Source organism: Erysipelothrix anatis, assembly GCF_009828745.1.
GTDB classification, from domain to species: Bacteria; Bacillota_I; Bacilli_A; order Erysipelotrichales; family Erysipelotrichaceae; genus Erysipelothrix; species Erysipelothrix anatis.
This window is the reverse complement of the sequence record NZ_WTSX01000002.1, coordinates 1-57523: the sequence shown is the minus strand read 5'-3', so window position 1 is coordinate 57523 and position 57523 is coordinate 1. Positions and strand designations below refer to the sequence as shown.

General features: G+C 38.4%; 66 protein-coding genes, 1 rRNA gene and 1 riboswitch (1 of these 68 cut by a window edge). Of the genes, 62 read left to right on the top strand and 5 right to left on the bottom strand.

Annotated elements, in window-relative coordinates:
* The 7 genes from GVV19_RS01785 to GVV19_RS01755 all read left to right on the top strand — a co-directional run.
* Positions 1 to 567 carry the final stretch of a CTP synthase gene (locus GVV19_RS01785; protein ID WP_159645081.1) on the top strand. 1053 nt of this gene lie to the left of the window's left edge, so the window shows 567 of its 1620 coding nt (coding positions 1054-1620); its start codon lies beyond the left edge, outside the window; it ends in the stop codon at positions 565 to 567.
* A 26-nt stretch (positions 568 to 593) separates the two neighbouring features.
* Positions 594 to 1460 carry a class II fructose-1,6-bisphosphate aldolase gene (gene fba, locus GVV19_RS01780; protein ID WP_159638540.1) on the top strand — a complete coding sequence of 289 codons (867 nt, stop codon included), beginning with the start codon at positions 594 to 596 and terminating at the stop codon, positions 1458 to 1460.
* 192 nt (positions 1461 to 1652) lie between these two features.
* Positions 1653 to 2408 (top strand): formate/nitrite transporter family protein, encoded by a 756-nt coding sequence (locus GVV19_RS01775; RefSeq protein WP_159645079.1) that lies wholly within the window; start codon positions 1653 to 1655, stop codon positions 2406 to 2408.
* A 95-nt stretch (positions 2409 to 2503) separates the two neighbouring features.
* Complete coding sequence (locus tag GVV19_RS01770) at positions 2504 to 3766, top strand: UDP-N-acetylglucosamine 1-carboxyvinyltransferase (protein WP_159641548.1); 1263 nt, start codon at positions 2504 to 2506, stop codon at positions 3764 to 3766.
* Between the two features lie 181 nt (positions 3767 to 3947).
* The gene (locus GVV19_RS01765; RefSeq protein ID WP_159645077.1) at positions 3948 to 4583 is read left to right on the top strand and encodes a hypothetical protein; all 636 of its coding nucleotides are present in this window, start codon (positions 3948 to 3950) and stop codon (positions 4581 to 4583) included.
* 150 nt (positions 4584 to 4733) lie between these two features.
* Entirely contained in the window at positions 4734 to 5300 is a 567-nt protein-coding gene (locus GVV19_RS01760) for a hypothetical protein (RefSeq protein WP_159645075.1), read from the top strand.
* Between the two features lie 13 nt (positions 5301 to 5313).
* The gene (locus GVV19_RS01755; protein WP_159645073.1) at positions 5314 to 5922 is read left to right on the top strand and encodes an ATP-binding cassette domain-containing protein; all 609 of its coding nucleotides are present in this window, start codon (positions 5314 to 5316) and stop codon (positions 5920 to 5922) included.
* A 515-nt stretch (positions 5923 to 6437) separates the two neighbouring features.
* Here GVV19_RS01755 and GVV19_RS01750 read toward each other — a convergent pair.
* A complete protein-coding gene (locus GVV19_RS01750) occupies positions 6438 to 7115 on the bottom strand; it encodes a helix-turn-helix transcriptional regulator (RefSeq protein WP_159638528.1) in 678 nt (225 codons plus the stop codon).
* 319 nt (positions 7116 to 7434) lie between these two features.
* Between GVV19_RS01750 and pflB the strand changes: the two genes are divergently transcribed.
* The 12 genes from pflB (at position 7435) to GVV19_RS01690 (ending at position 17159) form a co-directional block, all read left to right on the top strand.
* Positions 7435 to 9660, top strand: coding sequence for a formate C-acetyltransferase (gene pflB / locus GVV19_RS01745; RefSeq protein ID WP_159638526.1), 2226 nt, complete (start codon positions 7435 to 7437; stop codon positions 9658 to 9660).
* Entirely contained in the window at positions 9647 to 10393 is a 747-nt protein-coding gene (gene pflA, locus GVV19_RS01740; protein WP_159638524.1) for a pyruvate formate-lyase-activating protein, read from the top strand. The genes pflB and pflA overlap by 14 nt, the downstream gene beginning before the upstream one ends.
* Before the next feature lie 137 nt (positions 10394 to 10530).
* On the top strand, positions 10531 to 10911 hold the full coding sequence (locus GVV19_RS01735; protein WP_159641553.1) for a GntR family transcriptional regulator: 381 nt from the start codon (positions 10531 to 10533) through the stop codon (positions 10909 to 10911).
* A 2-nt stretch (positions 10912 to 10913) separates the two neighbouring features.
* Complete coding sequence (locus tag GVV19_RS01730; protein ID WP_159641554.1) at positions 10914 to 11465, top strand: hypothetical protein; 552 nt, start codon at positions 10914 to 10916, stop codon at positions 11463 to 11465.
* Positions 11466 to 11479: 14 nt separating this feature from the next.
* Entirely contained in the window at positions 11480 to 12094 is a 615-nt protein-coding gene (locus GVV19_RS01725) for a hypothetical protein (protein ID WP_159645071.1), read from the top strand.
* Complete coding sequence (locus GVV19_RS01720; RefSeq protein ID WP_159645069.1) at positions 12087 to 12824, top strand: ATP-binding cassette domain-containing protein; 738 nt, start codon at positions 12087 to 12089, stop codon at positions 12822 to 12824. Before GVV19_RS01725 ends, GVV19_RS01720 begins: the two co-directional genes overlap by 8 nt.
* Positions 12817 to 13656: an ATP-binding cassette domain-containing protein gene (locus GVV19_RS01715; protein ID WP_159645067.1), complete on the top strand. Its 840-nt coding sequence runs from the start codon at positions 12817 to 12819 to the stop codon at positions 13654 to 13656. The genes GVV19_RS01720 and GVV19_RS01715 overlap by 8 nt, the downstream gene beginning before the upstream one ends.
* A gap of 15 nt (positions 13657 to 13671) precedes the next feature.
* Positions 13672 to 14349, top strand: coding sequence for a hypothetical protein (locus GVV19_RS01710; protein ID WP_159645065.1), 678 nt, complete (start codon positions 13672 to 13674; stop codon positions 14347 to 14349).
* 17 nt (positions 14350 to 14366) lie between these two features.
* Positions 14367 to 15047 (top strand): hypothetical protein, encoded by a 681-nt coding sequence (locus GVV19_RS01705; protein ID WP_159645062.1) that lies wholly within the window; start codon positions 14367 to 14369, stop codon positions 15045 to 15047.
* 17 nt (positions 15048 to 15064) lie between these two features.
* Entirely contained in the window at positions 15065 to 15775 is a 711-nt protein-coding gene (locus GVV19_RS01700) for a hypothetical protein (RefSeq protein WP_159645060.1), read from the top strand.
* A gap of 9 nt (positions 15776 to 15784) precedes the next feature.
* Entirely contained in the window at positions 15785 to 16459 is a 675-nt protein-coding gene (locus GVV19_RS01695; RefSeq protein ID WP_159645057.1) for a hypothetical protein, read from the top strand.
* A 25-nt stretch (positions 16460 to 16484) separates the two neighbouring features.
* The gene (locus GVV19_RS01690; protein ID WP_159645055.1) at positions 16485 to 17159 is read left to right on the top strand and encodes a hypothetical protein; all 675 of its coding nucleotides are present in this window, start codon (positions 16485 to 16487) and stop codon (positions 17157 to 17159) included.
* A 33-nt stretch (positions 17160 to 17192) separates the two neighbouring features.
* Here the strand turns inward: GVV19_RS01690 and GVV19_RS01685 are convergent, their stop codons facing one another.
* Genes GVV19_RS01685 through GVV19_RS01675 form a run of 3 tightly spaced genes read right to left on the bottom strand, consistent with a single transcriptional unit; the run spans position 17193 to position 18946 of the window.
* A complete protein-coding gene (locus tag GVV19_RS01685) occupies positions 17193 to 18059 on the bottom strand; it encodes a hypothetical protein (RefSeq protein ID WP_159641563.1) in 867 nt (288 codons plus the stop codon).
* Positions 18060 to 18632: a DUF1700 domain-containing protein gene (locus GVV19_RS01680; protein WP_159641564.1), complete on the bottom strand. Its 573-nt coding sequence runs from the start codon at positions 18630 to 18632 to the stop codon at positions 18060 to 18062. It abuts the gene before it with no gap.
* Complete coding sequence (locus tag GVV19_RS01675) at positions 18629 to 18946, bottom strand: PadR family transcriptional regulator (RefSeq protein ID WP_159645053.1); 318 nt, start codon at positions 18944 to 18946, stop codon at positions 18629 to 18631. The genes GVV19_RS01680 and GVV19_RS01675 overlap by 4 nt, the downstream gene beginning before the upstream one ends.
* 108 nt (positions 18947 to 19054) lie before the next feature.
* Here GVV19_RS01675 and GVV19_RS01670 point away from each other — a divergent pair, with 108 nt between their 5' ends.
* From GVV19_RS01670 to upp, 11 genes are all read left to right on the top strand, one after another.
* Entirely contained in the window at positions 19055 to 19804 is a 750-nt protein-coding gene (locus tag GVV19_RS01670; protein WP_159641565.1) for a threonine/serine exporter family protein, read from the top strand.
* Positions 19804 to 20259 carry a threonine/serine exporter family protein gene (locus tag GVV19_RS01665; RefSeq protein ID WP_159645051.1) on the top strand — a complete coding sequence of 152 codons (456 nt, stop codon included), beginning with the start codon at positions 19804 to 19806 and terminating at the stop codon, positions 20257 to 20259. The genes GVV19_RS01670 and GVV19_RS01665 overlap by 1 nt, the downstream gene beginning before the upstream one ends.
* Before the next feature lie 3 nt (positions 20260 to 20262).
* Positions 20263 to 20709, top strand: a complete 447-nt coding sequence (locus tag GVV19_RS01660) for a MepB family protein (protein ID WP_159641567.1) — start codon at positions 20263 to 20265, stop codon at positions 20707 to 20709.
* Between the two features lie 101 nt (positions 20710 to 20810).
* The gene (rpmE, locus tag GVV19_RS01655) at positions 20811 to 21014 is read left to right on the top strand and encodes a 50S ribosomal protein L31 (protein ID WP_159638490.1); all 204 of its coding nucleotides are present in this window, start codon (positions 20811 to 20813) and stop codon (positions 21012 to 21014) included.
* A gap of 66 nt (positions 21015 to 21080) precedes the next feature.
* Positions 21081 to 21692 carry a thymidine kinase gene (locus GVV19_RS01650; RefSeq protein WP_159641589.1) on the top strand — a complete coding sequence of 204 codons (612 nt, stop codon included), beginning with the start codon at positions 21081 to 21083 and terminating at the stop codon, positions 21690 to 21692.
* Positions 21692 to 22774, top strand: a complete 1083-nt coding sequence (gene prfA, locus GVV19_RS01645) for a peptide chain release factor 1 (RefSeq protein WP_159641568.1) — start codon at positions 21692 to 21694, stop codon at positions 22772 to 22774. The genes GVV19_RS01650 and prfA overlap by 1 nt, the downstream gene beginning before the upstream one ends.
* Positions 22775 to 22778: 4 nt before the next feature.
* A complete protein-coding gene (gene prmC / locus GVV19_RS01640) occupies positions 22779 to 23633 on the top strand; it encodes a peptide chain release factor N(5)-glutamine methyltransferase (protein WP_159645049.1) in 855 nt (284 codons plus the stop codon).
* A 45-nt stretch (positions 23634 to 23678) separates the two neighbouring features.
* Positions 23679 to 24296 carry an L-threonylcarbamoyladenylate synthase gene (locus GVV19_RS01635; RefSeq protein ID WP_159641590.1) on the top strand — a complete coding sequence of 206 codons (618 nt, stop codon included), beginning with the start codon at positions 23679 to 23681 and terminating at the stop codon, positions 24294 to 24296.
* Positions 24284 to 24739: an RpiB/LacA/LacB family sugar-phosphate isomerase gene (locus tag GVV19_RS01630; RefSeq protein WP_159645046.1), complete on the top strand. Its 456-nt coding sequence runs from the start codon at positions 24284 to 24286 to the stop codon at positions 24737 to 24739. The genes GVV19_RS01635 and GVV19_RS01630 overlap by 13 nt, the downstream gene beginning before the upstream one ends.
* Positions 24739 to 25971, top strand: a complete 1233-nt coding sequence (gene glyA, locus GVV19_RS01625; protein WP_159645043.1) for a serine hydroxymethyltransferase — start codon at positions 24739 to 24741, stop codon at positions 25969 to 25971. The genes GVV19_RS01630 and glyA overlap by 1 nt, the downstream gene beginning before the upstream one ends.
* On the top strand, positions 25971 to 26591 hold the full coding sequence (gene upp, locus GVV19_RS01620; protein WP_159638478.1) for a uracil phosphoribosyltransferase: 621 nt from the start codon (positions 25971 to 25973) through the stop codon (positions 26589 to 26591). The genes glyA and upp overlap by 1 nt, the downstream gene beginning before the upstream one ends.
* Positions 26592 to 26616: 25 nt before the next feature.
* Here the strand turns inward: upp and GVV19_RS01615 are convergent, their stop codons facing one another.
* Complete coding sequence (locus GVV19_RS01615) at positions 26617 to 27222, bottom strand: HAD family hydrolase (protein ID WP_159641570.1); 606 nt, start codon at positions 27220 to 27222, stop codon at positions 26617 to 26619.
* Positions 27223 to 27423: 201 nt separating this feature from the next.
* Here GVV19_RS01615 and GVV19_RS01610 point away from each other — a divergent pair, with 201 nt between their 5' ends.
* From GVV19_RS01610 to GVV19_RS01455, 32 genes are all read left to right on the top strand, one after another.
* The gene (locus tag GVV19_RS01610; RefSeq protein ID WP_159645040.1) at positions 27424 to 28599 is read left to right on the top strand and encodes an NAD(P)-dependent malic enzyme; all 1176 of its coding nucleotides are present in this window, start codon (positions 27424 to 27426) and stop codon (positions 28597 to 28599) included.
* 30 nt (positions 28600 to 28629) lie between these two features.
* Complete coding sequence (locus GVV19_RS01605) at positions 28630 to 29700, top strand: zinc-binding metallopeptidase family protein (protein ID WP_159645037.1); 1071 nt, start codon at positions 28630 to 28632, stop codon at positions 29698 to 29700.
* A gap of 11 nt (positions 29701 to 29711) precedes the next feature.
* Positions 29712 to 30458 (top strand): copper homeostasis protein CutC, encoded by a 747-nt coding sequence (locus GVV19_RS01600; protein WP_201288181.1) that lies wholly within the window; start codon positions 29712 to 29714, stop codon positions 30456 to 30458.
* 4 nt (positions 30459 to 30462) lie between these two features.
* A complete protein-coding gene (locus tag GVV19_RS01595) occupies positions 30463 to 30792 on the top strand; it encodes a MazG nucleotide pyrophosphohydrolase domain-containing protein (RefSeq protein ID WP_159641573.1) in 330 nt (109 codons plus the stop codon).
* Between the two features lie 31 nt (positions 30793 to 30823).
* Positions 30824 to 30885: riboswitch (Fluoride riboswitch) on the top strand.
* Between the two features lie 44 nt (positions 30886 to 30929).
* On the top strand, positions 30930 to 32030 hold the full coding sequence (locus GVV19_RS01590; protein ID WP_159645034.1) for a cation:proton antiporter domain-containing protein: 1101 nt from the start codon (positions 30930 to 30932) through the stop codon (positions 32028 to 32030).
* An 84-nt stretch (positions 32031 to 32114) separates the two neighbouring features.
* Complete coding sequence (locus GVV19_RS01585; protein WP_159638468.1) at positions 32115 to 32315, top strand: DUF1146 domain-containing protein; 201 nt, start codon at positions 32115 to 32117, stop codon at positions 32313 to 32315.
* 21 nt (positions 32316 to 32336) lie between these two features.
* Complete coding sequence (gene mreB, locus GVV19_RS01580) at positions 32337 to 33338, top strand: rod shape-determining protein (protein ID WP_159638466.1); 1002 nt, start codon at positions 32337 to 32339, stop codon at positions 33336 to 33338.
* A 174-nt stretch (positions 33339 to 33512) separates the two neighbouring features.
* Positions 33513 to 34076 (top strand): hypothetical protein, encoded by a 564-nt coding sequence (locus tag GVV19_RS01575; RefSeq protein WP_236262310.1) that lies wholly within the window; start codon positions 33513 to 33515, stop codon positions 34074 to 34076.
* 16 nt (positions 34077 to 34092) lie between these two features.
* Complete coding sequence (tilS, locus tag GVV19_RS01570; protein ID WP_159645031.1) at positions 34093 to 35295, top strand: tRNA lysidine(34) synthetase TilS; 1203 nt, start codon at positions 34093 to 34095, stop codon at positions 35293 to 35295.
* A 25-nt stretch (positions 35296 to 35320) separates the two neighbouring features.
* On the top strand, positions 35321 to 35860 hold the full coding sequence (gene hpt, locus GVV19_RS01565) for a hypoxanthine phosphoribosyltransferase (RefSeq protein ID WP_159638462.1): 540 nt from the start codon (positions 35321 to 35323) through the stop codon (positions 35858 to 35860).
* A 14-nt stretch (positions 35861 to 35874) separates the two neighbouring features.
* Complete coding sequence (gene ftsH / locus GVV19_RS01560) at positions 35875 to 37743, top strand: ATP-dependent zinc metalloprotease FtsH (RefSeq protein ID WP_201288180.1); 1869 nt, start codon at positions 35875 to 35877, stop codon at positions 37741 to 37743.
* A gap of 48 nt (positions 37744 to 37791) precedes the next feature.
* Complete coding sequence (hslO, locus tag GVV19_RS01555) at positions 37792 to 38661, top strand: Hsp33 family molecular chaperone HslO (RefSeq protein ID WP_159641576.1); 870 nt, start codon at positions 37792 to 37794, stop codon at positions 38659 to 38661.
* Positions 38662 to 38807: 146 nt separating this feature from the next.
* Positions 38808 to 40292 carry a lysine--tRNA ligase gene (lysS, locus tag GVV19_RS01550; RefSeq protein WP_159638458.1) on the top strand — a complete coding sequence of 495 codons (1485 nt, stop codon included), beginning with the start codon at positions 38808 to 38810 and terminating at the stop codon, positions 40290 to 40292.
* 115 nt (positions 40293 to 40407) lie between these two features.
* Positions 40408 to 40650 carry a helix-turn-helix domain-containing protein gene (locus GVV19_RS01545; protein ID WP_159645029.1) on the top strand — a complete coding sequence of 81 codons (243 nt, stop codon included), beginning with the start codon at positions 40408 to 40410 and terminating at the stop codon, positions 40648 to 40650.
* A 147-nt stretch (positions 40651 to 40797) separates the two neighbouring features.
* Positions 40798 to 41436 (top strand): IspD/TarI family cytidylyltransferase, encoded by a 639-nt coding sequence (locus GVV19_RS01540; RefSeq protein ID WP_159638454.1) that lies wholly within the window; start codon positions 40798 to 40800, stop codon positions 41434 to 41436.
* A 143-nt stretch (positions 41437 to 41579) separates the two neighbouring features.
* Positions 41580 to 41867 carry a 30S ribosomal protein S6 gene (rpsF, locus tag GVV19_RS01535; RefSeq protein WP_159638452.1) on the top strand — a complete coding sequence of 96 codons (288 nt, stop codon included), beginning with the start codon at positions 41580 to 41582 and terminating at the stop codon, positions 41865 to 41867.
* Between the two features lie 20 nt (positions 41868 to 41887).
* The gene (locus GVV19_RS01530) at positions 41888 to 42346 is read left to right on the top strand and encodes a single-stranded DNA-binding protein (protein ID WP_159645027.1); all 459 of its coding nucleotides are present in this window, start codon (positions 41888 to 41890) and stop codon (positions 42344 to 42346) included.
* 18 nt (positions 42347 to 42364) lie between these two features.
* A complete protein-coding gene (gene rpsR, locus GVV19_RS01525; protein WP_159638448.1) occupies positions 42365 to 42598 on the top strand; it encodes a 30S ribosomal protein S18 in 234 nt (77 codons plus the stop codon).
* A gap of 57 nt (positions 42599 to 42655) precedes the next feature.
* Positions 42656 to 43201 (top strand): YybS family protein, encoded by a 546-nt coding sequence (locus tag GVV19_RS01520; protein WP_159641579.1) that lies wholly within the window; start codon positions 42656 to 42658, stop codon positions 43199 to 43201.
* A gap of 61 nt (positions 43202 to 43262) precedes the next feature.
* Positions 43263 to 45206, top strand: coding sequence for a GGDEF domain-containing protein (locus tag GVV19_RS01515; RefSeq protein ID WP_159641580.1), 1944 nt, complete (start codon positions 43263 to 43265; stop codon positions 45204 to 45206).
* Position 45207: 1 nt separating this feature from the next.
* Entirely contained in the window at positions 45208 to 45657 is a 450-nt protein-coding gene (gene rplI, locus GVV19_RS01510; RefSeq protein ID WP_159641581.1) for a 50S ribosomal protein L9, read from the top strand.
* A gap of 3 nt (positions 45658 to 45660) precedes the next feature.
* Positions 45661 to 47019, top strand: coding sequence for a replicative DNA helicase (gene dnaB / locus GVV19_RS01505; RefSeq protein WP_159645025.1), 1359 nt, complete (start codon positions 45661 to 45663; stop codon positions 47017 to 47019).
* A 10-nt stretch (positions 47020 to 47029) separates the two neighbouring features.
* Entirely contained in the window at positions 47030 to 48547 is a 1518-nt protein-coding gene (locus GVV19_RS01500) for a M23 family metallopeptidase (RefSeq protein ID WP_159645023.1), read from the top strand.
* 14 nt (positions 48548 to 48561) lie between these two features.
* Positions 48562 to 50073: a peptidoglycan DD-metalloendopeptidase family protein gene (locus GVV19_RS01495; RefSeq protein ID WP_159638436.1), complete on the top strand. Its 1512-nt coding sequence runs from the start codon at positions 48562 to 48564 to the stop codon at positions 50071 to 50073.
* Between the two features lie 19 nt (positions 50074 to 50092).
* Entirely contained in the window at positions 50093 to 50830 is a 738-nt protein-coding gene (locus GVV19_RS01490; RefSeq protein WP_159641584.1) for an MBL fold metallo-hydrolase, read from the top strand.
* Positions 50817 to 51917 (top strand): S1C family serine protease, encoded by a 1101-nt coding sequence (locus GVV19_RS01485; RefSeq protein WP_159645021.1) that lies wholly within the window; start codon positions 50817 to 50819, stop codon positions 51915 to 51917. The genes GVV19_RS01490 and GVV19_RS01485 overlap by 14 nt, the downstream gene beginning before the upstream one ends.
* Complete coding sequence (rlmH, locus tag GVV19_RS01480; RefSeq protein WP_159645019.1) at positions 51914 to 52375, top strand: 23S rRNA (pseudouridine(1915)-N(3))-methyltransferase RlmH; 462 nt, start codon at positions 51914 to 51916, stop codon at positions 52373 to 52375. The genes GVV19_RS01485 and rlmH overlap by 4 nt, the downstream gene beginning before the upstream one ends.
* A 91-nt stretch (positions 52376 to 52466) precedes the next feature.
* Positions 52467 to 52733 (top strand): phosphocarrier protein HPr, encoded by a 267-nt coding sequence (locus GVV19_RS01475; RefSeq protein ID WP_159638428.1) that lies wholly within the window; start codon positions 52467 to 52469, stop codon positions 52731 to 52733.
* 68 nt (positions 52734 to 52801) lie between these two features.
* Positions 52802 to 54466 (top strand): phospho-sugar mutase, encoded by a 1665-nt coding sequence (locus tag GVV19_RS01470; protein ID WP_159645017.1) that lies wholly within the window; start codon positions 52802 to 52804, stop codon positions 54464 to 54466.
* Between the two features lie 146 nt (positions 54467 to 54612).
* Entirely contained in the window at positions 54613 to 56592 is a 1980-nt protein-coding gene (gene tkt, locus GVV19_RS01465; protein WP_159645015.1) for a transketolase, read from the top strand.
* A gap of 183 nt (positions 56593 to 56775) precedes the next feature.
* Positions 56776 to 57201 carry a GNAT family N-acetyltransferase gene (locus GVV19_RS01460; RefSeq protein WP_159641588.1) on the top strand — a complete coding sequence of 142 codons (426 nt, stop codon included), beginning with the start codon at positions 56776 to 56778 and terminating at the stop codon, positions 57199 to 57201.
* Between the two features lie 233 nt (positions 57202 to 57434).
* Positions 57435 to 57523, top strand: a 16S ribosomal RNA gene (locus GVV19_RS01455); the annotation flags it as partial.

Here is a 57523-nt window from a genome sequence, read left to right as displayed (position 1 = left end):
TTAGTTCCTGGTGGATTTGGCGAACGTGGTGTTGAAGGAAAAATTACAGCCGCACGCTTTGCACGTGAGAATAATGTACCGTACTTCGGAATTTGTTTAGGAATGCAAATTGCGATGATCGAATTTGGCCGTAATGTTTTAGGTATGGATGGTGCCCATACTACGGAAATTAATCCGGATACAAAATTCCCAATTATCGATATTATGGAAGATCAAATTCATAAAACAAACCTTGGTGGAACGTTGCGTTTGGGTGATTATCCTTGTGAATTGCAAGAAGGTACCAAAGCACGCGAACTTTATGGGTCAGATGTCATTTTTGAACGTCACCGCCACCGTTATGAATTTAATAACAAATACCGTGAGCAATTTGAAAAAGCAGGTGTTGTATTTAGTGGCTTGAGTCCTGATGGGCAATTAGTTGAAGTTGTTGAGTTGAAAGACCATATTCACTTTGTTGCTTCACAATATCACCCTGAATTTAAGTCAAGACCGAACCGTTCGCATCCTTTATTCAAAGGATTTGTGGCAGCCTCTTTGCAAAATTCTAAAAAGAGAGTAAAATAGAAGAGAAATTAGGAGGAAGCATAACTATGGCATTAGTTTCAGCAAAAGAAATTCTGGAAAACGCACGTGATGGACATTACGCGGTTCCAGCAATCAATATCAACAACTTAGAGTGGACAAAAGCAGTTCTCTCAACAGCACAAGAAATGAACTCACCAATCTTGGTTGCAGTTTCAGAAGGTGCTGGAAAATATATGACAGGTTACAAAACTGTTGTAGGTATGGTTAAAGGTATGATGGAAGAAATGAACATTACTGTTCCTGTTGCATTACACTTAGACCACGGTAGCTTTGAAGGTGCTAAAGAAGCGCTTGCTGCTGGATTTACATCTGTAATGTTCGATGGATCACACTTAGCAATCGATGAAAACTTGGAAAAAACTCGTGAAATCGTTGCAATCGCTCATGCACAAGGTGCATCAGTTGAAGCAGAAGTTGGATCAATCGGTGGAGAAGAAGATGGAATCATCGGTACAGGTGAATTAGCTGATCCTCAAGAATGTAAAACAATGGCTGACACAGGCATTGACTTCTTAGCAGCTGGTATCGGAAATATCCACGGTAAATATCCAGAAAACTGGGTAGGTTTAAGCTTCGAAACATTAGATGCAATTAAACAAGCTACAGGAAGCATTCCTTTAGTATTACACGGTGGTTCAGGAATCCCTGAAGACCAAATTAAAAAAGCTATCGATTTAGGTGTTTCAAAAATCAACGTTAACACAGAATTACAATTAGTTAACGCTGCAGCACTTCGCGACTTCATCGTTGCTGGTAAAGACCTTGAAGGTAAAAACTACGATCCTCGTAAACTTTTAGCTCCAGGATTTGAAGCAATGAAAGAAGCAGTTAAAGAAAAAATCGAAATCTTCGGTTCAGCTAACAAAGCTTAATTGAACTTCTCAAGAAATCGCTTCGGCGATTTCTTTTTTTTATGCGTAAGAAGGAATATATTCACGTAGATAACAACAAATATCGAGAAAAGAATGTAAGATACCTCAAAAAGACAGTCTTGTGATGAAAACATCTTGATTAAAGTGCGCCGCATGGATAAGATATCAAAGGAAAGTTTTTTGGAGGAGAATATGTATTCAATGGAAGAAACAGTTCAAAAAGTAACTGAACTGGGCCGTAAAAAAGTTGATAAACCATTTATGGCGAAAATAATTTTAGGTTTTTTGGCAGGAGCACTGGTTGCATTCGCATACTTAACCTACATAATCGTGACAGCACGTATCCCAGGGTTAGTAGGGGTATTAATAGGTGCTTCAATTTTCCCAGTTGGAATCATTGTGATTCTAGTAGCTGGAGGAGAACTGATTACATCAAATATGACAATCGTTTCCACTGCACTCTTTAATAAAGAAGTGTCAATCAAAGAACTCTTAGGAAACTGGGCAGTAGTAACGCTTGGAAACTTCCTGGGTTCATTGTTTGTTGTTTTAGTTGGCGTACAAATTTTAGGTATGCTTAGCCCGTATGTGGATCAGCTGCATACGATTGCGGAAGGGAAAATGCATTATACTGCATTTCAAATCTTTGTCTCGGGCGTGATGTGTAACTGGTTTGTTGGGTTTGCATCGTGGATGAGCGTTGGTGTTAAAGATATGAGTGCCAAAATCTTCTGTATTTGGTTCCCGGTTATGTTATTTGCATTACTTGGTTTCCAACATAGTGTTGCGAACATTTTCTTGCTCCTTGCAAGTAATGTTATGGGTGGTGTTTCAATTGGAGGATTTATCTTCAACTTTACATTCGCATATCTTGGTAATATTATCGGTGGTGGTGTCTTAGTGGGTCTCGCTTACACACTTGCAGCACGCCATAAGCCAGTAAAATAAGGGTCTTCACAAAAGACTCTTTTTATATGCGGTGCTTTGACTATAATTGTTTGACCATTTGGGGTATAATTACTATGACTAAAGGAGTTGTACAAATGGTAGAAATTATTAAAATCGAAGGTGGAAAACGTCTAAACGGAAAAGTAACAATTGGTGGGGCAAAGAATGCAACAGTAGCTTTAATACCTGCAGCAATCTTAGCGGATAACAGTGATGTCAATATCTATGGGGTTCCAAACATTTCAGATGTTGAATCATTGACTGAAATTCTTGAATCATTGGGAGTATCAGTTGAATCTCCGGAGTCTGGCCATTATAAAATTAACACTTCAAATATGAAAAATGTCGACTTAGACATTGATGCAGTCACACGTTTACGTGCATCGTATTACTTTATGGGGGCATTGCTTGGTAAGTTTAAGTCAGTGCGTATGATTATGCCAGGGGGATGCTATTTAGGGCCTCGTCCATTTGACTTACATTTAAAAGGATTTGAGGCTTTGGGAGCAACGGTTGATTACTCTCAAGGATACTACACTATTAAAGCAGATCATCTTGTTGGAGCAAAAATCTATCTTGATTTTGCATCAGTGGGAGCGACAATTAACATCATGCTTGCGGCTGTATTAGCGGAAGGTCGTACTGTGATTGAAAATGCTGCGAAAGAACCTGAAATTATTGATCTCGCTAACTTCTTAACTAAAATGGGTGCGAACATTCGTGGAGCAGGTACTAATGAAATCACCATTGAAGGGGTTACATCATTAAACGGAAAACCGCATGATATTATTCCTGATCGTATTGAAGCAGGGACCTACATTATTATGGCAGCTGCAATGGCTGATGATGTGACCATTGAAAACATTATTCCATTACATGTCGAAGCGTTGACGTCTAAATTAATTGAAATGGGCGTCAATATGGAAATTGGTGTTGATTCGATTCGCATCTTGAAATCAGAAGATTTGAAGGCTGTTGACTTTACGACTCAAACCTATCCAGGATTTGCTACAGATCTTCAACAACCGATGACTACGCTTCTGACGCGTGCGGAAGGAGCTTCAACTGTTAAGGAAACAATCTATGCGGAACGTTTCAAACATACGGCAGAACTCCAACGAATGGGCGCTACAATTAGCGTAGGGACTGCGCAAGCAACCATTACAGGTGTTACACCGTTATTTGGTAACAAAGTAACGGCAACTGACTTACGTGCTGGAGCATCATTGGTAATTGCTGGTCTTATGGCAGATGGTATTACTGAAATTCATGATATTTATCACATTGATCGTGGTTACGATGAAATTGATAGTAAACTCAAAGCATTGGGCGCTAAATTCTGGCGTGAAACAATCTAAAACTAATTTAAAAACCTACATTCAATGATGGATGTAGGTTTTTTTATGTTTGAATGGAGGTAACGATACCGATAAGGCGTATTATACGACCACTAATGCATAGTTAATTGAAGACTACAAAAAACTATGTAAGGATGGTGATGTCATAATTCGACTAGGAGGTAAAATGAGGTTCAAACCAATGAGACTCAAACTAATTAAGATTGGATGTATCGTAATTCTTGTAAATGTGCTTAGTTTCAACGTAAGTTTTTGGACGTCTTCACTGAGTCCACACCCGGGAAATGGTCCATTTCAATATGTTGTTCTACAAGAAAGCGCAACAACTGATTTGTACCCATTGATAATGTGGGTCACGATTGGTATTGCTTTGTATCCTATCTACGGAATATTTCATTCTCAAGCAGTATCGAGTATGGCAATCCGAATTGGGTGGGAAAATCTGTATCGGCGTAGTATCGTAAAGATATTTTTAAGTGCGTGTATCATTCGTTTTCTAACTGAATGTCTAAACATCGTTGCAGTGCATTGTTGGAATCCATTTACTTTAGAACCGTTTCAGATTGAATCGCTATGGACGATGTCAGAATTAATTAATCATGCAAATACTGGTATTGTTTTTGCACATTGGATACTTGCGTCGGTGGGAACTGGGATTTATGTTGTATTCGTATTTCTGATGGCAGATTACATTCGCAATGCGTATATCTATATTCTTATACCAATAATCCACAAATTCTTGAGTGTGTTTATATACATTGCTGCTTTTACATCCTTGGTTACGCTAATCCCAACAATTGCTGAAAAAAACCGGTGAGAGCGATATTATCAATCGTTATGCCATCTTCAATCCTATCACCTGGGACACACTATGGCTATGTACTTCAAAGTTTCATATCAGCCTCAGTACTCTACGTTCTTGTGTCGTACATTCTCTATCGGTTTACATTGAAACGGAGAAGGCTCTATGGGTAAATCATGGATCAAAGTAAAAAAATCACGATACCTTGTTTGCTACGTGTTTGCAGTGTGTTATTCGATGTACGTCCTCTACCCTCACATTAGTACAATTCCGAAAGCAGAAGAAAAACTAAAGGTGGAAAGCTTTATTATGAGTGCTAATATTATTCCTATGTTAGTGACAACATCTTTTTTCACTTACCTAATCCACAATGCGCGGTTGATTAAACGAATGCGAGATTCTATTCAAATTCGAATAGGGAAAGATGCTTTGGATAAAGCGCTATGGGTACAAGCAGTTTTTGATACGATGATGTATTGCATCGTTGGATTTGGTCCCCTCATCATAATTGGTTGGGGTGGGATTTATGAGAAAAAGCTTGTGCTAATATTCGTAGGGTGGATTGCGATATGTATGTTTTTATGGTGCCTCGTCATTAACGTGTCTATATTTTTCAAAGGGATTGCCTCGGGAATAGTACTCGCACTTCCTATCGTGATGAGTCTAATGCTTCATTATTCGAATATTAATGTAAAAGTTGTTGAGTTTTTGTCCGGTATCACCTTGACATAAGAAAGGAAATTCAATGAGAAAAAGCGTATCAGTTAAATCTTTGAGAAAGTCGTTTAAGGGAACGATGGTGTTGGATGGGTTAAATTTAGAAATAAAGAAAGGGGCATTAGTTCATATAAGAGGTGGTAACGGTTCTGGGAAATCGACACTTTTGAAATTAATTGCTAAACTCATCGATCCTGATTCAGGCAGTATTTATGTAGAAACCTCTCAAAAAATTGGTGGTTTAATCGAAAATCCAATGTTCATTGAACATGAAACAGCTCTATTCAATTTACAGTTTTTGGCGGAGTTAACAGGAACTTTTGATTGGGAAAAAACCCGGAATCTTATGCAACAATTCGACCTTGAAATAACAAGCAAGAAACCGGTTAAGAGCTATAGTTTGGGAATGCGTCAAAAACTCGGGATTATTCAAGCAATTATGGAGAATCAAGATTTGATTCTTCTGGATGAGCCTACACGGGGTTTAGATAGAAAAAGCGTCGCTGCGTTTAATGAGATCATTGAGTCACTGAGAGATGCGAAAAAGACATGTATTATCTGTGCACACGATGGTGTATCGAGTATTGATTTTGACGCTGTTTATGAATTAGAGTACGGAGAAATTCGTGAGATATAAGTTTGGTAAGTATAAATCATATTTACTAGTTCTTTTAACAAGCCTCTATACATTATTCTCACCAGAGATTACTAGACAATTCCAGATGCTTCACTTTGGTATGTCGGAGCTGCCAATCGACACATTTGTCATCATTTGTACAATTCTGTTTGTAGGGTTATGTTATGCAGATACGGTATATCAGTATATTCAGATGGAAATTCCGTTAAAAATCAGATTAAATGAAGATGAGTATTTAGCACTGATTTTTCGAAGGAGTATAAAAACTCTGGTAAGTTTAGTCTTTCTTCAACTAGTTTTGAATGAGTTGATGATGACGACATTAATGCTAGTGAGAACCGTTCTGATGCACTGTGTATATTATGCAACGATCATGCTTTTAATGCGGATGCGCAAATATATGGGCAACTCGATAAGTGTAATCGTGATGGTTTTTACATTCATTATGTACATTTTTCGGATTGTAATCGTAATGATTGGATAAATAAAAAGGCACTCGACGAGTGCCTTTATGCTTATTGATCTTTAGCCTTAACGTTTTGTAGGTAACGGTAGACTGTGGGTTCAGATATTTTAAGAATGCGTGCAATTTCAGGAACGGCACCTTTTAGCAAGAAGAAGCCACTATCGTAAAGAACTTCGATGGTTTCAAATTTATCATCTTGTTTAAACTTATCAACGGGAATGCCTTTCGCTACTGATAGCTCAAGGACTGTATTCTCGGCCATCTCTTCAATTGATCGAGAGAATGATTCGGGGATTGCGGATTGTTCTTCAGGTTGGTGTTGTTTATACGTACGAAGTAATAACTCAATAGCGTCCATACTTTGATTCAATTGCTTGAATACTGCTTCATCGGTGTTAACACAAATCATTCCGAATAGCTCACCATCTTTACGTAAGTAATACGATGCAGAACGTAATTGCTTGTGTTCACGGTTGCTGACTTCACGATAGTGGATCGTGTAATCGACGGTCTCATTAATACCTGCTTTCAGAGCGCGCAACACATAATCTGTTGCTGGGGCACCAATTTCGCGTTTCGTAATGTAATTGTTGCGGATTGCAACAACTGAAGAATCAAGATTGGTAAGATCGTGCAATACGATTTCTGAATTTTTTCCTAACAATTCAGCTAAAAAATCGATCATTGGAATAAAAGTTTCTAAATATTTTCGGGCGTCAACAGACATCGACACTACCTCCATTCATGTGCTCTTATTATATAAGAAAACGCTATCTGTGACAACACAACTCAATAAGCCAAAGTTTGTGATTTAGATATACAAGTGGATTGCATATAGGCGATAATATCCAGTTGTGAAGCGGTATCATCAGCTTTCCGAACAAACATTGTGAAAATATAAACTTTATTATCAAATGCGTGTAAATCAAACAAAGATTTGATGTCTGATTATCAAAATAACGGAAATGATAAAAAATAATCATCAACACACGGAAAACCCATTATTCCTTTGGTAAGATAGGGGTAGAAACAAAGGAGATGTTACTATGACAAAAGCATGGAACGGATTTAAGCCAGGTTCATGGCAAGAGGAAATTAATGTTAGAGACTTCATTCAACAAAACGTTACACCGTATGAAGGCGATGACAAATTCTTAGCACCAATTAGCGATAATACAGATCGCCTATGGAATAAGAGTTTAGAACTGTTAAAAGAAGAGGTTAAAGTTCGCGTACTTGACATCGAAATGAACGAAATGTCAGGAATCGACAACTTTGGTCCTGGTTACATCATCAAAGAAGACGAAGAAATTGTCGGACTTCAAACTGATGCTCCTTTAAAACGTATTATCAACCCTTACGGGGGAATCCGTTTGGTGGACAATATCCTAGATATCTATGGCCGCAAACTTGATGATCAAACAAGCCATTTCTGGCATAATTATACGAAAACACATAATGCAGGTGTGTTTGATGCGTATACACCAGAAATTCGTAAATACCGTACAACAGGATTACTTACAGGTCTTCCAGATGCATATGGACGTGGTCGTATCATCGGTGACTACCGTCGTGTAGCGCTCTATGGTATTGACTTCTTAATCGCTGAGAAGAAAAAAGATTTAGCAAAAATTCGTAAAATTAATGCTGAAGGCATTCAATTACGTGAAGAAGTAAACGAACAAATTCGCGCATTAGCAGAAATTAAATCGATGGCTTCAAAATATGGTTTCGATATTAGCCAACCTGCAGTCAATGCAAAAGAAGCTATTCAATGGACATACTTTGCATACCTTGCAGCAATCAAAGAAAACAACGGTGCTGCAATGTCACTTGGCCGTACTTCATCATTCTTAGATATTTATATCGAACGTGATATCGCCGCAGGCGAAATTACAGAGATGGAAGCACAAGCTTACATTGACCAATTTATTATGAAATTACGTTTAGCACGTCACTTACGTACACCAGAATATGATGACTTATTTGCAGGTGACCCTACATGGGTTACGGAATCAATTGGTGGTATGGGACAAGATGGTCGTACTCTTGTAACTAAAAACTCATTCCGCTACTTACATACATTAACAAACTTAGGACCAGCACCTGAGCCAAATATGACAGTGCTTTGGTCAGAAGACTTACCAATCGGATTCAAACGTTACTGTGCAAAAATGTCTATCGAAACTGGAGCAATCCAATATGAAAATGATGATATTATGCGTCCAAACTTTGGCGATGATTACGGAATTGCATGCTGTGTTTCAGCAATGGAAATTGGAAAACAAATGCAATACTTTGGGGCACGTACAAACTTAGCAAAAGCATTACTCTACTCAATGAACGGTGGACGTGATGAAGTTAAGGGCATTAAAGTAATTGATGATGTTCCAGAAATGAATGATGAAATATTAGATTATGACAAAGTTATGGCAGTTTACGATGATGTCTTAAAAGAAGTTGCTGCTGTCTACGTTGATACAATGAATATTATTCACTATATGCACGATAAATATGCATACGAAAAAGGTCAAATGGCACTTCACGATACAAACGTAGAACGCCTCATGGCATTTGGAATTGCAGGGTTATCTGTTGCAGTCGACTCACTTTCAGCAATCAAATATGCAAGTGTCAAACCAATTCGTAACGAAGAAGGAATTGCAGTGGACTTTGAAGTTGAGGGAGATTATCCAAAATACGGAAATGATGATGATGCAGTTGACGCAATTGCAGTTGATCTCGTTGAGCGTTTCTCAGGATACCTCAAAGAACATGAGTTAATTCGCAATGCAAAACACACACTTTCAATTCTTACAATTACATCAAACGTTGTTTATGGTAAGAAAACAGGATCAACACCTGACGGACGTCAAGCTGGAGAGCCATTTGCACCGGGTGCAAACCCAATGCATGGACGCGATAGCTCAGGAGCACTTGCTTCATTGAACTCAGTTGCGAAAATTCCATATGCAGATGTTTGTGAAGATGGTGTTTCAAACACATTCTCAATCGTGCCTCAAGTATTAGGTAAGAGTGAAGATGAACGTGTCAATAACCTTGTTGGTGTAATGAATGGATACTTTAACCAAAAAGCACACCACTTAAATGTAAACGTCTTGAACCGTGAGTTATTGGAAGATGCAATGCAAAATCCAGAAAAATACCCACAATTAACAATCCGTGTCTCAGGATACGCAGTAAACTTCAACCGTCTATCGACAGAACAACAACGTGAAGTTATCAGCCGTACCTTCCATGAAACAATCTAGTCGTACAGGCTACATTCGTAAATTTGAAACTATGGGGATGGTGGATGGCCCTGGAATAAGAACGATAGCGTTCTTATCTGGCTGTCCCCTTCGCTGTCTGTTCTGCCACAATCCAGACATGTGGAAAACAGATCCAAAAGATGCAATCACAGTCGATGAGTTAGTCGATAAACTCAAACGTTATAAACCTTACTATGGAGAAGAAGGGGGCGTAACATTCTGTGGTGGAGAACCTCTTAATCAACCGGAGTTTCTATACGAAGCCATGAAAGCATGCAAAGCTGAGGGTATTAGCACATGTTTAGATACATCAGGATTTGGAAGACCAGATACATTTGATGATATTCTAAGCGTTACCGATACAATTCTCTATGATATTAAAGGTTTAGAAGAAAAAAAATATCGAGAAATGACCGGCGCGCCCCTTCGGGTAACCCAACAATTTCTAGAAAAAGCGCAAGCCCACAATGTTCCTATTTGGATTCGTGTTGTTATTGTTCCAGGTTTCCATGATACATATAAATACATGGATGAACTTGCAGATTACATCGCGCCATTGAATAATATTGAACGAATTGAATTATTGCCATATCATACAATGGGTGTAAATAAATATGAATTGATTGATAAAGAGTACCCACTTGATGGCGTACCTGCAATGAACAAAGATACTGCTATGGAGCTGCAAGAATATTTAATCAAGAAAGTAGCGACAATTCGTAGTAATTCATAAAATCAAAACCTCACAACATTTGGTCTTTTCCAATGTTGTGAGGTTTTTTATTTTTTCTTATTTTGGGGCAACTGTATCTAACGCATATTGACACTGTATATATACTGTGTATATAATGTATATACAAGGAGGACATCATGCAGATATATATTAAAAATAATGACAGTAGGCCCATATATGAGCAAATTGTGACGCAAATACGTGATCAAATTGCGAATGGATCGTTAGTGCCTGGAACGCTGATGCCCTCGATACGGCATTTGGCGAAAGAATTGAAAGTAAGCGTAATTACGACAAAGCGAGTCTATGAAGAACTAGAGCGTGAAGGATTAATTCGAACAGTTCCTGGAAAAGGGAGCTACGTTGCTGAACAAAACAAAGATTTTATCCAAGAGAAGTACCTATCAGAAATTCAACAAAAACTGGAAGAAGCATTAATTCTTGCGAAGACGGCAGCGATAGATTATAAGGAAGTTTATGAGATGTTGCAGATTTTAGAAGAAGAGATAGGAGAATAGATATGGCAGGCGAACTCAGTATTCAATTAAGAGAACGATGGGGAACAATTATCGTTCGTATTATCCTTTCAATATTTATCTTTCTTCGTACAATAAGTGGTAACAATGATTCAAGTTATTTTCCATTTTATATTGCATTCTCTGGGCTAACAACACGTTTGTTTAAAAAAGAAGGGCAATTATCATATTTTGCACTCCCAATAACACCACGTGATCGGACCGTGGTTACGGTGGGGATTGCACTAGTGGAAGCCTTATTCGTGTTATCGATACTATCCTTAGTAGGGAATAGTGCTACAAGTACATTCTTTATGACTGGCATAATTTTGGGGTGGTCCTTAGTTGAAGGATCATACATTAACATCAAAGGTGTTAAGAAAAAAGGCACCGAAAATGAAGTAGCATTTGGATTCGTCGCATTCTTCGTATTTGCCTTTCTGGGCATGGTTTTCAACAGTATTGTGATCTTTGGAGCGGGAGCTATAATCACTGTAGTGCTATACGGATTCTATTACATCTACAAAAGAAATAATTTTACAAAGTTTTTACAATAGAGGGGGAGAAGATAATGAGCGGGCAAATACAGTATTTACTTCAAAGTAAACATAAATGGCGAAGAATAGTCATCATTGTTTTAGTAATCAATGTTTTGCATTTAGTACCCTTGTTCTTTGTGCAGGAAAGATCATTAATAAACTATTATACAAGTGCCGGAGAATGGTTGATTTTGTATGGTATATATATGACTCCAGCAACTGATGATTTTTATGAAGTAATGCCACTTTCGCTTTGGGATCGCATCCTAGGAACTATAGTATTTTCGTCGCTAGTTGCACTTGTTATAACATCCCTAATCGAGCTACCGTGGATCTACTTCGGATTTAATTACTACTTCAATTTTTTCAATCAATTATTCGTTTTCTTTGGTTATTTCTTTTTATCGATGAGTTTGTATAAAACTCCTGTTAAGAAAAATGATACTATAGGAAAAATATTGGAGGGGATATTTGCAATCGTAGCAATTATTGTGACTACTATGTATCTCTTCAATACTATGACAATGCATCTCCAGATGACACGTAATTATGTAATTGGGGCTTTAGCGCTAATTGTTGGAGTTTATATGCAATGGAAAGAAAATCGATATCAGGTTTGGAACCAAGGGGGAAACAAATATGAATAAGGGGCTTGTAGTACACGACATAAAAAAAGAATATCAATTACTTCAAATTGGACCGATATCTTTTACATTACCACAAGGAATCTTGGGCCTCTTTGGCGGTAATGGATCTGGGAAAACCACAATCATCAAGATGCTCATGGGAAATCGTGATAATAAACAAGGAAGTGTGGCGTTTGATGGAGTCGTGGATTTCAGATCAACCTTAGCGTATATACCGGACACATTTCCTTTTAACGATAATCTCACGGCCAATGCAGTCCTAAAAATTATGAAAGCTGTTTATAAAGATACGTGGAACGAAACAGCCTTTGAGTTCTATTCACAGAAATACGAGTTGCGATTGGACAAGAAAATTAAAACGTTGTCCTATGGATTGCAACAGCGGTTCTTAATGGCCCTTGCACTATCTCATAATGCAAAACTACTAGTATTTGATGAACCGACGACAGGGATTGATCCAGCCACCCGGCTGGAGATCATGGAAGATCTCTATGATTATGTATTCGAACATAATGCCACCGCCATTATCTCAACACACCTCGTCCGTGAATTGAGTTCAATGATTGATTTTGTCGCATATGTAGAACAAGGTCAAATGCTAATGTTTACTGATATTGAATCATTTCAAGACCAAGCTAAAAATCTTTTGGAATTGAGAAATGTAAATTTTGACAAGATAACTGTAGAAAGTTTTGTTGAGCTGATGCAAGGAGGAATTCAACGTGATTAAACTAAACGAACTAATTAAAGAAAGAGATGCTATTACAATTGGTCCCCTTAACTTTGCAATACATCAAGGCGAACTAGTTTTACTTGCGGGGAAAAATGGAAAAGGTAAGTCCACGACACTAAAGGTCATGGCAGGAATACTAGAGCCGAATGGTGGGAGCATTACATATGATGACCTCGCCTATTCAGAATATATAAAAAATCATACAGTTGCATATATGCCGGATAAAACGCCATTTCCAAGCGATGCAAACTCCTATACAATCCACGACATACTAAGTGTAATCTATCGAACCTACGATAAAAAAACCTGGTATGAGAAAATAGCGAACTATAAGATACCTATCAATATCAAAGTAAATGACTTATCGAAAGGGCAATCTCGCATGCTTATGTTTGCGACTGTTCAAGCTGTAAATGCAGATGTTTGGCTTTTAGACGAACCAACGCTTGGTTTGGACACTAAGTCCTTAAATGACACAATTTCCGGAATACAGGATTACCTCATCGATGAATCAAAAACGGTCGTAGTAGCTACCAATAATGTTGAAGATTTTGAGCGGATTGCAGACCGTATCATCTACTTCAAAGAAGGTCAGATTCAATTCGATGCAGCTCCGATCGAAATTATCGAGCGGTTCAAGCTTTGGCAAGGAGATGCTGATGACGTACCTTTGGCAGGTGTTATTAATACATGGCGCCATGAATTCGGAACGCAAGCATTAATTGATACACATATAAATAATTCTCTTGATAACCTTGAACTATTATCTCTAGAGAAAATAATGTACTATCTTGAACGGAAACCAACACGTCGATTTATGACAAAATGACAGGAGGGAACTGTGATGTATTCTTACCTACGCATTCGTCATCCCTACAGCGTTCTTAGTATTATCCCTTTTACGGTTGTGAGTTCGATAACGATACAACTTTTGATTTTGATAAGTATACCTAGCGGACTTCCAGAAGACCATATAGCTTATTTTGAGGTCCTTGGACAGGTTTTAGTCGCACCGTTTATTGTTTATGCGATGTGTGAGAATATACGTAACCGCTCACTGACACTTGATATGCAGAATTACATAGTGGGGGCAGGTATTCCAAAAAAAGAAATCGTAGACGAGTTTCGGAAATATATTTACGTGCATGCAATGATATCGAGTGGATTTAACAGTATGCTCCTTTTATTTTCCTATGGCGGACCAGTGAGTGTTGTGCGAGTCATGCTTGCAGTGGCAATGTTAGTTGTTCAATGTATCGTTCACATATTACTGGCGAACGCAGTAATTGGTAATCTTATGAGTGTAGCGAGTGATGAGCATGCGAATCAGCGTAAATCTGTCATCACATTTCTAATGCTGGGCTTGATTGCACTACTCTTGCGCTACGCAAAGGTATCCCATCAAGACAGAATGATATTCGTTTGGTTTGTAGCTGTTGGATATCTTATTTATTGCATGTTAAAGAGCAACGGAAATGGGCTGAATGCAAAGCAAAGCTATCTAGATGCTGACATTGGTTAAGGAAGGAAGACTGCGATATGAAAAAATATTTGAATATGAAGCATCCATTCTTACTTTTTGGAAGTAGTATTGGAATAGTGTTAATAATGATGGTTTTAAGATTGGGATCGAGTATGACTGTGGAACGAAGTTCGTTTGTAATGTTGTACATGGCCATTGTGATACCTGCGGTAACTGTGATTATAGCAAATGCACATGTTATATCCCAAAGTCTTACGTTAGAACTTCAGTCTTACCTAATAAGCGCGGGACACTCCAAAGAGGATATCTTTTCCGCACATCAGTGGCAAATGAATCGCTTACTATGGCTTTCAACTGCAGTCACTGGGGTATGTTTTGGATTACTCTATGACGTAGAACCGATGCTAAGAGTTAAAGGAATAATTTTAGTTGTTATTCTCTCATTATTATTAGGTCTTGTTTGTCTGTATTACGGAAGTAACGACTTATCTAATGGAAAAATAGCTAAAGATAGAATTTCAGGGCAAGATCGATGGCTTAGCATCACTGCATATATTGTAACTATGTCGATAATCTATGGCATAGATTTTCTGGTCGAAACGTATAACCTCAATAAGAACTTATTGGCTGTATCATTAATATTAATCATGTTAGTCATGCTAGTTGGGACAACAATCCACCGAATGACTCGAAGTTTAAACCCCAGAAAAACATATCTTGAATGTGACATCTCTTAAGGGAAAGGAAAAGTGATATGAAACAATACTTAAAAAAATACCACATTGCTTTATTTGGTTTCACAGTAATCATGTCTCTAATGATTTCATTCGTATTAGGAATGGTATCAACGTTTAAGGACTATCAAGTTGTCGGAAATCACGTGGTTGAAGTTGAGGGTAACAACTTAATTATGTTTCTATCGATTGGAGTTCCATTTCTATTAGTTCAAAGAGCGGCGGGTACTATTTTCTCTTCAAGTCTTCAACCCAAAATGCAAGCATACCTGTTAAGTGTCGGGATGAAAAGAGAAGATATGTACCGCGCAGCCGAGATATATTTAAAAAAACTTGCATTAGCGCTAATTCCACCAACAGCTTTGGGATTTCTATTGTTTTACAATGTACCGGTTCAACAACGCTTACTATCTGGCTTAGTGGTCATTATCTTATCAGCTATATTAGTATTTATGTTCATTCCATACTTTGTGTTTGGAATAAAGGATGGGACTAAATCTGAAGATGATAAGACAACATTCGAAAAAATACTGCAAGTTGGGGTGGTGGTGATACTATTCTTCGGGTATGAAGTTTTGAACAGTCTTGGCAAGTTACTGAAATTGACAGATCTTCAACGAAATATAATGGTACCTCTAGTCTATGGCGTAATTATTCTGGCAATTGTCGTGAAGCTATCGATTCGAGGGAAAGTGTCGAAAGATGCGTTTGTTAGGATGGATGTAGATTAGGAGGAAATTATGGGAAAAGAACTAAGGCTTGCCCATTACTTTAATAGTGGAAGAGCCGGTCGAACGTCATTAGTTATGGGTATCATGTTTATACTTTCGTTATTGTTTGTTGCTTCCTTTCAAATTGTAGCTCCGACTGTATCTGCGTTTCCATCTCTGTGTATTGCAACCCTCATGGTGTTTGCTGTGGGATATAGTACTATTTCATCCTCTGTCGTGAGTTTTGGTAAAATACGACTGGATGAAGGCATGCAAAACCTACTCGTCAATCAGGGATTCACAAAAACTGAAATTTACAGACAACTAAAATTAACTATCTATTGGCTTGAATGGGCGCAATTACTTTCTTTCATCATAACTACCTTATTATTTTATCCTGGCATAGTTACAATACTCGATATTAAAATAATTGTGATAACAGTCGGCAGCATTCTACTACTACGGTTACTGGTGTTGCGTTGGATTCTCTTGTCGATTTTGGTGGAAGAGAAACTAATCCATATCTCCCCATTACATGTACTGATTGCAATTTCCATAGTACAGTATATTTTAGAGTTTATAATGGTGCGACAACAGATTTTAATTGTCATGATCTTAATTATGATTGCATATCTTCTTTATATAATTTCAAAATTGCGGCTTCGATACGATATTGAAGCAAACTATGTTTCTGAAAATAATTAACGAATATAGGGAGGCTATTGCGTCTATGGAGAAACATTTCAATCGATACATAAAAATACATCCAGTTCGTTTTGGAGTAGGGTTCTTACTGCTCCCGGCAGTGTTCACCTCAATCTTGATCTGGCCATTTCAAGTTTTCTATGACGATTTCAAAAGTTTTCAATATCTTGTGCCATATTTATTGTTGGGTGTGATAATAATCATGTATCTGATATTAGTGCGAGCAGTGAAGAATTTCATCGATCCAAAGTTATCACTAGCAATGCAGGCATTATGGTTAAATCAGGGCGTATCCAAAAAAACGATGTTCTCAATGATGATGCGTTATGTGACACAGATAGAAATGGCATTTGGCATAACAATTGCAGGGACAGTGTGGCTTGTATTTCCAAAGAGTATGACCCAGGTCAAGATTTCATCAATCATCGTGAGCCTGCTGCTGTTAGCAATTGTTAGAATATTCATTCGTGGTCGAATACAAATAATATTATTTTCAGAGAAAAATCCAATCTCGGGAATCCCATTGTGTTTAATTCTAATTGCTGCAACATATGTTCTAAAAGTAGATAACGAGATACTTCGCAATAGTATTTTTGCAATAATAGGAGTTGCTGCTGTGATTTACGTGAAATACACTATTGATAAAACAGAAAGACCATTAAAAATCAAATTAAACTATTTAAACCGTGACCAACACTAAAAAAGAACGCCTTACTCAAGGCGTTCTTAATTTTTAACGGACAACGACAGACTGGTTAAGCCCATCGAGCTCAAGTGTTAATAAATTGTTCGAAGTGTTTTTAATAATTGGTTGTCCTGAACTGAAGAATCGATCCCGCTCTATTCCCGCTTGTTTATCTGAGAAAGAAGTTGCTAAACTCTCGAACGAGACATGATAGCCCAATTCACCAGTTGGATCAGCTATTGTTACTGTAGAGTTCATTCCATTTACGTCCATAAAGAGTGGTCGTTGAAATTCTGAAACTTCATTTTTGCTGTTTATACTATTTACTTCAGTACGACCAGAAACATTAAATAGAGAAACATCCAAATTCATAGCGTTCAATTCAGTTTTAGCATCAATGTTTTGAATTTCAACGTGAGTATTCAAGGCATTAATATCAAGACTTCTTAACGTCGTTAGTGATTGTGAGTGGACCGATACATTCTGTACGAGACCATTTACAGTAATTGAACCAGTATATGATTCAGGAAGATTCAATGTGATGTGATCAAAATTTGATTTGAAGCATCCAGTAAAAGTAATTGCACAAATATCACGTGCGGTTTGAATCGTCGTAGTATTTGATGATTCTGTGACTTTAAATTCGCTCAAGTCACCAGTAGCCTCTCCACCATAGGGTTTGGAGTCATCGAACGTTATCCAGACATTATTGATATTATTCGTTTTAATCGTAAAGTTCGAATCTAATGCATTGAGTTGGAAAGTTTCAGTTTGGAAATTGGTGTCGACAATTTCAGGTTTAAATGTAGTGTTTACAACCCCAGTAATCAGTGATGTCATCCCGATTCCTGTGAATATTAGTCCGACAATTACCATGACTACAGGAATCCAAAGACGTTTCGCAGAACGTTTCATCTATAACGCCTCCAAACTAAGAGAGAGACTTGAGTAGCCTTTGCGAATTAAGACTGTAAAACCACGGAAAGCGAATACTGAAAGCCAAGCTGTACCGACACCGAGTAATGAGAACCCTAAGACCAGTAAAACAACATTAGCAAAAGACAATGGCATTGAGACAAATGCAGGTGCAAGAGGAGCCAAAACCGGTGCAAGTAAAAGTAAGACTGCAGCTATAATTAAGCAAATCCCTACGAGAATAAAAGATAAAATCAAGAGATAAATGCTCAAGATAAGTGGTGCAAGAAATAGTACTGCGAAAACAGTTATTAATGTCTTTAACCAAGATGGAATCGAACTTTTTGATGGTTGGGTATAGGCATAAGATTGTTGTTTCGGCGTTACACCAATGAATTGGCGGGCCATATCAACTGGATCGCCCAATTGTTTGGAAACTTCCTCCTCGCTTTTTCCTTCTTCCACCCCAAAGTCAAAATGACTTGCGACATCATTGATAATGTCATCAATTTCATCAATTGGGAGTGATTGTAGATTCTTTCTTAATATATATAAGTATTCATTTCGTGTCATACAATTTCTCCTTCTAATATTTCGTTAACGTGGCCCGTAAATGAGAGCCATTCGTTGATCATTGTTTCTGTATATGCTTGACCTTGCAATGTTAGTGTGTAGTATTTTCGAGAAGGTCCTTGTGTTGATTCAACAAGATGTGTCGTAACGTAACCATCATTACGTAAGCGCCGTAATAATGGATAGATTGTACCTTCTGAAACTTCAATTGTTTCCGAAACACGACTTACTATTTCATAACCGTAATGTTCCTTTTTCGATAATAAAGCAAGGACGCATAATTCAAGAACACCCTTTTTAAACTGTGTGTTCATATCATCACCGCCTTAACAACAATGTATCACACAGTACTGTGTAACGCAAGGTAGTTATTTAAAAAATATCAAAAAGTGTTAGAATAGCGGTAAGAAGAGGTGGATGGGATGAACGCACACGAAGAAAAAATGCTACTAGATACTTGTGTCCTTGCTGGCAAAATCCTCATGGAGAATGGTGCCGAAATGCACCGTGTCGAAGATACAATGAATCGTATTCTATCTGTAGAGTATGGCACAAACGAAGCGATGAGTTTTGTAATCCCTACAGGTATTTTTGTGACGACACATAAAGGTGAAAGCACAAAAATGAAACGAATTAGTAGTCGAAAACAAGACGTTGAGAAAATTGCTCAAGTTAACGAAGCATCCCGCCAATTTAGTAGTGGTATTTATGATGTGCCTCAGTTCTATGATCGGATGCAAGAAATTAGTACTACCGTAACAGATTTTCCTTTATGGTTACGGGTTATCGTTTCAGGTGTTATTAGTGCATGCATGATGATTATCTTCCAAGGGTCGGCAAAAGATTTTGGACTAACATTTGTGATTGGTGCTCTTGGTTACGCTTTTTACTACCTGGCAAATCGGTATCTCAAAGTGCGGTTTTTACAAGAATTTTTAGCGGCTTTTCTAGTTGCAACCGTTGCGAATGTATGCGCAAAGATAGGAATTGTTCATAATGTAGACACAGTGATAATTGGAAGTATCATCATTTTTGTACCGGGAATCCAAATTATGAACTCGATTCGTGACTTCCTTGTTGGAAACACAATTTCAGGAACAATTTTCTTGGTTGAAGCTATGATGATTGCTGCGATGATTGGTGCCGGCGTTATGAGTGGGGTGGTGTTCTAATGGCTTTCCTAATTCAAGTAGTAACAAGTTTCGTAAGTTCATTGGGTTTTGGAATAATTGTTAATGCACCACGTCGTGTGCTCATCCACTGTGGAATCACAGGCATGGTTGGATGGATCGTGAATTGGTATTTGCTCCTTATAGGCTATAATACATACATTTCTGTATTTGCTGGTTCAGTAGCGGTTTCAATTTGTGCGATTATGTTCGCAAGAAAATTGAGAATGCCAACAACAGTATTTAATTTACCAGGTATTTTTCCATTAGTTCCAGGTATTTCAGCTTACCAAGCAATCCAAAGCTTTGTAAGTGCTGAGTACATCCGTGGCGTTGAATTGCTGATGAAGACCTTTACAATCTCGATGACCATGGCCTTTGCGATCGTTATGATTGAGGTGTTCTATCGTCTTGTGATGAGAATTCTTAATGGCGAACTCAATAAGAAAACGTCATAAATCATGATAAATCAATCAATTGACTTCTTAACCAACGAAGCATTAATACTAGGGATTAGTAATATCGAACTAGAAGCTCAAAATTCAGAATATGAAGGTTTCTGTTTCCAGGCAGATGGAATTAGTTACCGGAGCCGTCTCGCGAAAAAGACTCCCAAAAAGAACGGTTACTTTGTAGTATTTTGGGAGAAAAATGAATCAAACACCAATCAGGCATATGCTTATGAAACGAGTCCGTCATTTATTTTTATAATCGTTAGAGATAAGTATCAAAGTGGATACTTCAAATTCCCTAAAGAAGTGTTACTAAAACAAGGCGTTCTCCGTAGTGAAGAGAAAGCCGGTAAAATGGGAATTCGTGTTTACCCGACATGGGAAAAAGAGCTGAATTCTAGCGCACAGAAGACACAAAAATGGCAAGCGCCATACTTTAAGCAAACATCAATATAAAGACAAGCTCCAATGCTTGCGTATTTACATGCTTTATGATATTATTACTACGCACTTATCTAAGATGAGCCAATCGTCTTAGGCGGAAGGAGACAAACCAAATGAAAAAAGGAATTCATCCAGAATACCATCAAACTAAAATTGTCTGTACTTCTTGTAATACAGAAATCGAAGTCGGTTCAACAGTAGCAGATCTACGTGTAGATACATGCTCAAACTGCCATCCTTTCTATACAGGAAAACAACGTTTTGCTAACGCAGCTGGACGTATTGACAAGTTCAACAAAAAATATGGTATGAAATAAGGGGCTCTCCCCTTATTTTTTTTGGGAAAATGCGATAGAATTAGAAGCAAGAGGTGACGGAATATGATGTATCATCAATATCAAGAGGGGTATATAGAAGTAATCGTAGGATGCATGTTTGCAGGAAAAACTGAAGAACTCATTCGACGTATTAACACGTTAAAATTTGCAAATAAGAATATCGCAGTATTTAAACCGGAAATAGATAATCGCTATAGTGATAATGAAGTAGTTTCCCACGCAGGAACACGCGTTCATTCTTATGTAATTAAAGATGCACGAGAAATTTTGGACATTGTGACACCAGAGATTGATGTCGTAGCAATTGATGAAGTTCAATTCTTTGATGATGAAATACTCAAAGTGTGTGAATATCTTGCGCTAAATGGGAAGCGAGTCATGGCAGCGGGTTTAGATATGGACTTCCGAGGCGAAGCTTTCGGAGTTATTCCCAAACTTATGACTACAGCAGAGTTTGTAACAAAACTCACAGCGGTCTGTACCGTATGCGGTGGTCCGGCGACACGTTCACAAAGACTTGTTAATGGAGAACCTGCATCGTATGATGACCCAATTGTAATGGTCGGAGCAAGTGAAGCCTATGAGGCGCGTTGCCGTCACGACCATATCGTCTACAATAAACCAGGAATTAATGGATATAGTAAAGGTGGTAAATAATGATTGATAGCGCGATGCGTGAAAGGCTTGAACGGATTAAAGCCCGAGACGCTGAAATAACAGAACTTATGATGTCTTCTGAAGTATTAGGAGATCATAAATTGATGGCTAAGTATGGCAAAGAACAATCTGGACTGCAACAAACAGTTCAAGCGTTTGCACAATACGAAGCTGCAGAACGTTTCTATGCAGAAGCAAAAGAAATGTACGAAACAGAATCCGAATCTGAATTAAAAGAAATGGCTGAAATGGAAATGGCCGAAAACAGTGAAAAAATTGAAAAACTAACGGAAGATCTCCGTGTACTTCTGATTCCACGCGATCCAGCAGATGATTTCGATGCTATTATTGAAATTCGTGGTGCCGCAGGTGGTGACGAAGGAAATATTTTCGCAGGAGACCTCTACCGTATGTATACACGATATGCGGAAAGTCTTGGTTACAAGTATGAAGTTGTGGAAGCATCTCAATCTGAAAATGGTGGATATACTTTGATTTCATTTATCGTTAAAGGACAAGAACCATTCCGTCACTTTAAATTTGAATCTGGGGCACACCGTGTTCAACGGGTACCAAAAACTGAAACGCAAGGCCGAATTCATACATCAACAGCAACAGTACTCGTACTCGCAGATGTTGAAGAAGAAGAAATTGATATTGATCCAAACGATCTTGAAATCGATACAATGCGTTCCTCTGGAGCCGGTGGACAACACGTTAATAAGACGGACTCTGCTGTTCGTATAGTTCACAAGCCAACAGGTATTGCCGTTAAGGTCCAAGATGGTCGTTCCCAACATGCGAACCGTGATCAAGCAATGCGTATTATTCGTGCGCGTGTATTTGAGCACCATCAACAACAACTTCAAGCAGAACGAAACGAAAATCGTCAATCAAAAATTGGTCGAGGCGATCGTTCGGAAAAAATTAGAACGTATAACTATCCACAAAACCGTGTGAGTGATCACCGTATTGGATTAACTTTACAAAAACTAGATATTATTATGGAAGGTAAAATGGATGAAATTATCGCTGCACTTCTCGCAGAAGAGCAACGTGAAATCCTTGAACAAGGCGTATAATTAAATGACGTATAGAGACTTAGTCAATGAAGGTATTGATATATTAGAAAAAGCAGACATTTACGCGGGATTTTCTCGCGTTTTAATGCTTGAACTCCTACGTGAACAAGATATAGATATGTACGCAGAATATGAACATGAAGCTCAAGAAGCTATTGCTACAGACTTCAAACAGAAAATTCAAGAACTTGCGAAAGATATACCGTTAGGATATGTTCTGGGTTATGAATGGTTTTATGGTTATAAAATTATAGTTAATGAAAGTGTATTAATTCCACGTGGTGAAACTGAGGAATTAGTTGGCAATGTCCTTTCCGATATCGACAGTTACTTTGAAAATCCTGTGATTGCAGATGTAGCGTGTGGAAGTGGGGCAATTGGACTCGCACTCGCTAAAGATTTAGATACACATGTCTATGCAACCGATATAAGTGAAGAAGCATTAGTTGTGGCACGTGAAAATGCACAACAAAACAATGCCGATATGACAATTATGCAAGGTGATATGCTTCAACCGCTAATTGATAAAAATATTAAGCTTGATGTTCTGGTATGTAATCCTCCATATATCAAAAATACCGAACATATCCAGACTGCGGTTCTCAATAATGAACCTCATGTTGCATTGTTTGGTGGCGAGGATGGACTGTTCTTTTACCGTAGCGTATTGTCCAATGCGCATAAAGTATTAAATGAAAAAGCAATGATCGCATTTGAAATTGGTTTTGATATTGGGGATGCAGTTGTGGCATTAGCACAGTCTTTTTTCAGCGACGCTACTGTTATCTTACGTCAGGACATGAATGGATTAGATCGTATGGTCTTTGTGTACAAAGGTATTAATCTTATTGAAGATTAGTATCTTTTTTTATGATAAAATAGTAAAAATCGAGGTGTTAAAATGATGAAAACAAACATATATGAACTAGAAGATTTAGAAGTGGTTGCGAATACGGTTCGTGAAGGTGGCTTCGTTGCCATAAAAACAGATACCGTTTATGGTCTGGCTGCTAGCAGTCACGATGATGATCTGTACGAAAAACTACAAAAGGTTAAGGAACGTCCTGCTGATAAACCGTTTCCATTAATGGTTTCAAGTTTGGAACAAATTGAAGCAGTGGCTGATGTAACTGAGTTACAACGACACTTGATGCATACATTTATGCCGGGAGCTGTAACATTCATTTTTAAACGAAAACCAGACGTTTTCCAATTCTTAAAGGATCAAGATACTCTCGGAATTCGCATGGCCGATGATCCATGGGTACAGGCCATGATTGCGAAAGTAGGGAATCCAATTTGGCTTCCTTCAGCGAATCGATCAGGTCTCCCTACCGCAACATCATCACATATGGTTTTAGATCAACTTGACGGAAAAATTGATGGTGTCATTAATGGCGAAATAAGTGGTGGAATATCGTCAAGTGTGTTTGACCTAACAGGTGATAAAATAGTATGCTTAAGAGAAGGAATCGTCACACTTGAAGCGGTTCAAAAGGAGGCAGAGCAATGGAAAAAATAGCATTGGCAAGTGATCAAGGTGGATTTGAGCAAAAAGAAGCATTGAAACCTGTAATTGAAGCATTGGGATATGAGGTGGTGGACTTCGGTGTACCATCAACTGATAGTGTGGATTATCCAGATGTTATTTATCCAGCTGCGAAAGCTGTCGCAAATGGTGAATTCAAACGTGGAATTATCCTCTGTGGAACAGGAATAGGGGCATCAATCGTTGCGAATAAAGTTCGTGGAATCCGAGCAGCCCTCGTTACAAGTCCAGAAGTCGCAACATTGACTCGTGAACATAATGATTCAAACATCTTGGCAATGGCGGGACGCACAACACCTTTCGAAACAAATAAAGACATTGTGGAAGCGTGGTTAGGAACACCATTTAATGAAGATGATCGTCATTCACGTCGTATTAATAAAATTAAAGATATTGAAACCATGGAGGGACGCTAATGAGAGATACTTTAGTATTTGAAGCAATTCAAAACGAACAACAACGTCAATTGGAAAATATTGAGTTAATTGCATCAGAAAACTTTGTTTCAGAAGATATACTTGCTGCACAAGGCAGCATTATGACTAATAAATATGCAGAAGGGTATCCCGGGAAACGCTATTATGGTGGATGTGAATATGTTGATGTCGTAGAAAATTTAGCGATTGAGCGATTAAAAGAACTTTACGGTGCTGAACATGCGAACGTACAACCGCACAGTGGTTCTCAAGCAAATATGGCAGTTTATATGACAATCCTAGAACATGGCGATGTTGTCTTAGGGATGGATCTTAATGCGGGTGGACACTTAACGCATGGACATCAACTAAACTTTTCAGGTGTCAATTATACATTCTTTGGTTACGGCGTCGATCGTCATACAGAAATGATTGACTACGAAACAGTTCTTCAAATTGCGAAAGAAGTCAAACCAAAATTAATTGTTGCAGGTGCGAGCGCATACTCCCGTACAATTGATTTTAAAAAATTCCGTGAAATAGCGGATGAAGTGGGCGCATATCTTATGGTAGATATGGCACACATTGCAGGACCGATTGCTGCTGGACTTCACCCAAGCCCAGTTCCATATGCAGACTTTGTAACATCCACAACCCACAAGACATTACGTGGACCTCGTGGTGGTATTATTCTATGTAAGCAAAAATATGCGAAAGCGATTGACCGTTCGGTGTTCCCAGGTACACAAGGTGGACCACTTATGCATGTGATTGCTGCGAAAGCAATTTGCTTCCATGAAGCGCTTCAACCAGAATTCAAAGTCTATCAGGAACAAGTGCTTAAAAACGTTAAAGCAATCGCGGAAGAATTTGAAGCAATGGGCTATCGTGTTGTAAGTGGTGGAACTGATAACCATTTAATCATGGTTGACGTGAAACGCAGCAAAGATTTAACGGGTGCCCATGTTGAAAAAATTCTTGAAAAAGTAAGCATTACACTTAATAAAAATGCGATTCCATTTGATAAAGAACGCCCTGCGGTTACAAGCGGTATTCGTATCGGTGCACCTGCAATGACAACACGTGGCTTCAAAGAAGAACACTTCCGTAAAGTTGCACATTTCATTGATGATGCGATTACGAATCGTGACGATGATGCAGCACTTGCACGTATCAATGAAACCGTTAAAGCATTCACACGCAACTTTCCAATGAGAGGGGAAAAACAATAATGATTACAGTACTTAACCACCCAATGATTACGCATAAACTTACACAAATGCGTAACATTAATACCGGAACTAAAGACTTCCGTCAAAACCTTGATGAGATTGCAGGTTTGATGGCTTACGAAATAACACGTGACATCAAACTGGAACAAGTAACCATCGAAACACATAGTGGCCCATATGAGACATTTGAACTTCAAAAAGAAGTGATTCTTGTTCCAATCATCCGTGCAGGACTTGGAATGGTTGAAGGAATCTTGAATCTTATTCCAACAGCAAAAGTTGGTCATGTTGGGGTCTATCGTGATGAGGAAACGCTTTTACCTCACGAATACTTTGCGAAATTTCCTGAGCATTTAGAAGATGCAGAAATTCTTGTTCTAGATCCAATGCTCGCAACTGGTGGTAGTGCTGACGCCGCAATTGAAATTGTAAAACGTCGAGGTGCTAAAAACATCAAACTTGTATGCCTTGTTGGAGCACCAGAAGGGGTTGAATTTATTAAAAAGAATCACCCTGATGTAGATATTTTCTTAGCAGCACTTGATGAAAAATTAAATGATAACGGATATATTGAACCAGGTCTTGGAGATGCTGGTGATCGTATTTACGGTACAAAATAAAAAAAGCTCGCCTTGGCGAGTTTTTTTATAGTAGTTTTAGATTTGTAAGGTATTTGCGAAGGATATCGGGGCTTCCGGTATAGTGGAAACCGTGCATGCCAAGTTTAGACGCTGCCTGAACATTCGCCATGGAATCGTCTACAAAAATACAATCAAGCGGACTGAGATTGTTTTCCTTTAGCACATGCTCATAAATGCCAGGTTTTGGTTTTGAAATGTTAATATCTGCTGATATTGTAATACTGTCAAATAATTCGAGGGCCTTGATTTTATGCTTGTAATCGTAGAAAGTATTTGCTGCATTTGAACAAAGGTGCAGTGAATAGCCTTGTTCTTTGAGATTTTCGATAAGATCAATCATCGCCTCGCGGCTAGGGGTATAGTCGGACCATGAATGTACGATTTCGTGAAGTGTTTCATGATAAAGTTCCGGTGCACGTGCTGCAATTTCAGAGTAAGCATCATCAATAGAGATATCACCGTTATCAAGTTTTAGCCAAGTATCGCCACCAAATACGTAAGATTTTAGCTTTCCGAGCTCGTGAATGTCTGTTGTAAAATGGGATAAAATATAATCAGGGTTGAAATCAATCAAAACATTGCCCATGTCAAAAATAAAATGTCTAATCATAAGAACTCCTTCTCTATATAACTTAATTATACCGAATAAAAGAAACAATACGATGTGGAATTAAGTGTTTCCATGAAACATTCTTAGATGAAGTGCGAAAAAATGTGCTGCTGGATTGTGACCGATTCTTGAAAAACGAAAGAAACGCAATTATCAAACTGGAGAAAGTGATAAGATTAGCGTGTAGAACGGAGTGGTAATATGACACTTAAAGAAAAAGCATTGAAGATTCATAAAGATTTGCAAGGTAAAGTTGAAATTTCGAATAAGATGCCAATTGACTCTCGTGAAATATTTGGATTGTTGTATTCTCCAGGAGCAGCGGAACCAACGCGGGAAATCCAAAAGAACCCAGAGACAGTATATGACTATACATGGAAACAAAATACGATTGCTATGGTAAGTAATGGTACTGCAGTTCTCGGTTTAGGAGATGTTGGTCCGAATGCTGCCCTTCCGGTTATCGAAGGGAAATCCATGCTATTTAGAGCGTTCTCGAATGTTGGGTCGGTTCCACTTGTACTGGATACTAAAGATCCAGATGAACTGATTCGAACCGTTGAAATTTTAGCGCCAACTTTTGGTGGCATAAATTTGGAGGACATTAAGGCACCAGAATGCGTGTATATTGAACAAGAACTTCAACGACGATTGAATATTCCTGTCTTTCATGATGATCAGCATGGAACCGCAATTGTGGTTTTAGCGGCATTAATGAATGCATTTAAACTTATTGATAAAGATTTGAAAACGGCTAAAGTTGTCGTTTCAGGAACAGGTGCTGCCGGAAGTTCGGTTATTCGAATGCTCCATCGTTATGGTTTAAGTAATATTCATGCCTATAATATTGATGGACCTGTGGATAATCGACGTGCGAAATTCTACGATCCAGTTGTTCAGGAAATATGCAACTATATCAAACCCATCACTGATGAAACGACATTGCATGACTTGATGCAAAATGCTGACATTTTCATTGGAGTGTCTGCTGCAGGTGTTCTGACTCAAGAAGATGTTCGCGTGATGGCATCTGATGCTGTAGTTTTTGCAATGGCAAATCCGGTGCCGGAAATATCGTATGATGATGCGATTGCGGCGGGAGCCCGAATCGCTGGAACAGGACGTTCTGATTATCCCAATCAAGTGAATAATGTATTGGCTTTCCCAGGTATCTTCCAAGGTGCCCTTCAAGCTAGGGCAACGGAAATTAACGAAGAGATGAAGATTGCAGCTGCCTATGGTATTGCGTCGATGATTTCCAAAAATGAGCTAACAGATACAAATATTCTTCCGTATATCTTAGATGCGGATGTTGCGGATGTGGTTGCCAAAGCGGTAGCTGAAAAAGCTGTTGCAATGGGCGTTGTAAGAGACTAAGAAAATTTACGGAATAGTGAGGAAATCACGATGGAAATAATAGAACTAAAAGTTACCTTGGATAGTCTGATTTCTGAGTTAGTTAAAACAGTAGAAATGATTCAGACCATTAACAGTGAAAATCTATCAGTATCTTCAAAAGAAGCTGCCTCATATGCAACGCTTGCGTACATTTTGGATAAAGCAGCAGAACTTGGTTTTATAATCAAAAATGTGACCAAAGGGGTAGGGTATATTCAATACGGCGAAGGTGCTGAATCGGATGATTACATTGGAATATTCGGGAATGTTGGCACGAATGCCAAAACTGTAAATCATGTAACGAACTCATTGCCAACATTTACTGATAATACGAGTGCCATGATAACAAATCTTTTTTCGCTCTATGCACTCAAGCAACTTAAAATAACGTTTGACGTGCCTGTGCGGATTATTTTTACGATAGATAAAGATGGTGAAATTGAACATATTAAAGACTACCTCAGACTTGAGGTTGTACCGTTATTTGGATGGACACCGACATCAACGTGGTGTGTTACATATCCAACATACCAACAAGCCAAGATAAGGATTCAAAGCAAACACTCGAAAGAATCCACGAATCACCAAGATACTGGATCAATAAGGGAGATCTTAGATCTAACGATGCGAAATCATAAGAGTTTGGAAACGGATGTACCAATTTATGGCATTAACATTACGAAGATTTATGAGGCGAAAGACCACATGAATGTCGAAATTTCGTATCCGGAAACAATTAAGAGTAATGATCTTAAAGTATTCATTGAAACAAACATGTTAGAAAATCAAGTATATACATTTCATTCGATGCCACAGCACGTTGTGGAGTCCATGCATAGCCATTATATCGAACCACTAACACAGAGTTATGCTCAGGTTACTGGCGAACGTATCGAACCGAGAAAAGCCGACATGTTAACCTACGCATCTTTGATTCAGAATACTGTGGGTTTTGGACCAAGATTAATTCGACGTAGCGAGTATATGGATACAAAAGATACACGAGAGTTGCTACGCCGTAATATGGAGATTTATACCCGTTCGCTTTTGATGCTTAGCGGTATAGTAGAAAGTACATAGAGGGATTTATAATGAAGATTAAAGTTGAAGTGTGTGCAGGATCGGTACAAGACTGTATCGTTGCTCAAGCACAAGGTGCCGATCGCATCGAGTTAAATAATGCATTGTTTCTTGGGGGATTGACGCCAAGTGTAGCGACACTAACCGAAGCAAAAAAGCATGTCGCAATTCCAATTATCACAATGGTTCGCGCACGTGCTGGTGGTTTTCATTACACTGATGTTGAAATGAAAACGATGTTTGAAGATGCGAAAATACTTATTGAGTATGGAACAGATGGGATTGTATTTGGTTTTCTAAATGCCGACAATACAATAGATGAGATTTGGACCAAAGTATTTGTCGATCTTGCGCGTGAACACGGTATCGAAGCAATCTATCATCGTGCGTTTGATCGAACCCCTGATGCACAAGCAGCAATTGAAGCTTTGATTCGGTGCGGCATTGATCGGGTGCTGACAAGTGGATTAGAAACAACAGCGGATGAGGGGATTCCAACGTTGAAAATGCTGCAAGAAAACTACGGTACGCAAATTGAAATTTGTGTTGGTGCGGGAGTGAATGCAGAGAATATAAATGAGATTCTTGATGAAACAAAAGCTACCCAGGTTCATTCATCATTCAAAGGATGGTTTAATGACCCAACAACATCGAGCTCAAAAGTATCATACCGATACGATCAATCCGGAGATTACGAAGGCGTTGATGCGAAGAAACTTCAAACATTTATGGAAGTTCTTATGAAACGCGAAGGGTAAAGATATGATGAAGGAAAGTGTAAGTATTCATGACTATCAAAACTACCTTAAACAAAAGTACGAAGATGCTATCCACACACAAGCACTCTTTATGAAGTTGGTCGAAGAAATAGGCGAAGTTGCAGAAGCAATAAATAAAAAAACGGGAAGAAAACATGATGATGGCGAAAGTTCACTTGCAGAAGAACTTGTAGACGTCGTTCATTATGCGATAGCAATTGCAGCTGTAAACGATATCGATTTTGAAAAGACACTGCTCGAAAAGGATAAACAAGCTTCCCAAAAATACAAACAAACTCCAAACTTACAATCATTTATTAAATCTGCTATTTGAACTTGCACAGCATGAAATAACTTGATAAAATAAATGAAACGGCGATGGAGTTCGCCCAAACCGCAAGAAATTGCTGATGACTCCTACAAGTCTTTTTGACTTGTAGGAGTTTTTTTTTATTTATGGAGGAACTAAAAATGGCTTACATACTCGCAATTGGAATTGGTCTATTACTAAGAAAGATAGCAATGAAACTCGAAATCCCTCAGTTATTATTCTATATGCTAGTTGGATTTGTTTTATCATACTTTACGACATTACCGTATGGTGATTATATACGTCATGTAGCTTTGGTACTGGTTCTGCTACGATCGGGATTGGGTATTAATTTAAGCACATTGAAGCAAGTTGGAAAAGAAACGACACTCTTAAGTTTTGTTCCAGCATTATTTGAAGGGTTTGCTGTGTTGGTAATGGCATTATTGTTAACACAAATGAGTGTAGCAGAAGCAGGAATGATGGGATTTATGTTAGGAGCTGTGTCGCCTGCAGTTGTAATCCCGATGATGATTTGGCTCCAACAACGAAATATCGGAACCAAGAAACACATTCCGACTATGATTATGAGTGCAGCATCCCTTGATGATATTGCGGCAATAACCATCTTCTCGATCTTCTCTGGCATGGCAACACAATCGAATGAAATTCTACAAACACTAATCATGATTCCAATCGAGATTATCTTGGGTGGTTTGCTTGGTATCGTAGTTGCGAAAATCATACGACCAAAACAGACGATTTTGATTACATTAATTGCATTGCTACTTGGCTATAGCGATTTGTTGTTGCCAGTATCGGCGCTTATCAGTGTTATGACATTTGGAATAACATTGAGTGAACAACAAGATACATTACAGGTTCAAAAAGATGCAGGATCATTATGGATTATCGCCGAAATATTACTATTTTCAGTTGTAGGTTCGATGATTTCTATTGAGACATTTGCTGCAGAGAACTTAGGGCTAATCCTTGTGATTTTATCAATAGGTATTATGGCGCGAATTGTTGGAATTAGGTTGTCGATTAAAGATGGCGGTTTTAATGCAAGCGAAAAAAGATATATCTCTATCGCTTATTTACCCAAAGCTACAGTACAAGCGGCATTGGCTTCGGTTCCCCTTGCGATGGGGATGCCATACGGAAATTTAATCTTTGTAACTGGCGTAACAGCAATCATTTTATCCACACCACTAACAACATTATATATGCGAAAAAGAACCGTAGATTTAATGGATTAAGGGTATGTGTGTGAAGTTCATGATAATAAAAGGAAATATTGGAAATTAATGATGACATTTGGTATAGTAATATAGGTGAAGAAAATGAGTGATTATCCAAGAATAATACTATATTTAATGTCTTTCTTTATATCAGCGTACGCATTATACGGTGTGGATTTTCGTAAGTTTACCCGTAAGGGAAAAGAAATGCATATGCAAGTGCTCTATATTCTATTGGCATTGGCATTAGGATATGCCGTAGCACAGTTTTTACTCGGATTATCAACTAACTATCTCATATAAAAAAATACCGGAGGAATACTTATGTTTTCAAAAGCAGTTGGAATTGACTTGGGTACTGCAAACATCCTCATCTATGTTAAAGGTGAGGGCGTTGTTCTTGACGAACCATCAGTAGTATCTATTGACGCAAATACAAAAAAATGCCTAGCAGTTGGCCAGTCGGCTAAAGATATGCTAGGACGTACACCAGGACGTGTTCTTGCAATTCGTCCATTAAAAGATGGTGTTATCGCTGACTTTGAAGTGACAGAAATGATGCTTCAATATTTTGTTCGTAAATTAAAACTAAAAGGCGTATTTTCACGCCCTACAATCCTTATTTGCTGCCCATCAAACATTACGTCAGTAGAGCGTAAAGCGATTAGTGATGCTGCATACCGTGCAGGGGCAAAACGTGTTTATATTGAAGAAGAGCCTAAAGTTGCAGCTATTGGTGCAAACTTGGACATTTCGAAGCCTACAGGTTCAATGGTTCTTGACATAGGTGGAGGAACAACAGACGTTGCAATTCTATCATTAGGTGAAATCGTTACAAGCACTTCATTAAAAGTTGCGGGTGACCGTTTGGATCACGATATTATCAAGTATGTTAAAGATACATATAAACTCTTGATCGGTGATCGTACTGCTGAGGAAATCAAAACCCATATTGGAGCAGCGAGTGTTGAAGCTGTGGACACAATGGAAACAAAAACGTTTGCAGTGAGTGGTCGTGACTTAGTCACAGGACTTCCAAATACAATTACGCTACGCGCAGATGAAACAGCAAATGCGATGCATGAAAGTCTTCAGGACATTGTGCGTGCTTGCCGTACAGTGCTCGAGCAAACGCCTCCTGAATTATCAGCTGATATCGTGACACGCGGTATTGTGTTGACAGGTGGTGGTGCTTTACTTCATGGATTGGATTCACTAATCTCACATGAATTAAGTATTCCGGTATATGTTGCAGAAAATGCGTTGACTTGTGTTGCTGAGGGAACAGGTATTATGCTTGAAAACCTTGAAGCAATGGGTCTTTAATTAAAAGAAAATCAAAGATAGACAGGCTTTATTGTGATTCACAATAAAGCCTGTTTTTTTTCGTGTTTTATGTATAAGTGGTAAAAAAACGACGAAAAACAATGTTTTTTACGAAAAGTGTTAGGATTATTAAGAAAAATATCGTAATTTACAGGTAGGAGGTTGAAAAACACTATGAAATACAAAGAGTCGCTAACGAAACATCTTGAATGTCGGGAGGCACCTACCGATGAATTAATTCAAGAATATCTCAAGGAATATGAAGCGTTTATATTAAGTATGCCATTATCACAACAGAACCGAGAATGTGTCAGTGGATACAATCGGTTCAAGCGCATGAAATTTTGGTCATCCACATCTCTAGGTATCGATGCTAATATCGGCGATATTTGTTATATCGATTATGGACAAGCATATATCAATGAAGCAGGCTATCAACATTTTGGACTTGTGATTGCAACATACAATCATAAATTACTTGTAGTTCCAATGACATCCAACACTAATACAATCAGTCAAGCCGTTAACAAACATGATCCTACCAAAGGTCACTTGTATTATATTGGCAAGGTTGAAGGCTTAAATAAACCTTCGGTGTTATTTTTGAACGATTGTAAGTTTATTAATTCAGGTAGGATAATATCGATTAATGGTCATATTTGTCCAAAAGGTCCTATTTTTGATAAAATACGTACATGTGTAAAGGAAATAATCTTTGGACCACATATGATAGAATAATACATGGGTGAGTAGCATGGATAAAAAGAAACAATGGATAGTGGCTGTTTCAGGTGGCCCAGACTCAATGGTTTTATTAGATACACTGAGAACTAAAGAATATAAATTAGTGGTTGCACATGTCAACTACAAGAAACGACTAACAAGCGATCGTGACGAAGAAATTGTGGCGGAATACTGTGAGACATACGGTATTCCCTTTGAAACAATAAATTACAGTGATGATTCGAATGATAATAATAATTTCCAACATAATGCACGAGTCTTTCGCTATGCGTTCTTTAAAATGCTTGTAAGTAAGTATAATGCGAACGGAGTTGTAGTTGGTCATCATCTTGACGATGATGTCGAGACATATGTAATGCAGAAATCCCGGAACATGAAAAGTGCTTTTGTCGGGCTTGCTCAAAATGCTGTTGTTTTGGGAGTCTATGTATGGCGCCCGCTCTTATCATGGCGTAAAAATGACATTTTAGCATATGCATCACAAAACTCAATAAAGTATGGAATTGATGAAAGTAATTTTGAGGATACATATACTCGAAATCGTGTTCGAAAAAATCTACAACAAAGTGATGCGATACAGTGGAGCAGTTTAATTGAAGAGCTCAATTATGAGCGCTCTTTAAATAATGATAAACAAGAGAAACTTAAGGAAACAGTAATGGCGTTGGGAAGTACGATTGATACGGCCCAAATTTTGGAACATCAATATCCTGAAGATGTATTACGCTATTGGCTAAATGCTCAAGGCGTTGATGTCCATGCGATGAGTAAAAAACATGTTGGTGCAATATTGCAAGGTATCGAAAAAGGGACCTATGAAGCAACTTTTGACAACTTAGAATTGTCAGTTAGTTATGGATATATGAATGTGAGTCCCAATGAAGAATACAAAATTCAAATCGATAAACTTGAGTTTATGGCCTATGATAAATTTAAGATATCAAAGTCCGGAGAACGCGTTGAAGCAGTGTGCTTGAAAGATGATGATTTTCCCATAACGGTGCGTTATGCATTGCCAGAAGATGAAATAATGATGAAATATGGCACCAAAAAACTCAATCGATTCTTCATAGATCGTAAAATTCCGCGATTTCAGCGAAAAAAATGGCTTGTAATTGAAAATTCAGCGAAACATATTGTATTTGTCGTGGGATTGGGTTGTGATGTTCATCATTACGCTAACAATAACAATATTTTTGTGATAGAATTATAGTTATCGCAGGAGGATAGTTTTTAGGATGCATAAGGACGTAAAAGAAATATTAATTAGTGAAGAACAAATCAATGAAAAATGTGTGGAAATGGGCCAAATAGTCACTGACCACTACAAAGATGCACAAGAACCAATTGTACTTGTTGCACTACTAAAAGGATCAGTACCTTTCTTGGCAAGACTCATTAACCATGTGGATTTAGACATGGAATATGATTTCATGGATGTGTCAAGTTATGCAGGAACTGAATCATCACGCGATATTAAGATTTTAAAAGATTTAGATCGCTCAATTAAGGGCGTGAATATTCTTTTGGTCGAAGACATAGTCGATACAGGACATACAATTAAAGCGATTATTCAATTACTTAAAAACAAAGGGGCTAATGACGTCAAAGTAATTTCATTACTAGACAAGCCTTCACGTCGTGAGGTAGATGTTTACGCGGACTTCATCGGATTTGAAATCCCTAATGAATTTGTAATCGGTTTTGGCTTAGACTTTAACGAAAAATATAGACAATTACCTTACATTGGAATCCTTAAGGATGAAGTCTATCAGTAAGAGGAGTGGACAGATTGAAAAAAAATAATAAAAATAATATTATTCTGACATTAATTACATTGTTTATGGCAATTATGCTTATAAGATTTTTCACATTTCAAGGATCTGCACCGATTTCAAATGCTGAATTCTACGATGTAATCGAAAAAAATACCGTAACAGATTCATCAATGACAGTTCGTCAGTTTGTTATCGATATTAATGGTAAGTATAAAGATGAGAATGGACGTACGAAGACGTTTGAAACACGCTTCCCACGTACAGAACAAAATGTTAATGAATTACAGAAAATTATCGAAGCAGAAGATCCAAAGGTTACATATCCAGACATTACGGAATCAAACCTCTTTAGTGACCTTCTAGTTGTAGTTTTACCTTATGTACTACTTATTGGTGGTATGGTCTTTATCTTCTCCAAAATGGGAGGCGGCGGAAATAACAAAGCCTTCGAATTTAGTAAATCACGTGCAAAAATCCAATCAAACGTAAAAGTTCGATTTAAGGATGTTGCGGGTGCTGACGAAGAAAAAGAAGAAATGAAAGAGTTAATTGACTACTTGAAAAACCCTAAAAAATATGAAGAAATGGGTGCCCGAATTCCTAAAGGTATGTTATTAGTTGGCCCTCCGGGAACTGGTAAAACATTACTTGCTAAGGCAGCGGCTGGTGAAGCTGATGTACCATTCTTTGCAATCTCAGGTTCTGACTTTGTTGAGATGTTTGTTGGGGTCGGTGCAAGCCGTGTTCGTGATATGTTTAAAGAAGCTAAGAAAAATGCACCAAGTGTCATCTTCATTGATGAAATTGATGCTGTTGGTCGCCAACGTGGTGCCGGCCTTGGTGGTGGTCATGATGAACGTGAACAAACACTGAACCAAATGCTTGTTGAGATGGACGGAATTGAAGAAAATTCAGGTGTTGTTATTCTTGCAGCTACGAACCGTTCTGACGTTCTTGATCCTGCCTTACTACGACCAGGCCGTTTTGACCGAACAATTACTGTTGGGTTACCGGACGTTAAAGGCCGTACAGCTATTCTTGGCGTTCATGCCCGGAATAAACAACTAGCACAAGATGTCGAGCTTGAGAATATTGCGCGTCGTACACCTGGATTCTCAGGTGCTGATTTAGAAAACGTTCTCAACGAAGCAGCAATTCTTGCAGTTCGAGAGAAACAACCTAAAATTACAATGGAGCTACTTGATGAGGCGATTGACCGAGTCATGATGGGTCCAGCTAAAAAATCACGTAAGTATGGCGAAAAAGAACGTCATATGGTCGCAGTCCATGAAACAGGACATGCTATTATTGGATTGAAACTCGCTGCAGCTGATAAAGTTCAGAAAGTTACAATTATCCCTCGTGGAGAAGCTGGTGGATATAACTTAATGACGCCAGAAGAAGAAACATTTACACAAAGCGCAACAGATCTTAAAGCTAAGATTACTGGATTACTTGGTGGACGTGTTGCTGAAGAAGTATTCTTTGATGAAATTTCAACGGGTGCATATAGTGATATTCAACGTGCTACACGTATAGCTCGTGCAATGGTTACAACATATGGAATGAGTAATTTAGGACCTATTCAATATGATGATGGCCAAGGTGACAACGTCTTCTTAGGTCGTGACTATTCATCACGTTCAAGCTACTCTGGCGAAATTGCCTTTGAGATTGATAAAGAAGTACGTCGCATTATTGACGAAGCTAAAGAAGAAGCAAGAGTTATTATTGAGGCACAACGCCCATTAATGGAACGCATTGTTGCTGCTCTTCTTGAATTTGAAACAATTACTGCAGAACAAATCAACAATATTGTTGAAGGACGCGATGCAAATGATGCGGGGAATGAACCTGTAGAAGTAGAAATAGTAGAAGCATAATCAATGCCCCATTTCGATGGGGCATTTTAAACCAAATAGGAGATAAATATGACAGATCAAATCGTACGAGGGCTCGCACGTGGTGGCCGTGTTCGGTTCTTTGTGACTAAAACAACAAACGCAGTAGAAAAAGCAAGAGTAATTCATGATACCTATCCAGCAGCATCCGCCGCATTAGGTCGGGTTATGAGTGTTGCTGTAATTATGGGATCAACCTTAAAAAGTGACAACGAAAAAATTGTCACAGAAATCAAAAGTAATGGTGTTCTTAACCATATTCTCGTTAATGCAGATAATGCAGGAAATGTACGAGGATTGGTTTCAAACCCTCATGCACATCAGGTAAATGAAGCAACTGGAAAACTTGATGTCGGAGGCATTGTAGGACAAGGGTCACTTCATGTCACTTATAAGTCCGGAAACTCAGCAACGTTTAGTTCCCAAGTAGAACTTCGCACTGGTGAAATCGGCGAAGACTTTGCATATTACTATGCTCAAAGTGAGCAAATTCCATCAGCTTTATCCGTTGGGGTATTGGTAAATGAAGACCTCAGCATTATGTCTGCGGGCGGGATTTTAATTCAAGTTCTACCAGAGGCGACAGAAGAAGATATTGTGGCTATCGAAACTGTGTTTTCACAGTTGCCACCAGTTTCCAATATTATGATTGATAAAGAGGCAATAGATGTTGCAACATCCCTTTTTGAAGATAGTGTTATCTTAGGGAGCCAAGATGTTCAATATTACTGTGGATGCAATCGTGAGCAAATGCTTGATGTGCTGCGCACATTGTCGAGTGATGATTTAACTGAAATTATCGAGGAAGATAAAGGCGCTACACTGAAGTGTCATTATTGCAATGAAGAATATCATTTCGAAGAAAACGAGCTTCAATCAATTATCAATGAACGAAGCTAAGAACGTAGTTAAATGAGTGAACGCGCTGCGTTCGCTCTTTGCATATTCGGTAAAAAATATCTAAGAAACGATATAAGGTGAATTAAATCAAAGAATTTGATAGAATAGTAAGTGATAAATTAATAACAAGGAAGAAGAGTGAAATTATGTCGCATGAATTAACAGAACAAGAACTTGTTCGTCGAGAAAAAATGGAAGCCTTACGCGAAAAGGGAATTGATCCTTACGCAAGTGGTTTCAAACCGAAGGAACGCTCAAAAGAAATCTTGGATGCATACGACCTGAAATCAAAAGAAGAACTCGCAGAATTAGCTGTAACTACATCTGTCGCTGGGCGCGTCATGACCAAACGACTCATGGGGAAAGCTGGATTCATCCATCTTCAAGACCGTGATGGGCAAATCCAAGTGTATATCCGTAAAGATACAGTAGGTGATGAACAATTTGAATATTTCCAAGATTTAGATCTAGGTGATATCATTGGCGTCGAAGGTATTATTTTCCGTACAAACCATGGAGAATTATCCGTAAAGGCAACAAATGTAGTCCACTTAACAAAAGCACTACGTCCATTACCAGATAAATTCCATGGATTGCAAGATATTGAAGAACGTTACCGTCGTCGTTATCTAGACCTCATTATGAATGAAGAGTCACGAAACACAGCATTTATGCGTCCTAAAATTATGCGAGCAATCCGTAATTTCTTTGATGATCGTGGATTAGCGGAAGTTGAAACACCTGTGCTAACACCGATACTTTCAGGAGCAGCTGCACGTCCTTTCGTAACGCATCACAATACGCTAGATATGGATTTCTATCTACGAATCGCTACGGAGTTACCATTGAAGCGATTAATCGTTGGTGGAATGGAAGGAGTCTACGAAATTGGTCGACTATTCCGTAACGAAGGAATGAGTCCGAAACATAATCCAGAGTTCACAACTGTTGAAGCATATGTAGCATACGCTGATATGAATGATATGATGGATTTGACAGAAGACTTAATGCTATATCTAGCTGACAATGTCTTAGGAACAACGGAAATTCACTATCAAGGAAAAGATATCTCCTTGAAAGGACCTTACCGACGTGTTCATATGGCAGAATTAATTAATGAAGTTAAAGGTGTTAATTTCTTTGATGTCAAATCAGATGCTGAAGCACTTGAGATTGCAAAAGCACATGGGCTTCATATTGCTAAACACCAACAAACATTCGGTCATGTTGTGAATGAATTTTTTGAAACATTCTGTGAAGAAACAATTGTTCAACCGACATTTGTTTATGGTCACCCTGTTGAGGTTTCCCCACTAGCGAAGAAAAATGCAGCGGACCCTCGTTTTACAGATCGTTTTGAATTCTTCGTCGACGCGCGTGAATATGCAAATGCATTTAGCGAACTTAATGATCCTATTGATCAACGTGAGCGTTTTGAGAATCAACTTAAAGAAAAAGACCTTGGGAATGATGAAGCAACGGACATGGATACCGATTTTGTTGAGGCACTTGAATATGGAATGCCGCCAACAGGTGGAATTGGAATTGGTTTAGATCGACTTATTATGCTACTCACAGATAGTGCAAGCATTCGCGATGTACTCTTATTCCCACATATGAAAAACAGATAAAATGTATTTTACTTAATCCATAACAATTACGTGTTATGGATTTTTTGTCGTTACTCAGCGAGTCAACAAACGGGTATAAAATAAAAAATACCGGAAGAATCTTTGAGGGCGGACAATGAAAAAATACACGGCGAAAGAGGTTAAAGCTTTGATTCTTGATAGTGCAGTCAAGCAGTTTACGAGTCGAGGGTTTGAGACAACTCGAGTACAAGACATTATGGACCCATTAGATGGCTTGACTAAAGGTGCGTTTTACCATCACTTCAAGTCAAAAAAAGAAATCGCTGCTAAAGTTGTTGAACGAATGCTGCCTGACCGTAATGTGCTTGATTTAATGAAATTTCATTCTCTTAGTTGAGGTAATGAACAATTAGTTATGCTCCTATGTAAAGCGATAAAAAAACTAAAATCCGAGTTTTCGGGTTTTTCTACGAAATTACCCGATAAACTTTATCTCGTAAATACAATATGTTAGAATAACTCAAAGGGAAATAAGAGGTGTATTATGAATTATTCAGTACTGTTAGTTGCGGCAGGTAAGGGTGCTGCAGAGGGTGAAAGCTATGAAAAGGCAATTGCATCATTTGATGACTCCAAAAGTGTTCTTGGAAAAACCATATCAATTTTCCAACGTGATGAAAATTGCCGTCAAATTGTAATCGTTACAAGCGCAGCAGATATGCAAAAATTTGTGCAAACTACAGGCAGTGGTAAGATTGTCTACGTAAAAGGTGGAAAAACACGTACCGATAGTGTGAAAATTGGGTTGATGGCGATTTCGGAAGATGTTGTCTTGATTCATGATGGTGTTCGTCCGTGGTTAACCCAAAGTCTGATTGATAAACTTATTCATCGAATGGGAACCGAAAAGGCATGTGTCCTTGCGATTGAACCACGTGCTGCAGTACATAGAGTCGTGAATGGATACATCGTGGAAACGGTAGATACATCAACACTCATGGTGTCTCAAACACCACAAGCATTTAATACATCATTTATCATTAACTGCTATAATAAAGCGCGTAATATTGATCATGAATTTACAGATGATGCGTCCGTTGTCCGTGCTGTAAGTGAAGTGAAAATTGCGGTAGAACACGGAGATGTTCGTAACGCACGCTTTATTTTAAAAAACAATAATTAATAATTAGGAAAAGAATGAATCCTTGCGTATTTAACATTGATGGAATGTATTTACACGCAAGGATTCATTTGCTATAATGAATAAACGGATAAACGCAATTATCCTTGCTCATTATGAGCCATAGACCAAAAGGAGGTGTACACATGCGTAAATATGAATTAATGTACATCGTAAAACCTTCATTAGACGAAGAAGCACGTACTGCAGTGATTGAAAAGTCACATGCAATCTTAACAGATAACGGGGCAACTCTTGATAACGTCAATGAGTGGGGATTACGTGAGCTAGCATACGAAATCGAAGACTTTAAAAAAGGTTACTATGTTGTTACTACATTTACATCAGAAGACACAGCAATAAACGAATTCAATCGTTTAACACGTATCAATAAAGATGTATTACGTCATATGATTGTTCGTTTAGAAGACTAATCTAAAGGAGTGATTTAACTATGATTAACCGCGCAATATTAGTGGGTCGTTTGACTCGAGACCCAGAACTTCGTAAAACACAAACAGGTAAATCCGTTGTTTCATTCACTGTCGCAGTAAACCGTCGCTTTTCTCAACAAGAGCAAGCTGACTTTATTAACTGTGTCGCGTGGAATCAAACAGCTGACTTTATCTCAAACTACCTTACAAAAGGTGCTTTAATTAGTGTCGAAGGTTCAATTCAATCGAGATCGTATGAAGATGCTACTGGTAAACGTGTATATGTACAAGAAGTTAATGCTGAAAGTGTTAATTCATTGGAATCACGTACACAACGTCAAGAGCGTGAGCAACAAACTCAACCGTATCAGTCATCAGGTGCACAATCTACACCTGCATATCAAGCTGATCCGGAACCATCATTCTCAATGGATGATGAACCAGTTCTAGATATTACTAGTGACGATCTTCCATTCTAACCAGAAAGGAGCTAGACTATGTCATTCAAAAAATTCCGTGGACCACGTCGTAAAGTTTGCTACTTTACAAAAAATAACATCGATACAATCGATTACAAAGATGTGGAACTCTTAAAACGCTTTATTTCAGCAAACGGTAAAATTATTCCAAGACGTGTAACAGGAACAAAAGCTAAATTCCAACGTCCATTAGCAACAGCTATTAAACGTGCACGCCAAATGGCTTTATTACCATACGTATCAGACAACTAAGATACATATGAATCCTCTCACGCAAGTGAGAGGTTTTTTATATAAAGGGGTGTACTTATGAAAACTACTAAACATCTAACAACCGGTGCAATGACTGTAGCACTTACAACACTTGTAATGCTTTTTGATCGTGCAACTGTGGGCGTATTTATGTCTTTTTTACCCGTTCCACTCATTGTGTACGGGTTCTATTTTGGACTTAAATCGAGTTTCCCAGTGTATATTGCATGTGTTGTATCGGCGCTCATTTTCACCGGATATTTACCTACAGTTCTTCTTATGACAGGGTATGGTCTTATTGGGCTTGTGTGTATTTTTGCAAATTCCAAAAACCTCAAAATGAAGCAAACCTATGCGCTTTTGGTGGTATCCGCAATACCCGTTTACGTTTTGATGATTACCCAGTTCGGTGCATTTTTTGGATTTGAGTATTCACTTGCGTATTCGGCAACACAAACTATGATGCCGTACATTGCGAATCCCGCGATTTACCATATAATAATTATTATAGGAATCTTAATATTGATTCTCATGGAAACCTTCATTATCAAAACAAGCTCGACAGTCCTTATTAATGTAATGCAGCGACGCTTTAAAAAATGAGTCAATAGTCAGAAAGTCCTATTTGTGATAAAATTATATACGAAACCTTAGGGGGAATTTTATGATAAAAAAATTCGAAACGCTTAAAACGCAGCTCTTGATTATTGCGTTTGTGGAAGTAGCGCTAATCGTTGTCTTTCAATTAGCATTTCCAGATAATCTCTATATCTTGCAGTATATCATTATTCTCGTAAATCTTATCATCATTGGTGTAATGTTTTACACAACTGTAAGCAGCACCCAAAGTCGTGTTCTCAAAGTATCCGACTTATTAGGATATGAGGCACAAGATGCGTTTGAGTACGGGAAAATTTCAGTCGTCACGATTACAGATGATGGAACCATAACATGGGTGAGTGAAAATTTTGAAGAATCGGATATTGGAAAGAACATTCGAACTGCATACCCTGAAGTTATGAAGTTGATAAATGGCAAAGAAAAATTTGTGCGATTAACAATTAAAAATAAAGAATATGAGGCGACCATTAGAAATAATGACAATATCATATTTTTTAAAGATGTTTCACGACTTACTGAGTTGGAACGGAATAACCGTAACAATTCCGTTGTTTTAGGAATTGCGTATTTAGATAACTATGAAGAAACGACACAGTATGAAGAAGAACAAGTTATCGCGTTAATTGATATGAATATTCGGCAAGCGGTTGTACGTTGGGCGGATCGTCATAAAATGTACATCCGACGCATTCGATCAGACCGTTATCTTCTCGTGCTAAATGAAGAGATTTTACAAGAAATTACCCAAGAACGATTTACAATCCTCCATGAAATTCGAAAAGAAGCGGCAAAGATGGATGCAAGTATAACATTATCATTGGCGTTTGCCCGCCAAGCTGAGAGTTTTAGAGAGTTAGAAGACATGTCGAACCGTGCTCTTGAACTTGCTCAAGGCCGTGGTGGAGATCAAGTCGTTATTAACACTAAAGATGGGGAAATGACATACTTCGGTGGGTCAACTGAAGCGGTTGAAAAACGAAGTAAGGTGCGTGTTCGTGTCATGGCCCAAAATCTCGGAGATGTCATCAATAATTCGACAGAAGTCCTCATTGTTGGGCATAGGATGATGGATTTCGATTGCTTTGGGAGTGCACTAGGGGTAGCGGCGATTGCAGAAGTTTATGGCAAACGTGCTTCGATAGTCCTGAATCCAGATGATATCGAAGCAAATCTATCCGATGCAATACGAAAAAATCGTGAAGAATTTGAAAAAAATCATAATTTCATAAGTCATTCACAAGCACTCAGTATAATTACAGACAAGACATTAGTGATCATGGTTGACCACCATAGTCTTGAACAGACACAATTCTTAGATATTATCGGAATGGCAAAACGGATTGCTGTTATCGATCATCATCGTCGAACTGGAGAATTTAAATTTAAACCACTCCTTACCTATATTGAGTCATCGGCGTCATCGGCGAGCGAATTAATCATTGAACTCTTCCCGTACCATCGTAAAAATGTTGTGATTAGTAAGTTAGTTGCAACATATATGTATACAGGAATGATTATTGACACTAACCGATTCAGACACCGCAGTGGAAGTCGAACATTCCAAGCGGCAGCGGAATTGCGCAAATATGGTGCTGATCTAGCAGAAGTTGAAAATATGCTTCGTGATGATTATGGTGACTTTGAAACGAAAACAAAAATTCTTGCGACAAGTAAACTCTATGATGATTACGTTATCGCAGCATATAAACATGGAATATTACAACGAACAATGCTTTCGCAAGCAGCAGATGAAATTTTATCTGTAAGGGAAGTAGAGGCATCCTTTGTGATTGCATCAGTCGATGAAGAATCGATTGCAATCTCAGCGCGCTCTAAAGGGGAACTCAATGTCCAGGTTGTGATGGAGAAACTAGGTGGTGGTGGACACTTTACAGGTGCTGCTACCGTAATTCGAAATCAGTCAATGAATGAAATCGTTGAAGCTTTACAAGAAGCGATTAAAACAGTAAGAGAGGAACGTGACTAATATGAAAGTAATACTATTAAAAGATGTAAAAAAATTAGGAAAAAAAGACGAAATTGTAGAGGTAGCGGATGGCTACGCACGTAACTTTTTATTTCCTGGGAAATTAGCGGTTATCGCAAGTGGTGGAAGTCGTGAAGTTCTGAAAGATCAAAAAGATGCTCGTGCCGAGGAACATGCAATTGAAGTTGAGAAGGCAAAAGAAATAGCAAAACGTTTAGAAGATATTACATTAGAATTTACAGTTAAAGTTGGAAAAGGTGGTCGTACATTTGGTTCGGTATCGACAAAACATGTAGAAGAAGCATTGCGTAAAGACTACGATATCCGTGTGGATAAACGTAAATTCAAACCTAATGGTCCCGTATCCCATTTAGGTATGAACCGTATTACGGCAACAATCTTCGATCATGTAACAGGTGAAATCAAAGTTCGACTAATAGGGGAAGAATAATCCATGCGTCAATTACCGTACAGTCATGATGCGGAGGTTGCAATTCTTGGTACGTTACTGGTTTATCCAGATTCAGTCAATCGTATAAATGAACATAACCTTGTAGTCGATGACTTCTACAACACTGAACATCAAAAAATATTCCGTCATATGTTAGACATAATAGAGGCTGGGAACTTTTTAGATGCAACGACATTAATTTCAAGACTTAGAGATCATCATGAACTTGATAGTATTGGTGGCGTTGACTTTCTATTCTATTTAACAGCGAATGCTGCAGCCCCAGCTACATTGAAGCATTATGTTGATGTCATTCAAGAAAAGGCGCAAATTAGACGTCTTATTAGTGTTGCGCAATTAATCGTGGACCAAGGATTCGACTCAACAACCGAAGTTAAGAATCTTCTCGATTTTGCGGAAAAGGGTGTATTAGAAGTTACGCAAGATCGTCAAGTTTCAGATATGCTTTCAAGCCAGGAAGTTGTTGCTGAATTCTTAGCGAATCTGGCAAAAATACAAGAAAACAGAGATCGTATCACTGGTTTAAAGACAGGATTTGAAAGTTTAAACCGTGTTACAAACGGACTTCAACGTGGAGATTTAATTATTTTGGCTGCCCGTCCGTCGGTAGGTAAAACAGCGTTTGCATTGAATCTTGCACTTAATGTGGCAAGACATAACGATAACGGTAAAGGTAGTGTTGCGGTTTTCTCCTTAGAGATGCCAGCCACACACTTAATGAGTCGTATGTTAGCAGCACAATCTTCGATTAAAAGTGAATTTTTAAGATCGGGGAATTTAACGGATGAGATGTCAAATGATTTAAGTATGGCCGCAAGCGTACTGTCAAACACGAATATCTATATCGATGATAGTTCGACGGTAACGATGGCGGAGATTTTCTCGAAGTGTCGAAAATTAAAAGCAGAAGTTGGCTTGGATATGGTTGTTATTGACTATATTCAGTTGATTACAGGACGTGGCAACTCCGATAGTCGCCAACAAGAAGTTTCTGAAATATCCCGTGGTCTGAAGCAATTAGCAAGGGAAATGGAAGTTCCGGTTATTGCACTCTCACAATTATCACGTAACGTGGAAAAACGGGAAGTCAAGATTCCGCAATTGAGTGATTTACGTGAGTCGGGCTCGATTGAGCAAGATGCGGATATCGTAATGTTCCTTTATCGTGAAGAATACTATACACAGCACGAAGAGAATGATGATGTACCGAAAGGACCCAAACCCGATCTGCAAGAAGTTTTGGTCAAAATTAGTAAACACCGTAACGGTGCTCTTGCAGATATAACGATGCAATTCAATGCATCAATAACTAAATTTTACGATGTAGCAACAGGAAGGTAGGTGATGATCGATGAAGAAAAATTTTATTGTGATAGGAGTTGCACTAGGACTGAGTGTAATTCTTGGATTGCTCGGTAAATATCAATCAGACCAACAAAGCATTGAAGCAGCTATGCAAGTCATTGATACATCGAAAGCAAACTTCCCTCAAGAGGTTGTAGCGGTAAATGATCGGCCGGTTGAGATTACAAAACTTTATCATTCAGGGAAACTTGTCGGAATCATTCGCGATACATCTCGATTGGATACCATGTTCAATGACGTTTACGCTAATGAATATGCGGAAGAGTTTCCAGATTCAAAACTGAGTTTCATCGATGATATTTACCAAACCAAAGAATTGAGTTATAACATTTACGAAGACCGTGATGTAGAAATCTTTGGCTATATTCACGAGAAGAATTTATTTGCGATTGAAAGTAACAAAGTAACGTTCTCAAACGGTGCGGTCATCTATGTTAAAAATAGAGAAGACTTTAACACTGCGCGGGAAATGTTTATAAAAAACTTTGTGACAGAAGAAGGTTACGAAGCATTTGTTAATCAAAAGAAACCGGTAACTCCCGATAGTTCAGGAATGCTCGAAAAATCTCTGGAAATTAACGAAACAGTAAAAATTGAAAAAGGACTTGCAAGTAAAGAAGATATTCTCATGAATGAAGACCAGGTGTTAACGTTCTTAAACTACGGCTATGAACCTAAACTTGAGAATTATACAGTCCAAAAATATGATACCGTTGCTGGGGTGGGGTCACAAAATGGGATGTCCGCATCACAAATTGTATCCATCAATAGCGACAAAATTTCATCAGAACAACAAATTTTACAAGAGGGTATGGAATTGAACGTCAGTAAATTTGACTCACCATTTACCGTTCTTGTAACGAAGGAAATGAAAACGACTGAACCAATCTACCCAGAAGATATCGAATACGTTGAAGATCCAACAGTAGATGAGGGAACAGAGATTGTGGATGTGGTGGCACAAGAAGGAATTGCGGATGTTTCCTATAACATTTTATTTGTGAACGGGGAACAACAGCGTTCCGACGAAACATCTCGAAAGACAACCACTGAAGCGGTTCGCGGGAAAGTGCGAATCGGAACCAAAGAGGAGCCAAAAGTATCAAATATTGGTGTTGCTGGAACTGGTCGATGGCCGTTGGCGGATGGACGTGTTATTTGTGAATTTGGATGTTATGGCGGACACCGTGGGGTTGATATGCAACCGTGGGGTGTCTACGGATCAATCTTCTCAATTGACCGCGGTGTTGTAAATGGTAAAGGATATGATCAATCTGGATGGGGTCATTGGGTGCGGATCAACCATGGTAATGGTTACCAATCGCTTTATGCACATATGCCAGGACCTGCGGCAGTATCGCAAGGTGAAACGGTTGCAGCTGGACAGTATCTCGGTCAAGTTGGAGATACAGGTTTTGCAACGACACCTCACTTACATTTAGAAATTTGGGATTCTGGGGGGAATCGACTTAATGCATGCAACGGCTTTGTTACATGTAGATAGAAAGGATGTTTGATTTGAAAAAGCAGCTACCCGTTATTTTAGGAGCAGCTCTACTAAGTATTATTTTGGGATATTTGCTCAATCAAAGTGACTCCAAAATGAGAAATAGTGAGACTTATCAAATCACAGATGTTGCCTCAGCAATCATTCCACAAAATGTTGTCGCAACCAGTGATAAACCCCATGAGGTCGTTAAAATATATCAAAAAGATACCTTGATTGGAATCTTAAACAATACAGAATCGTTTGAAAGCAACTTTGATCGTGTTTATGAAGCAGAGTACAAAGACAAATTTGAAAATTCGAAACTAGGACCGTCAGAAGATGTCTACACAACAAAGGCACTCAGCTATAACTCGTACGAGAACAAAGACACAGAAATTTTCAATTACCTTTACGACCAAGGATTGTTGGCTATTGAAGCACATAAAATTGAGTTTTCGAACGGTGCGATTATTTACGTGAAAAACATTGAAGATTTCGAACGAGCACGTGAAGGATTTATTAAAAACTTTGTGTCATCGGATGATGTCTACAATGTATTAAAAAAAGGTGAAAAATTACCGCCGATGACTGGCTACGGTGAACGAGAGATTGCGCTAAGTGTTAAAGAAACGATTCAAGTTACACCAGGCTTTGCACCGGTTGATAAAATAATGCAGGACGAAGCAACTGTACTTAAGTTTCTAAGTTATGGATATGATCCAAATATTGAAACGTATGAAGTCGAACGCTTTGATACCGTTGATGGTATTGGTTGGAAGCACGGGATGACAGGCTCTCAAATTCTTTCGCTGAACCGAGATAAAATTGTTAGTAGAGAACAACTCTTACAGCCAGGAACAGTCCTTAATGTAAGCAAGTTTAACTCGCCACTAACAGTCGAAGTTGTTCGAGAACGACGTATTGAGGAGATAGTTTATCCCGAAGACATTGAATATGTAGAAGATCCAGAACTAAAAGAAGGCGTCGAAATAATCGATGTCGTCGAACGTAATGGGTTGCGTGATGTTACGTATAACGATACAACGGTCAACATGCAGTCAGTTTCCTCGAAAAGAGTATCGGAGCACACTACAGTCGAACCAATACGCGGAAAAGTACGGGTCGGTACAAAAATTGAACCTCGCATTGGGAGTGGGAAGTTCCGTTGGCCTGTTACCAATGGATTCATCACTTGTGCTTATGGAAATAGTTGTTATCAAGGACATAATGGAACTGATTTCGTTTACTTTGGAAATGGCGGTTTGGGCGAAATTTATGCCTCTGACCGTGGGGTCGTAATCGAAGCGACATACAAAGACGATTGGGGTAATTATGTATTAATAGACCATGGAAATGGATATCAAACACGTTACGCTCATATGCGTAATCCGGGATCATACGTCCAAGTCGGAGAGGTTGTTACTGCAGGCCAGCCGATTGGGTATATTGGTAATACGGGTCGAAGTTTTGGAGCCCATGTTCATTTTGAAGTTTACCAATCTGGAACACGGATTGATCCATGTTCTGTGTTAGGTTGTTAGTAGGAGGTGGTGTAAAGAAATGAACTATGCAATACTGGCAAGTGGTTCGAAAGGGAATGCATGTATTATTGAGACAAAAGGTACGCGCATCCTTATTGACTGTGGTACAACCAAAAGATACCTTAGTCAAAGTTTTGAATCTCTTGGCTTGAGATTTGATGATATCGATCATGTTTTGATAACTCACGACCACTCAGACCATACAAGCCAATTAAAGCATTTCAAGAACAAATCAGTATTTACATCGTCTCCGGATATGGAAGACTTTACAACAGTCACTCCATATGAACCCTTTGAGATCGATGGGATTCACATCATGCCGATTAAAACATCGCACGATGATGCATATTCTGTAGGCTATGTTCTTGATGATGGAAAACGGAAGCTGGTTTATATGACCGATACAGGCTATGTTAAGGAAACAGATCTCGTCTATTTACGAAATGCAGATTACTATATTTTAGAAAGTAATCATGATCCGGAAATGTTGATGAAAACGATAAGGCCATACTATATTAAACAGCGCATACTGTCAGATGTTGGGCACTTGTCAAATGCCGATGCCGGATTAGTGTTATCAAAAGTTGTTACAGAGAATACGAAACAAATAGTACTCGCTCACTTGAGCGCAGAAGCAAATACCGAAGCACTGGCAATTGAAACCGTGTCGGAAATTGTTTCAAACCCTAGGATAGAAATAAGCGTCGCAAAACAATATGAGATTGTAATGGGAGGCATAAACAATGAAAAACAATGATGGATTTAAACGAACTTTTTTAGGAATACTCGTAATTTTACTTGCTTGGAATGGTTTCTTAACATACCAGCTCTATGAGGTGAATAACAGGCCCGCAACAACACAAACAGAGTCAGGAAAACCATCTCAAGAAGTTGTTACGAATTTTGATATTGATACAACACGCGTTGTCGAAAAAGTTGAGGACAAAGTAGTAAGTGTCGTTAATTACCAAGGTGATCGTGCTATGGGAAGTGGTTCAGGAGTCATCTACAAGAATACTGGTGATACGCTTCAAATCATTACTAACGAACATGTTGTCAATGGTGGAAACAAATTTAGCGTGCGTTTGTCAAATGGTGAAGATAAAGAAGCGACATTAATTGGCTCTGATCCACTGTCTGACCTTGCTTTGCTCGAGGTTAAAGAAAAAACAGATATTGAACCAATTGTACTAGGAGATTCATCGGGATTGAAAGTTGGTGAATTTGTATTAGCAATCGGAAGTCCAATCGATCTTGAATTTGCAAACTCAGTTACATTCGGAGTTGTTTCCGGAAAAGACCGAAAAATCCCTGTTGACATAAACGGAGACGGCCAACCGGATTGGGATAGAGTTGCAATCCAAACAGATGCAGCAATTAACCCTGGGAACAGTGGTGGTGCACTTGTCAACTTAAATGGCGAACTCATCGGAATTAACTCGATGAAATTGAATCCGCAACAAGTTGAAGGAATGGGATTTGCGATTCCAGCAAATGAAGTTCAACGCGTCATCGACGAAATCGCAGCAACTGGAAAAGTGCAATATCCTGTACTCGGAGTATCATCAACATCGGTAGATGCATTAAATCCATTCCAAAGAAGTTACTACAACATTCCAGATGATTTAAAAGGTGGTGTCTTTGTAGTGGAAGTTGTCGACAAGAGTCCTGCAGCATTAGGCGGTATCGAGAAAAATGATGTCATTACAAGTTTTGACGGTAAAGAGATTACAGATTACAAGACTTTTAGAAATCAACTTTACACCAAAAAATCAGGCGACACGGTATCGATGCAAGTACTCCGTGCAGGGAAGACGATTGATTTGGAAGTAACTCTCAAGTGATAAAAATAATCGCAATTGGAAAAATTAAAGAAAAAGAGATGCAAGCACTTATTGCAGAGTTTCAAAAACGCCTTAAACCGATTCATGTGATAGAGATGATTGAATTACCAAATAGTAATAAAAAAGAAAATGATATTAATGGTATTATTCAAGATGAGTCGCAACGCGTTCTCGACAAAATAGATCCTCGGGACCATGTTGTTCTCTTGGATTTACAAGGAAAAGATTTTACTTCTCCACAAATGTCCGAGAAGCTGGTGAATTTGATAGATCACGGAAAAACGGTGACATTTATTATCGGAGGCTCACATGGTGTGAGTGATGAAATACGACAACGAGCAAATATACGTTGGCGAATCTCGAACCTAACATTCCCCCATCAACTTGTCCGATTAATGCTTTATGAACAAGTGTACCGAATGTTTATGATATCTAAGAATCACCCGTACCATAAGTAGTTTGAAATGGTTAGCATTAAAAAGTGCATTAGATTGTATTATTCTCACGAATAGTATAAAATTAAAGAGAAAAAACTAGGAGGAAAAAATAATGAAAGAAATCACAGTAACAGTTATCGATCCAGTTGGATTACACGCACGTCCAGCAACAGTAGCAGTTAACGCAGCAAGTAAATTTAAAAGCGAAATTAAAATTAGCTACAAAGGTAAAGCTGTAAACATGAAGTCAATCATGGGTGTTATGTCATTGGGAATCCCAACTCAGTCAGAAATCGTAATTTCAGCTGAAGGTGAAGATCAAGACGAAGCAATCGCAACTATTGAAGAAGTACTAAAAGCTCAAAAAGTCATTGCTTAATATCATAATTGCATTAAAATAGAAGGTGTAAATCTTCTATTTTTTTTATTTCATCGTGGAGGGACAAAATGACAATTAAAAAATGGTCAGCATTACAAGAAAAATACGACTGGGTAAAATCTGGATTTGATAATTTATCGGAAAGTGATCAACAAGATGCATTTTACAAATCGCTCGAGTTTGGGACTGCAGGAATGCGCGGGCTACTTGGAGTAGGTCCCAATCGAATGAATGAGCTCACAGTTGCGAAAGCAAATGTTGGTTTTGGTAAGTATTTAGTTGAAACATTTCCTAATCAACCTCTAAAGGTTGCGATTGCATATGATAATCGCCACAAATCTAGAAAGTTTTCTGAAGTCAGTGCACGGATTCTTTCGAGATACGGTATTGAGAGCTATATTTTTGAGACGCTAAGACCAACACCAGAGCTTTCATTTGCGGTTCGTGAACTGGGATGCATTGGTGGAATTGTTGTGACCGCAAGTCATAATCCTAAAGAATATAATGGCTATAAGGTTTATGACGAGACAGGATGTCAGCTTGTTGACGATAAAATTGCACGAGTTATTGCATTGATTAATGAAGTTGAAGACGAAACTGAAATTGATCTGGAAACCTTTGACTCAACAAAGATACACGCAATCGATGATACGTTCGATAATATCTATCTCGATGCAATTAAAACGATACAACTTCGACGCGACGAACCGAAGAATATTAAAATTGTGTTTACTTCGCAACATGGAACTTCTTATCCAATGGTCCCCACCTTGTTATCATCGCTTGGATATGACGTAACGGTTGTTGAGGAGCAAAGCTCCTTTGATCCTGATTTTAGTAATACAAAAACTCCAAACCCAGAAGATCGCGATAGCTACGAACTTGCAATCGAATATGGAAAACGCCTGGATGCAGATTTAATCCTCAGCTGCGACCCAGATGCCGACCGCATGGGAATTGTAGTTAAACATAATGGCGAGTACCAATACCTTACAGGGAATCAAGGCGGTTCAATTCTGCAAGAATACATCTACTCAAGTAAAATTGAACTAGGCACAATGCCAACCGATCCAATTATGTTCAATACCGTAGTTACATCAGATTTAGGGGAAAAAATAGCTGCTAAATATGGTGTAACCGTAGAAAAGACCTTAACGGGTTTTAAATATATTGGAAACAAGATTCAACAACATAACGAAGCGAAAGATTACACGTTTGTCTTTGGGTATGAAGAAAGTTACGGATATTTAATTGCAGATTTCGTACGAGATAAAGATGCGATTCAAGCATGTTTAATGGTTGCTGAAGCTGCAAACTATTACTTGAATAAGAATAAGACGCTCGTTGATGTTCTAGATGCGCTTTACGAGGAACATGGTGCACATATTGAATCTCAAGTAGCAATTACTAGAGCAGGCGCGACTGGTTTAGAAGAAATTCAGGAAATTCTAAATACGTTTAGAACTGGTGCGTTTAATTCTTTTGCGAATATTGGGGTAAAATACTTTGACGATTTCCAAACATCGATGCGCTCAAATGGCGAACAACTCGATTTTCCAAAATCGAACGTTTTAAAGTTTTATCTTGAAGATGGTTCTTGGATTGCGATAAGACCATCAGGGACTGAACCGAAATGTAAGTTCTACTACTGCATTGTTGATGAAACCATCGAGAAGGCACAAGCTAAATTCGAACTATTAAAAGCCAACATTAATTCAATTGCAAAAATTTAGACGGGGAACCGTCTTTTTTGTTTAAAAGCACTTGGAATAGGTATTATCACACAGAACCTTTTGTGCTTCTTGCGACGTAGCTTTTTGGAGTAATACATTGAAACAAAAGGCAAAATGAGGTACTCTAATACCAAAGGAGCGAAATTATGAAACAGATTGATAACTTAGCAGTAAATGCGCTTCGTGTACTTTCAGTAGACGCGGTACAAAAAGCAAACTCAGGACACCCAGGGATGCCGTTAGGGGCAGCTCCAATGGCATATACAGTGTGGGCTAACCACATGAATTTTGATCCTAAAGATAGTAAGTGGATAAATAGAGATAGATTTGTCCTTTCGGCAGGACACGGTTCTGCGTTGTTATACTCAATTTTACATATGTTTGGATATGATGTGACACTTGAAGACCTTAAGTCATTCCGACAACTAAACTCAAAGACACCCGGACACCCAGAATACGGACATACAGATGGTGTTGAAGCAACGACTGGGCCGCTTGGAGCAGGACTTTCGACAGCTGTAGGGATGGCGATGGCACAAGAGCACCTTGCTGCAAAATACAATAAACCGGGTTATGATTTAATTGATAACTACACGTTTGTTGTTGCTGGTGATGGATGTATGATGGAAGGAATAACCAGTGAAGCATCTTCCTTAGCTGGAACACTTGAACTAGGTCGCCTCATCGTTCTTTACGATTCAAATGAGATTACTATTGAAGGACGCACCGATTTAGCATTCAAAGAAAATGTCCGCGCGCGTTATGAAGCATACGGATTCGAAACTTTCCTTGTCGAAGACGGAAATGATCTCGAATCAATTGATGCAGCTATTGCAAAAGCAAAAGAAAATACAAAACAACCTTCGCTCATCGAAATTCGCACCAAAATTGGTTATGGTAGTGACAAGGAAGATTCTTCAGCGTCACACGGATCTCCACTAGGAGATGCGTCAATTGAAGCACTAAAAAAATTCTTAGAATACCCTAGCCTTGAACCGTTCTATGTTCCAGAAGAAGTTTATGCACACTACAAAGAAATCGCAAACGAAGGAACGAAAGTTCATGACATGTGGACAGCTCTATTTGAGGATTATGAAAAAGAATATCCTGAATTAGCACAACAATGGAATAAAGACTTTTCAGAGATTTCATTAGAGTCTCTCTTGGAAAATAAAGCATTGTTTGAGTTTGAAGACAAACCACAAGCAACTCGCAATGTTTCAGGTGAAATGATTAACCGCCTTAAAGATACATATTCAAATATGTTTGGTGGTGCAGCTGACCTTGCGTCATCAAACATGACTACAATGAAAGGTGAAACTTCATTTAGTTCGGAGAACTATCTCGGAAGAAACATACATTTCGGAGTCAGAGAACATGCGATGGCTGCGGCGGGCAATGGTATATCATTGTACGGTGGCTTGAAGCCATATGTAGCAACGTTCTTTGGTTTTACGGATTTCTTAAAACCAATGGCTCGTCTAAGTTCTCTTATGAATGTACCGTTAACATACGTACTAACGCACGATAGTATCGGTTTGGGTGAGGATGGACCAACACATGAGCCAGTTGAACAATTGTCGATTTTACGATCACAACCTAACTTCATCACCTTTAGACCAGCGGATGCTCGCGAAACAGCATATGGATGGGCTTTAGCATTGTCATCAAAAACTACTCCAGTTGGACTCGTGCTTTCACGTCAAAACCTTCCGCAACTTGAAATGTCGGGAGAAAATGCGTTGAAAGGTGGGTATATTGTATATGAGCCCAAGACAGTTGATGCGATTGCAATTGCAACAGGGTCGGAAGTAGCAATTACACTAGAGGCAGCGAAGAAACTTTCAGAAACAGGAGTTGGCGTTCGAGTTGTAAGTATGCCGTCGACAGAGCTTTTCGAAATGCAAGACGAAGCATACAGGGAGTCGATTATTCCTTCAACGATTCGTTCACGAGTTGCTGTTGAAGCTGGGACTTCGTTACCATGGGGTAAATATGTTGGACTTGATGGTGCAACAGTATCCCTTGATACATTTGGCGCTTCGGCTCCAGGAAATGTTCTGTTTGAACACTTTGGATTCACAGTCGATAATATTGTCGAAGTTATCAAGTCAACGCTGAAATAATAATCGTTATATAGAAACAACCACTTCACGTGGTTGTTTTTTTCTTTCTTTGTATGCACAAATACAACTTCAGTTTATAAGTTTACTTTCAAATTACTCAATGAGGTTTAAAATTTGACTGGCATTGTATCGCGAGCATCTAACATAAATTGATTGTGGTACAATAATATAGAGAGGTGAATTATGATTAGATACATGAAAATCAGTGAAATAGACAAAGTTATTGATATATGGGAAACGGTCAATGTTGAGGCACACGACTATATATCGGAACAATACTGGCATGAAAATAAAGAAATGGTTAAGGAAGCGATGGAAAACAGCAATATGTATGTTTATATTGATAACCATGAGATTCTTGGTTTTTCCGGTATAACTGGAGGAAGTTATCTTGCCGGAATTTTTATATTGTCGTCACATCGCGGTAAAGGAATTGGTAAGCAAATGATAGATTTCTTGAAAGATAAATATGATGATATTCAACTCAGTGTTTATGAAAAAAACAAAGGTGCGGTTTCGTTCTATCTAAGGGAAGGTTTTAAAATTGACGAAAGTTCCATTGATGAAGAAACTGGAGAAATGGAATCCTTGATGAGTTGGTCAAAATAGAGTTAATAAGTGCGTAAAACCACCCACATTCACACCGATAAAAATGTATATTCAAAAAGATTAAATTAGTCTCTAAAATGCGTTGACACAAGTGATATAGGGTGGTATTATGTACAAGCGTTCAAGGGAACTTGGGTGCGAAATGGTCTTTGAAAACTAAACAGGAAACGTCAATTTCAAAAGAAATACAAGAAATAAACAAAACTCGTCAGAGTATAAAAATGAGAAAGAATCAAATGGAGAGTTTGATCCTGGCTCAGGATGAACGCTGGCGGCGTGCCTAATACATGCAAGTCGAACGAAGAGCGTAAGAAGCTTGCTT

What these genes read in the sequence shown, in the direction of transcription:
- fba (WP_159638540.1), top strand. Translation starts at nt 594, where the DNA reads ATGGCATTAGTTTCAGCAAAAGAAATTCTGGAAAACGCACGTGATGGA.
- GVV19_RS01775 (WP_159645079.1), top strand. Translation starts at nt 1,653, where the DNA reads ATGTATTCAATGGAAGAAACAGTTCAAAAAGTAACTGAACTGGGCCGT.
- GVV19_RS01770 (WP_159641548.1), top strand. Translation starts at nt 2,504, where the DNA reads ATGGTAGAAATTATTAAAATCGAAGGTGGAAAACGTCTAAACGGAAAA.
- GVV19_RS01765 (WP_159645077.1), top strand. Translation starts at nt 3,948, where the DNA reads ATGAGACTCAAACTAATTAAGATTGGATGTATCGTAATTCTTGTAAAT.
- GVV19_RS01760 (WP_159645075.1), top strand. Translation starts at nt 4,734, where the DNA reads ATGGGTAAATCATGGATCAAAGTAAAAAAATCACGATACCTTGTTTGC.
- GVV19_RS01755 (WP_159645073.1), top strand. Translation starts at nt 5,314, where the DNA reads ATGAGAAAAAGCGTATCAGTTAAATCTTTGAGAAAGTCGTTTAAGGGA.
- GVV19_RS01750 (WP_159638528.1), bottom strand. Translation starts at nt 7,115, where the DNA reads ATGTCTGTTGACGCCCGAAAATATTTAGAAACTTTTATTCCAATGATC.
- pflB (WP_159638526.1), top strand. Translation starts at nt 7,435, where the DNA reads ATGACAAAAGCATGGAACGGATTTAAGCCAGGTTCATGGCAAGAGGAA.
- pflA (WP_159638524.1), top strand. Translation starts at nt 9,647, where the DNA reads ATGAAACAATCTAGTCGTACAGGCTACATTCGTAAATTTGAAACTATG.
- GVV19_RS01735 (WP_159641553.1), top strand. Translation starts at nt 10,531, where the DNA reads ATGCAGATATATATTAAAAATAATGACAGTAGGCCCATATATGAGCAA.
- GVV19_RS01730 (WP_159641554.1), top strand. Translation starts at nt 10,914, where the DNA reads ATGGCAGGCGAACTCAGTATTCAATTAAGAGAACGATGGGGAACAATT.
- GVV19_RS01725 (WP_159645071.1), top strand. Translation starts at nt 11,480, where the DNA reads ATGAGCGGGCAAATACAGTATTTACTTCAAAGTAAACATAAATGGCGA.
- GVV19_RS01720 (WP_159645069.1), top strand. Translation starts at nt 12,087, where the DNA reads ATGAATAAGGGGCTTGTAGTACACGACATAAAAAAAGAATATCAATTA.
- GVV19_RS01710 (WP_159645065.1), top strand. Translation starts at nt 13,672, where the DNA reads ATGTATTCTTACCTACGCATTCGTCATCCCTACAGCGTTCTTAGTATT.
- GVV19_RS01705 (WP_159645062.1), top strand. Translation starts at nt 14,367, where the DNA reads ATGAAAAAATATTTGAATATGAAGCATCCATTCTTACTTTTTGGAAGT.
- GVV19_RS01700 (WP_159645060.1), top strand. Translation starts at nt 15,065, where the DNA reads ATGAAACAATACTTAAAAAAATACCACATTGCTTTATTTGGTTTCACA.
- GVV19_RS01695 (WP_159645057.1), top strand. Translation starts at nt 15,785, where the DNA reads ATGGGAAAAGAACTAAGGCTTGCCCATTACTTTAATAGTGGAAGAGCC.
- GVV19_RS01690 (WP_159645055.1), top strand. Translation starts at nt 16,485, where the DNA reads ATGGAGAAACATTTCAATCGATACATAAAAATACATCCAGTTCGTTTT.
- GVV19_RS01685 (WP_159641563.1), bottom strand. Translation starts at nt 18,059, where the DNA reads ATGAAACGTTCTGCGAAACGTCTTTGGATTCCTGTAGTCATGGTAATT.
- GVV19_RS01680 (WP_159641564.1), bottom strand. Translation starts at nt 18,632, where the DNA reads ATGACACGAAATGAATACTTATATATATTAAGAAAGAATCTACAATCA.
- GVV19_RS01675 (WP_159645053.1), bottom strand. Translation starts at nt 18,946, where the DNA reads ATGAACACACAGTTTAAAAAGGGTGTTCTTGAATTATGCGTCCTTGCT.
- GVV19_RS01670 (WP_159641565.1), top strand. Translation starts at nt 19,055, where the DNA reads ATGAACGCACACGAAGAAAAAATGCTACTAGATACTTGTGTCCTTGCT.
- GVV19_RS01665 (WP_159645051.1), top strand. Translation starts at nt 19,804, where the DNA reads ATGGCTTTCCTAATTCAAGTAGTAACAAGTTTCGTAAGTTCATTGGGT.
- GVV19_RS01660 (WP_159641567.1), top strand. Translation starts at nt 20,263, where the DNA reads ATGATAAATCAATCAATTGACTTCTTAACCAACGAAGCATTAATACTA.
- rpmE (WP_159638490.1), top strand. Translation starts at nt 20,811, where the DNA reads ATGAAAAAAGGAATTCATCCAGAATACCATCAAACTAAAATTGTCTGT.
- GVV19_RS01650 (WP_159641589.1), top strand. Translation starts at nt 21,081, where the DNA reads ATGTATCATCAATATCAAGAGGGGTATATAGAAGTAATCGTAGGATGC.
- prfA (WP_159641568.1), top strand. Translation starts at nt 21,692, where the DNA reads ATGATTGATAGCGCGATGCGTGAAAGGCTTGAACGGATTAAAGCCCGA.
- prmC (WP_159645049.1), top strand. Translation starts at nt 22,779, where the DNA reads ATGACGTATAGAGACTTAGTCAATGAAGGTATTGATATATTAGAAAAA.
- GVV19_RS01635 (WP_159641590.1), top strand. Translation starts at nt 23,679, where the DNA reads ATGAAAACAAACATATATGAACTAGAAGATTTAGAAGTGGTTGCGAAT.
- GVV19_RS01630 (WP_159645046.1), top strand. Translation starts at nt 24,284, where the DNA reads ATGGAAAAAATAGCATTGGCAAGTGATCAAGGTGGATTTGAGCAAAAA.
- glyA (WP_159645043.1), top strand. Translation starts at nt 24,739, where the DNA reads ATGAGAGATACTTTAGTATTTGAAGCAATTCAAAACGAACAACAACGT.
- upp (WP_159638478.1), top strand. Translation starts at nt 25,971, where the DNA reads ATGATTACAGTACTTAACCACCCAATGATTACGCATAAACTTACACAA.
- GVV19_RS01615 (WP_159641570.1), bottom strand. Translation starts at nt 27,222, where the DNA reads ATGATTAGACATTTTATTTTTGACATGGGCAATGTTTTGATTGATTTC.
- GVV19_RS01610 (WP_159645040.1), top strand. Translation starts at nt 27,424, where the DNA reads ATGACACTTAAAGAAAAAGCATTGAAGATTCATAAAGATTTGCAAGGT.
- GVV19_RS01605 (WP_159645037.1), top strand. Translation starts at nt 28,630, where the DNA reads ATGGAAATAATAGAACTAAAAGTTACCTTGGATAGTCTGATTTCTGAG.
- GVV19_RS01600 (WP_201288181.1), top strand. Translation starts at nt 29,712, where the DNA reads ATGAAGATTAAAGTTGAAGTGTGTGCAGGATCGGTACAAGACTGTATC.
- GVV19_RS01595 (WP_159641573.1), top strand. Translation starts at nt 30,463, where the DNA reads ATGATGAAGGAAAGTGTAAGTATTCATGACTATCAAAACTACCTTAAA.
- GVV19_RS01590 (WP_159645034.1), top strand. Translation starts at nt 30,930, where the DNA reads ATGGCTTACATACTCGCAATTGGAATTGGTCTATTACTAAGAAAGATA.
- GVV19_RS01585 (WP_159638468.1), top strand. Translation starts at nt 32,115, where the DNA reads ATGAGTGATTATCCAAGAATAATACTATATTTAATGTCTTTCTTTATA.
- mreB (WP_159638466.1), top strand. Translation starts at nt 32,337, where the DNA reads ATGTTTTCAAAAGCAGTTGGAATTGACTTGGGTACTGCAAACATCCTC.
- GVV19_RS01575 (WP_236262310.1), top strand. Translation starts at nt 33,513, where the DNA reads ATGAAATACAAAGAGTCGCTAACGAAACATCTTGAATGTCGGGAGGCA.
- tilS (WP_159645031.1), top strand. Translation starts at nt 34,093, where the DNA reads ATGGATAAAAAGAAACAATGGATAGTGGCTGTTTCAGGTGGCCCAGAC.
- hpt (WP_159638462.1), top strand. Translation starts at nt 35,321, where the DNA reads ATGCATAAGGACGTAAAAGAAATATTAATTAGTGAAGAACAAATCAAT.
- hslO (WP_159641576.1), top strand. Translation starts at nt 37,792, where the DNA reads ATGACAGATCAAATCGTACGAGGGCTCGCACGTGGTGGCCGTGTTCGG.
- lysS (WP_159638458.1), top strand. Translation starts at nt 38,808, where the DNA reads ATGTCGCATGAATTAACAGAACAAGAACTTGTTCGTCGAGAAAAAATG.
- GVV19_RS01545 (WP_159645029.1), top strand. Translation starts at nt 40,408, where the DNA reads ATGAAAAAATACACGGCGAAAGAGGTTAAAGCTTTGATTCTTGATAGT.
- GVV19_RS01540 (WP_159638454.1), top strand. Translation starts at nt 40,798, where the DNA reads ATGAATTATTCAGTACTGTTAGTTGCGGCAGGTAAGGGTGCTGCAGAG.
- rpsF (WP_159638452.1), top strand. Translation starts at nt 41,580, where the DNA reads ATGCGTAAATATGAATTAATGTACATCGTAAAACCTTCATTAGACGAA.
- GVV19_RS01530 (WP_159645027.1), top strand. Translation starts at nt 41,888, where the DNA reads ATGATTAACCGCGCAATATTAGTGGGTCGTTTGACTCGAGACCCAGAA.
- rpsR (WP_159638448.1), top strand. Translation starts at nt 42,365, where the DNA reads ATGTCATTCAAAAAATTCCGTGGACCACGTCGTAAAGTTTGCTACTTT.
- GVV19_RS01520 (WP_159641579.1), top strand. Translation starts at nt 42,656, where the DNA reads ATGAAAACTACTAAACATCTAACAACCGGTGCAATGACTGTAGCACTT.
- GVV19_RS01515 (WP_159641580.1), top strand. Translation starts at nt 43,263, where the DNA reads ATGATAAAAAAATTCGAAACGCTTAAAACGCAGCTCTTGATTATTGCG.
- rplI (WP_159641581.1), top strand. Translation starts at nt 45,208, where the DNA reads ATGAAAGTAATACTATTAAAAGATGTAAAAAAATTAGGAAAAAAAGAC.
- dnaB (WP_159645025.1), top strand. Translation starts at nt 45,661, where the DNA reads ATGCGTCAATTACCGTACAGTCATGATGCGGAGGTTGCAATTCTTGGT.
- GVV19_RS01500 (WP_159645023.1), top strand. Translation starts at nt 47,030, where the DNA reads ATGAAGAAAAATTTTATTGTGATAGGAGTTGCACTAGGACTGAGTGTA.
- GVV19_RS01490 (WP_159641584.1), top strand. Translation starts at nt 50,093, where the DNA reads ATGAACTATGCAATACTGGCAAGTGGTTCGAAAGGGAATGCATGTATT.
- GVV19_RS01485 (WP_159645021.1), top strand. Translation starts at nt 50,817, where the DNA reads ATGAAAAACAATGATGGATTTAAACGAACTTTTTTAGGAATACTCGTA.
- GVV19_RS01475 (WP_159638428.1), top strand. Translation starts at nt 52,467, where the DNA reads ATGAAAGAAATCACAGTAACAGTTATCGATCCAGTTGGATTACACGCA.
- GVV19_RS01470 (WP_159645017.1), top strand. Translation starts at nt 52,802, where the DNA reads ATGACAATTAAAAAATGGTCAGCATTACAAGAAAAATACGACTGGGTA.
- tkt (WP_159645015.1), top strand. Translation starts at nt 54,613, where the DNA reads ATGAAACAGATTGATAACTTAGCAGTAAATGCGCTTCGTGTACTTTCA.
- GVV19_RS01460 (WP_159641588.1), top strand. Translation starts at nt 56,776, where the DNA reads ATGATTAGATACATGAAAATCAGTGAAATAGACAAAGTTATTGATATA.